This is a genomic window from Aeromonas sp. QDB62 (assembly GCF_027705695.1).
Taxonomy (GTDB): domain Bacteria; phylum Pseudomonadota; class Gammaproteobacteria; order Enterobacterales; family Aeromonadaceae; genus Aeromonas; species Aeromonas allosaccharophila.
The window spans coordinates 1-57520 of the sequence record NZ_JAPDCD010000017.1; the positions used below are offsets into that span (position 1 = coordinate 1).

The 57520-nt window shown below is 59.5% G+C and carries 50 protein-coding genes, 2 tRNA genes and 1 pseudogene (1 of these 53 cut by a window edge); 20 read left to right on the top strand and 33 right to left on the bottom strand.

Annotated features, from left to right (window positions below):
- Positions 1–146, top strand: a pseudogene (locus OKC27_RS10190) (IS4 family transposase); the annotation flags it as partial.
- A gap of 57 nt (positions 147–203) precedes the next feature.
- Here OKC27_RS10190 and aceA read toward each other — a convergent pair.
- The 4 genes from aceA to OKC27_RS10210 form a co-directional block, all read right to left on the bottom strand.
- Complete coding sequence (gene aceA / locus OKC27_RS10195) at positions 204–1517, bottom strand: isocitrate lyase (protein ID WP_019446693.1); 1314 nt, start codon at positions 1515–1517, stop codon at positions 204–206.
- A gap of 75 nt (positions 1518–1592) precedes the next feature.
- A complete protein-coding gene (gene aceB, locus OKC27_RS10200; protein ID WP_182939326.1) occupies positions 1593–3200 on the bottom strand; it encodes a malate synthase A in 1608 nt (535 codons plus the stop codon).
- A gap of 688 nt (positions 3201–3888) precedes the next feature.
- Positions 3889–4029 (bottom strand): hypothetical protein, encoded by a 141-nt coding sequence (locus OKC27_RS10205; protein ID WP_162851501.1) that lies wholly within the window; start codon positions 4027–4029, stop codon positions 3889–3891.
- A 223-nt stretch (positions 4030–4252) separates the two neighbouring features.
- Positions 4253–4329 (bottom strand) — tRNA-Pro (locus OKC27_RS10210).
- Positions 4330–4578: 249 nt separating this feature from the next.
- On the opposite strand from OKC27_RS10210, the gene tadA reads away from it, so the two are divergent.
- The 9 genes from tadA (at position 4579) to OKC27_RS10255 (ending at position 15693) form a co-directional block, all read left to right on the top strand.
- Positions 4579–5136: a tRNA adenosine(34) deaminase TadA gene (gene tadA, locus OKC27_RS10215; RefSeq protein WP_267967768.1), complete on the top strand. Its 558-nt coding sequence runs from the start codon at positions 4579–4581 to the stop codon at positions 5134–5136.
- A gap of 204 nt (positions 5137–5340) precedes the next feature.
- Positions 5341–7578: an ABC transporter permease subunit gene (locus OKC27_RS10220; protein WP_234603098.1), complete on the top strand. Its 2238-nt coding sequence runs from the start codon at positions 5341–5343 to the stop codon at positions 7576–7578.
- A 32-nt stretch (positions 7579–7610) separates the two neighbouring features.
- A complete protein-coding gene (gene pstA, locus OKC27_RS10225; RefSeq protein ID WP_042655871.1) occupies positions 7611–9260 on the top strand; it encodes a phosphate ABC transporter permease PstA in 1650 nt (549 codons plus the stop codon).
- A gap of 127 nt (positions 9261–9387) precedes the next feature.
- Complete coding sequence (gene pstB, locus OKC27_RS10230) at positions 9388–10206, top strand: phosphate ABC transporter ATP-binding protein PstB (protein WP_270806209.1); 819 nt, start codon at positions 9388–9390, stop codon at positions 10204–10206.
- Positions 10207–10290: 84 nt separating this feature from the next.
- Positions 10291–11001: a phosphate signaling complex protein PhoU gene (gene phoU, locus OKC27_RS10235; protein WP_042060395.1), complete on the top strand. Its 711-nt coding sequence runs from the start codon at positions 10291–10293 to the stop codon at positions 10999–11001.
- A 190-nt stretch (positions 11002–11191) separates the two neighbouring features.
- Positions 11192–12511, top strand: coding sequence for a hemolysin family protein (locus tag OKC27_RS10240; RefSeq protein ID WP_042060394.1), 1320 nt, complete (start codon positions 11192–11194; stop codon positions 12509–12511).
- An 18-nt stretch (positions 12512–12529) separates the two neighbouring features.
- Positions 12530–13072, top strand: a complete 543-nt coding sequence (locus OKC27_RS10245) for a hypothetical protein (protein WP_270806210.1) — start codon at positions 12530–12532, stop codon at positions 13070–13072.
- 293 nt (positions 13073–13365) lie between these two features.
- Positions 13366–14268, top strand: a complete 903-nt coding sequence (locus tag OKC27_RS10250) for a homocysteine S-methyltransferase family protein (protein ID WP_213393249.1) — start codon at positions 13366–13368, stop codon at positions 14266–14268.
- 9 nt (positions 14269–14277) lie between these two features.
- Positions 14278–15693 (top strand): basic amino acid/polyamine antiporter, encoded by a 1416-nt coding sequence (locus tag OKC27_RS10255; protein WP_182939331.1) that lies wholly within the window; start codon positions 14278–14280, stop codon positions 15691–15693.
- Between the two features lie 113 nt (positions 15694–15806).
- On the opposite strand, the gene OKC27_RS10260 is transcribed toward OKC27_RS10255, so the two are convergent.
- Positions 15807–16646 (bottom strand): sterol desaturase family protein, encoded by an 840-nt coding sequence (locus OKC27_RS10260; protein WP_213393253.1) that lies wholly within the window; start codon positions 16644–16646, stop codon positions 15807–15809.
- A gap of 169 nt (positions 16647–16815) precedes the next feature.
- Here OKC27_RS10260 and OKC27_RS10265 point away from each other — a divergent pair, with 169 nt between their 5' ends.
- Positions 16816–17607 (top strand): substrate-binding periplasmic protein, encoded by a 792-nt coding sequence (locus tag OKC27_RS10265; RefSeq protein ID WP_182939333.1) that lies wholly within the window; start codon positions 16816–16818, stop codon positions 17605–17607.
- A gap of 120 nt (positions 17608–17727) precedes the next feature.
- Here the strand turns inward: OKC27_RS10265 and OKC27_RS10270 are convergent, their stop codons facing one another.
- The 4 genes from OKC27_RS10270 to OKC27_RS10285 form a co-directional block, all read right to left on the bottom strand.
- Positions 17728–18471 carry an amino acid ABC transporter ATP-binding protein gene (locus OKC27_RS10270; protein ID WP_111806638.1) on the bottom strand — a complete coding sequence of 248 codons (744 nt, stop codon included), beginning with the start codon at positions 18469–18471 and terminating at the stop codon, positions 17728–17730.
- Complete coding sequence (locus OKC27_RS10275) at positions 18455–18577, bottom strand: hypothetical protein (protein WP_257696993.1); 123 nt, start codon at positions 18575–18577, stop codon at positions 18455–18457. The genes OKC27_RS10270 and OKC27_RS10275 overlap by 17 nt, the downstream gene beginning before the upstream one ends.
- Positions 18561–19520, bottom strand: coding sequence for an amino acid ABC transporter permease (locus OKC27_RS10280; protein WP_042060384.1), 960 nt, complete (start codon positions 19518–19520; stop codon positions 18561–18563). Before OKC27_RS10280 ends, OKC27_RS10275 begins: the two co-directional genes overlap by 17 nt.
- A gap of 99 nt (positions 19521–19619) precedes the next feature.
- Complete coding sequence (locus OKC27_RS10285; RefSeq protein ID WP_042060381.1) at positions 19620–20420, bottom strand: transporter substrate-binding domain-containing protein; 801 nt, start codon at positions 20418–20420, stop codon at positions 19620–19622.
- Between the two features lie 512 nt (positions 20421–20932).
- Between OKC27_RS10285 and OKC27_RS10290 the strand changes: the two genes are divergently transcribed.
- Positions 20933–22066, top strand: coding sequence for a GGDEF domain-containing protein (locus OKC27_RS10290; protein WP_182932554.1), 1134 nt, complete (start codon positions 20933–20935; stop codon positions 22064–22066).
- A 92-nt stretch (positions 22067–22158) separates the two neighbouring features.
- On the opposite strand, the gene OKC27_RS10295 is transcribed toward OKC27_RS10290, so the two are convergent.
- From OKC27_RS10295 to OKC27_RS10330, 8 genes are all read right to left on the bottom strand, one after another.
- Positions 22159–23493 (bottom strand): MFS transporter, encoded by a 1335-nt coding sequence (locus tag OKC27_RS10295; RefSeq protein WP_182939334.1) that lies wholly within the window; start codon positions 23491–23493, stop codon positions 22159–22161.
- A 21-nt stretch (positions 23494–23514) separates the two neighbouring features.
- On the bottom strand, positions 23515–25035 hold the full coding sequence (uhpB, locus tag OKC27_RS10300; RefSeq protein WP_182939335.1) for a signal transduction histidine-protein kinase/phosphatase UhpB: 1521 nt from the start codon (positions 25033–25035) through the stop codon (positions 23515–23517).
- Positions 25032–25622 carry a transcriptional regulator UhpA gene (gene uhpA / locus OKC27_RS10305; protein WP_005334071.1) on the bottom strand — a complete coding sequence of 197 codons (591 nt, stop codon included), beginning with the start codon at positions 25620–25622 and terminating at the stop codon, positions 25032–25034. The genes uhpB and uhpA overlap by 4 nt, the downstream gene beginning before the upstream one ends.
- A 168-nt stretch (positions 25623–25790) precedes the next feature.
- Positions 25791–26186 (bottom strand): nucleoside diphosphate kinase regulator, encoded by a 396-nt coding sequence (rnk, locus tag OKC27_RS10310; protein ID WP_005334070.1) that lies wholly within the window; start codon positions 26184–26186, stop codon positions 25791–25793.
- Between the two features lie 243 nt (positions 26187–26429).
- Positions 26430–27167: a substrate-binding periplasmic protein gene (locus tag OKC27_RS10315; protein ID WP_270806211.1), complete on the bottom strand. Its 738-nt coding sequence runs from the start codon at positions 27165–27167 to the stop codon at positions 26430–26432.
- Positions 27168–27249: 82 nt separating this feature from the next.
- Positions 27250–27933: a hypothetical protein gene (locus tag OKC27_RS10320; protein ID WP_270806232.1), complete on the bottom strand. Its 684-nt coding sequence runs from the start codon at positions 27931–27933 to the stop codon at positions 27250–27252.
- Between the two features lie 72 nt (positions 27934–28005).
- Positions 28006–29397, bottom strand: coding sequence for an alkaline phosphatase (locus OKC27_RS10325; RefSeq protein WP_270806212.1), 1392 nt, complete (start codon positions 29395–29397; stop codon positions 28006–28008).
- A gap of 11 nt (positions 29398–29408) precedes the next feature.
- A complete protein-coding gene (locus tag OKC27_RS10330; protein ID WP_182939338.1) occupies positions 29409–30806 on the bottom strand; it encodes an alkaline phosphatase in 1398 nt (465 codons plus the stop codon).
- Positions 30807–31128: 322 nt separating this feature from the next.
- On the opposite strand from OKC27_RS10330, the gene ylqF reads away from it, so the two are divergent.
- Entirely contained in the window at positions 31129–32079 is a 951-nt protein-coding gene (gene ylqF, locus OKC27_RS10335) for a ribosome biogenesis GTPase YlqF (protein WP_270806213.1), read from the top strand.
- A gap of 156 nt (positions 32080–32235) precedes the next feature.
- Here the strand turns inward: ylqF and OKC27_RS10340 are convergent, their stop codons facing one another.
- The 3 genes from OKC27_RS10340 to dinG form a co-directional block, all read right to left on the bottom strand.
- Complete coding sequence (locus tag OKC27_RS10340; protein ID WP_270806214.1) at positions 32236–33132, bottom strand: histone deacetylase family protein; 897 nt, start codon at positions 33130–33132, stop codon at positions 32236–32238.
- A gap of 99 nt (positions 33133–33231) precedes the next feature.
- A complete protein-coding gene (locus tag OKC27_RS10345) occupies positions 33232–33891 on the bottom strand; it encodes a YccT family protein (protein ID WP_270806215.1) in 660 nt (219 codons plus the stop codon).
- Between the two features lie 145 nt (positions 33892–34036).
- Positions 34037–36124 carry an ATP-dependent DNA helicase DinG gene (dinG, locus tag OKC27_RS10350; protein WP_270806216.1) on the bottom strand — a complete coding sequence of 696 codons (2088 nt, stop codon included), beginning with the start codon at positions 36122–36124 and terminating at the stop codon, positions 34037–34039.
- Positions 36125–36522: 398 nt separating this feature from the next.
- Between dinG and OKC27_RS10355 the strand changes: the two genes are divergently transcribed.
- Both OKC27_RS10355 and OKC27_RS10360 read left to right on the top strand, forming a co-directional pair.
- The gene (locus OKC27_RS10355; protein WP_270806217.1) at positions 36523–37656 is read left to right on the top strand and encodes a porin; all 1134 of its coding nucleotides are present in this window, start codon (positions 36523–36525) and stop codon (positions 37654–37656) included.
- A gap of 399 nt (positions 37657–38055) precedes the next feature.
- A complete protein-coding gene (locus tag OKC27_RS10360; RefSeq protein ID WP_270806218.1) occupies positions 38056–39087 on the top strand; it encodes an IS630 family transposase in 1032 nt (343 codons plus the stop codon).
- Positions 39088–39331: 244 nt separating this feature from the next.
- On the opposite strand, the gene tyrA is transcribed toward OKC27_RS10360, so the two are convergent.
- The 12 genes from tyrA to hinT all read right to left on the bottom strand — a co-directional run bounded on the left by tyrA (position 39332) and on the right by hinT (position 51665).
- The gene (tyrA, locus tag OKC27_RS10365) at positions 39332–40459 is read right to left on the bottom strand and encodes a bifunctional chorismate mutase/prephenate dehydrogenase (RefSeq protein ID WP_270806219.1); all 1128 of its coding nucleotides are present in this window, start codon (positions 40457–40459) and stop codon (positions 39332–39334) included.
- 118 nt (positions 40460–40577) lie between these two features.
- Positions 40578–41651 carry a 3-deoxy-7-phosphoheptulonate synthase gene (locus tag OKC27_RS10370; RefSeq protein ID WP_270794859.1) on the bottom strand — a complete coding sequence of 358 codons (1074 nt, stop codon included), beginning with the start codon at positions 41649–41651 and terminating at the stop codon, positions 40578–40580.
- A 345-nt stretch (positions 41652–41996) separates the two neighbouring features.
- Complete coding sequence (gene glgC / locus OKC27_RS10375) at positions 41997–43313, bottom strand: glucose-1-phosphate adenylyltransferase (protein WP_042655852.1); 1317 nt, start codon at positions 43311–43313, stop codon at positions 41997–41999.
- A gap of 228 nt (positions 43314–43541) precedes the next feature.
- A complete protein-coding gene (secF, locus tag OKC27_RS10380) occupies positions 43542–44459 on the bottom strand; it encodes a protein translocase subunit SecF (RefSeq protein ID WP_174219020.1) in 918 nt (305 codons plus the stop codon).
- 151 nt (positions 44460–44610) lie between these two features.
- A complete protein-coding gene (gene secD, locus OKC27_RS10385; protein WP_182970763.1) occupies positions 44611–46413 on the bottom strand; it encodes a protein translocase subunit SecD in 1803 nt (600 codons plus the stop codon).
- 159 nt (positions 46414–46572) lie between these two features.
- Positions 46573–47007, bottom strand: coding sequence for a hypothetical protein (locus OKC27_RS10390; protein WP_182970764.1), 435 nt, complete (start codon positions 47005–47007; stop codon positions 46573–46575).
- A 98-nt stretch (positions 47008–47105) separates the two neighbouring features.
- Entirely contained in the window at positions 47106–47963 is an 858-nt protein-coding gene (locus OKC27_RS10395; protein WP_182970765.1) for a DUF6279 family lipoprotein, read from the bottom strand.
- Positions 47964–47966: 3 nt separating this feature from the next.
- Positions 47967–48791: a phosphotransferase gene (locus OKC27_RS10400; protein WP_232099219.1), complete on the bottom strand. Its 825-nt coding sequence runs from the start codon at positions 48789–48791 to the stop codon at positions 47967–47969.
- Between the two features lie 10 nt (positions 48792–48801).
- Positions 48802–49398 (bottom strand): penicillin-binding protein activator LpoB, encoded by a 597-nt coding sequence (lpoB, locus tag OKC27_RS10405; RefSeq protein WP_005302153.1) that lies wholly within the window; start codon positions 49396–49398, stop codon positions 48802–48804.
- Complete coding sequence (locus tag OKC27_RS10410) at positions 49398–49796, bottom strand: YcfL family protein (RefSeq protein WP_182970767.1); 399 nt, start codon at positions 49794–49796, stop codon at positions 49398–49400. The genes lpoB and OKC27_RS10410 overlap by 1 nt, the downstream gene beginning before the upstream one ends.
- An 82-nt stretch (positions 49797–49878) precedes the next feature.
- A complete protein-coding gene (locus tag OKC27_RS10415) occupies positions 49879–51315 on the bottom strand; it encodes a COG3014 family protein (protein WP_270806220.1) in 1437 nt (478 codons plus the stop codon).
- Entirely contained in the window at positions 51315–51665 is a 351-nt protein-coding gene (gene hinT, locus OKC27_RS10420; RefSeq protein ID WP_075114126.1) for a purine nucleoside phosphoramidase, read from the bottom strand. The genes OKC27_RS10415 and hinT overlap by 1 nt, the downstream gene beginning before the upstream one ends.
- A 252-nt stretch (positions 51666–51917) precedes the next feature.
- Between hinT and OKC27_RS10425 the strand changes: the two genes are divergently transcribed.
- On the top strand, positions 51918–53930 hold the full coding sequence (locus OKC27_RS10425; protein ID WP_270806221.1) for a methyl-accepting chemotaxis protein: 2013 nt from the start codon (positions 51918–51920) through the stop codon (positions 53928–53930).
- A 78-nt stretch (positions 53931–54008) separates the two neighbouring features.
- On the opposite strand, the gene OKC27_RS10430 is transcribed toward OKC27_RS10425, so the two are convergent.
- A complete protein-coding gene (locus tag OKC27_RS10430) occupies positions 54009–54884 on the bottom strand; it encodes a 6-pyruvoyl trahydropterin synthase family protein (RefSeq protein ID WP_182970769.1) in 876 nt (291 codons plus the stop codon).
- Positions 54885–54963: 79 nt separating this feature from the next.
- Between OKC27_RS10430 and OKC27_RS10435 the strand changes: the two genes are divergently transcribed.
- The 4 genes from OKC27_RS10435 to OKC27_RS10450 form a co-directional block, all read left to right on the top strand.
- Positions 54964–56307: a dihydroorotase gene (locus tag OKC27_RS10435; protein ID WP_042655842.1), complete on the top strand. Its 1344-nt coding sequence runs from the start codon at positions 54964–54966 to the stop codon at positions 56305–56307.
- A 112-nt stretch (positions 56308–56419) separates the two neighbouring features.
- Positions 56420–56496: transfer RNA gene (locus OKC27_RS10440), tRNA-Pro, on the top strand.
- A 282-nt stretch (positions 56497–56778) separates the two neighbouring features.
- Positions 56779–57210, top strand: a complete 432-nt coding sequence (locus tag OKC27_RS10445) for a CC0125/CC1285 family lipoprotein (protein WP_323885523.1) — start codon at positions 56779–56781, stop codon at positions 57208–57210.
- A gap of 204 nt (positions 57211–57414) precedes the next feature.
- Positions 57415–57520, top strand: partial view of a dicarboxylate/amino acid:cation symporter gene (locus OKC27_RS10450; protein WP_042657367.1) — the beginning only. Its footprint extends 1154 nt past the window's final position; the window shows 106 of its 1260 coding nt (coding positions 1–106); it begins with the start codon at positions 57415–57417; the stop codon falls past the right edge of the window.

Genomic DNA, 57520 nt, shown 5'->3' on the forward strand with positions numbered 1-57520 from the left:
CGAAGCGGGTAGCTGACCTGGAGAAACAAGCGGGACAGTTTGTGCTGCCGGAACGAAGGGAGCGAAGTTACCCCCGCTGCGTGAAGCCAAGGCCCCAGAGGTATAGTGTGAAAAAAGCCAATAAAAACAATGCCAGTCAGGCTTAACTGACTGGCATTACGGCTTCAGGCCGGGGTTTTGCTATCTCAAGAGGGCTCTGCCTATCAGTGGAACTGATCTTCTTCGGTGGAGCCGGTCAGCGCGGTTACCGAGGATTGGCCACCCTGAATGACGGTGGTCACCTTGTCAAAGTAACCGGTACCGACCTCCTGCTGGTGTGCCACGAAGGTATAGCCACGGCTGGCGGCGGCAAATTCCGGCTCCTGCACCATCTCGACGTAGTGCTTCATCCCCTCGCCACGGGCGTACTGGTAGGCCAGTTCGTACATGTGGAACCACATGTTGTGAATACCCGCGAGGGTGATGAACTGGTACTTGTAACCCATGTCGGAGAGCGCTTGCTGGAAGCGGGCGATGGTGGCATCGTCCAGATTCTTCTTCCAGTTGAAGCTCGGGGAGCAGTTGTAAGCCAGGATGCGATCCGGGAACTTGGCCTTGATCGCTTCGGCAAATTTACGCGCTTCGTCCAGATCCGGCTTGGCGGTTTCACACCACACCATATCGGCGTAGGGGGCGTAAGCCAGACCGCGAGCGATGGCCTGATCGATACCGGCACGAACCTTGTAGAACCCTTCGGCAGTGCGCTCGCCAGTCAGGAAGTCTGAATCGTACGGATCGGCATCGGTGGTCAACAGGTCAGCGGCGTTGGCGTCGGTACGGGCGATCACTAGCGTGGTGGTGCCGCAGACATCGGCTGCCAGACGGGCGGCAACCAGCTTCTGCACCGCTTCCTGAGTCGGTACCAGCACCTTGCCGCCCATATGGCCGCACTTCTTGACGGAAGCGAGCTGATCTTCGAAGTGCACGCCAGCGGCGCCCGCTTCAATCATCCCCTTCATCAGTTCGAAGGCGTTCAGCACGCCGCCGAAACCGGCTTCCGCATCGGCCACGATCGGCAGGAAGTAGTCGATAAAGCCTTCGTCCTGCGGCCCAACCTTGTTGGCCCACTGGATTTGGTCGGCACGGGCGAAGGAGTTGTTGATGCGCTCCACCACTGACGGCACCGAGTTGGCCGGGTAGAGGGACTGATCCGGATACATGGTGGAGGACAGGTTGTTGTCCGCCGCCACCTGCCAGCCGGAGAGGTAAATCGCTTCGATCCCCGCCTTGGCTTGCTGCACTGCCTGACCGCCGGTCAGGGCGCCGAGGCAGTTGACGTAGCCTTTTTTGGCGTCACCGTGGATCAGTTCCCACAGCTTGTCAGCGCCGCGTTGGGCCAGGGTGTGCACCGGCTGCAAGCTGCCGCGCAGGTTCACCACATCTTCGGCGCTGTAGCCGCGCTTGATCCCTTTCCAGCGGGGGTTTTCCGCCCAGTCTTTCTCGATAGCCTGGATCTGTTGCTCACGGGTCAGTGCCATATCAGTTCCCTCTTTCATTGATTTCACGTTTCCATTGACTTGTTATTGGCGGGCTCCGCTGGGGAGGCCCGGAGTTCAGAGCCGCTCGTAACCGGGCAGCGTCAGAAAATCGATCAGGGTATCGGCGCAGGTGATCTCTTCCATCAGTTCGCTTGCCTCGGCAAAGCGTCCAGCCTGCCAGCGCTCGGTACCTACCTCGGCTTTGACCACCTCCTGCTCTTCGGCCAGCATCTGGCGGAACAGCTCCTTGGTCACCACTTTGCCGTTCGACAGGCTCTTGCCGTGGCGGATCCACTGCCAGATGGAGGTACGGGAGATCTCGGCGGTGGCGGCATCTTCCATCAGACCGTAGATGGGCACGCAGCCGTTGCCGTTGATCCAGGCTTCCAGATATTGCAGGGCGACCCGGATATTGGTGCGCATCCCCGCCTCGGTGCGCTCGCCCTCACAGGGGGCCAGCAGGTCGGCGGCGGTGATGGGGGCATCCTGCTCGCGCAGCACGCCGATCTGGTTCTTGGCGCCAGCCGCAATGGTGGCGTTGAACACCGCCATTGCCGTATCAGCGAGGCCGGGGTGGGCGACCCAGGTGCCGTCGTGGCCGTTGTTGGCTTCGCGCTCCTTGTCGGCTTTGACCTTGGCAAACACCTGCTCGTTGACGGCGGCATCCTTGGCCGGGATAAAGGCCGCCATGCCACCCATCGCCAGCGCACCGCGCTTGTGACAGGTCTTGATCAGCAGCCGCGAGTAGGCGGAGAGGAACGGCTTGTCCATGGTCACCACCTGACGATCCGGCAGGACGCGATCTGGGTGGTTCTTCAAGGTCTTGATGTAGCTGAAGATGTAGTCCCAGCGGCCGCAGTTCAGCGCCACTATGTGATCCTTCATCTGATAGAGCAGCTCATCCATCTCGAATACCGCCGGCAGGGTTTCGATCAGTACGGTGGCCTTGATGGTGCCGCGGGGCAGGCCGAACTTGTCCTCGGTCCAGGAGAACACTTCGCTCCACCAGCGCCCTTCAAGATGGCTCTGCAACTTGGGCACGTAGAAGTAGGGGCCCGAGCCTTTGGCCAGCAGCGCCTGATAGTTGTGCAGGAAATAGAGGGCAAAATCGAACAGGCCGCCGGGGATGGGCTCGCCATCGAAGGTGACATGTTTTTCCGGCAGGTGCAGACCACGCACCCGGCAGATGAGGACGGCCGGATTGGGGTTCAGGGTATAAGCCTTTCCTTCCGGACTGGTGTAAGAGACGGTGCCGTTGACCGCATCGCGCAGGTTGATTTGCCCCTCGATCACTTTATTCCAAGCGGGGGCCAGTGAGTCCTCGAAGTCCGCCATGAACACCTTGACGTTGGCGTTGAGGGCGTTGATCACCATCTTGCGCTCGACCGGGCCGGTGATCTCCACACGGCGGTCTTGCAGGTCGGCGGGAATGCCGCGAATGGTCCAGTCACCTTCACGGATGTGGGCGGTTTCCGGCAGGAAGTCCGGCAGCTCGCCGCCATCGATACGGGCCTGACGTGCCACACGTTGTTTCAGCAATTCCCCTCTTTGGGGAGCAAAACGTTCCACCAGTTCGGAGACCAGAGCCACCGCGTCCGGCGTCAGAATTTGCGCGTATTCGGGCAGCATCTCGCCCTGGATGCGAAGGCGGGCGCTGCAGTGGGTCTGAGCCGGTGCCGACATAAGGTTCACTCCTTTGGGAATTACATTTTGAACTTACTAACTACGACTAAAGTCGAATTCCTGTTCTTGCAAACTTCCCGTAACAGCGGGATAACACGATTGATAAGGTGCGAAATATTGTTGATTACGTCAACAGTTTTTTTTAAACGCCTGTTTTCTCGCTGTGGTTAAGTTTATGTTTTTTATTGTTTTATTGGATTGGTATAAAAGCTCTACGCAGATGGTTATGCTCCTGCTTTTTCCCATCGGACAACGGCTAATTTGGGCTGTTACCTGGCCTCTCATTTCGTAACTTATTACGTAATAAAATTACAAATGCAAAAACAAATCCCGACCTAACTCCAGGCTTTGCCAAAACAGCCGTATAAAGTGCGTTTGAATAAGGCAATGAAGGTTTTGCTATTGCTAGGGCTGGTTGGTGAACGCACGTTTTAAACTCGAGGTGGTGATGTGGGTTCTGTTGGCACCAGCGGCTGCAGCGATGGAAAGTGAAGCGCAATAACGTAGGTTTGTATCAGTTGCCGGGGGAAATGCCGGGGAGGGAGGGGGGAGAAGCTTCAGTCAATAATACTGCCATCCTCGATGGAATTAGCAGTTTGTCGTTTTTTGCTGATTTCTCGCCAAGGGCGGGAAACGGAGGGCGTTGAACAGGCGATGTGCCGGGGATTGAGCGGCCATCTGGCCGGGCTCAATAGTCATCATCCGGTTCGGCAAGATCGATCACATCGAGCTGGACGACCTGTTCATCTTCGTTTTCGGTATGGCAAGGGGTGTCGTGAGGAACGGAATAAAGCGCATTGGCGGGTGTGAGATCTGTGGTCTGGTGCATGCCTGGTCCTGTGTTGAACGCAAGCCGGACAGTGATCCCTTCACTGGTGTTTCCACCTCCCTGTTTTGTCTACCGGCGGAAAGTTGCGCATCTTAATGAGTTCGGCAAAAAGATTCAAGTGGTTCTGAGTGTTTTTTGTGCTTGATAGGCAGGCCGCGTCAGGAGGATAAATCGGAGACAAAAAAATAGCCCAGTCGTTTGACTGGGCTATTCTCGGGGAAAATGGTCGGTGTGAGAGGATTCGAACCTCCGACCCTCTACACCCCATGCAGATGCGCTACCTGGCTGCGCTACACACCGACGGAGTCAGACTCGGCTGACGGGGAAGAAGTCTAATAGCATGGCCAAACTGGTGCAACTCCTTTTTTATCATAGAGATGCCGATTGCTTCTTTATTGCTCAGTCGGGATGTGGCTTGGGTCTGACGCGCAGATTTGGCATAATCGCCGCCCTGTCACCGCGAGCTATTATGCCTGCTATCTATGGAATTATCTGACAGGTGTGGATAGCGGGAATGCAAACAGCACAATTGAACAATATAAAGAGGGGATGGGCGTGAAACCATCAGAGGTCCCAGAGACACAGAGTCAGGCACCAAGTCAGACCGCGCAGGACGAACAGTGGATGCGCCATGCCATGGCATTGGCCACCCGGGCCGAAGGGATTGGCGAGATCCCGGTCGGTGCCGTACTGGTGCTGGATGGTCAGGTGGTGGGCGAGGGGTGGAACCGCTCCATCAGCGAGCACGATGCCTGTGCCCATGCCGAGGTGATGGCAATCCGGGCGGCGGGCAAGCAGCTGGCGAACTACCGGCTGCTCGATACCACTCTGTATGTGACGCTGGAGCCCTGCTGCATGTGTGCCGGAGCGCTTATTCATAGCCGGGTCAAGCGGGTGGTTTACGGCGCCCGGGATCTCAAGACCGGTGCCGCAGGGTCGGTGTTCGAAATTTTGCAGGACCCGCGCCACAACCACAGGGTTGAGCTGACCGGCGGCGTGCTGGCTGATGCCTGCTCGGCCCAGTTGTCAGCCTTCTTCAAGCGCCGCCGTGCCGAGAAAAAGGCAGCCAAACAGGCGCTGCAACAATCAAACGATACCCTTTCCTGAATCAATCGGGGGCAGCGCAGGCTGCCCTTGCTGATTTCATTCATAAATATCTCTTTATAAACAATGCATTGCGATCGCCTTCCTTCGACATAATCCCCGCGTTTTTTTCCGCTAACAACCGCTGTTAAAGCGGTTCCGATGTAACAAAACTGTCATGCAACCGCCATATAATGCCGCGAAGCCTAGCTTACATTGAGGTCTTGCATGTCATCGGAATCGTTAAACCTGGTCATGGCGGGCAGTAGAAAACGCCGGATCAAGGATAAATTGGCCAAATATGGCGTCACCACAGGCGGAGCCCTGGTACTGGTGGCACTGTTGCTTATCTTCTTTTATCTGCTCTATGTGGTGAAACCCATCTTCAATGGCGCCTCCATGGAGCCGACCGCCTCGTTTACCCTGCCCGCCGCAGGGAAGACCGCCTGGCTCGGCGTGGAAGAGCAGAACGAGATCGGCTATCGCTTCAGCGATAAAGGGCAGGTGAACTTCTTTGCGGTGCAGGGAGATGACAAGATCAAGGTCGGCCAGTCACTGGGTCAGGCCCAGGTTGCCGGTGACATCACCACGGTGGCGACCCCGGCACCGGGCCAGCGGCTGATCGCCTACGGTTTTGCCGATGGCAAGGCGCAGGTCGTCCAGCCGGCGTTCAAGGTCTCCTATCCCAACGATGTGCGGGTGATTGAACCCAGCCTGCAATATTCCTTCGGCGAAGAGCCGGTGGTGATCGACCCGCAAGGGAAGGCGCTGCAGCTGATGGTGTTCGAAGCCACCAAGGACAAGATGGCGACCGCCGCCGTGACCGAAGATGGTCGTGGCGTGATGACGGTGATGAGCGGTGAGGAGAACTTCCTCTCCGGCGAGATTGAGTGGAGCAGTGAAAACTACACTATTCCGTCTCTGCCACGCCATGTGGATCAGATGTTGCTGACTCCCAATCTGCGGATCCTGTTCGTGCGCGAGGGCAATCGCCTCTCCGTCTATGACATTCATAACCTGAGCGAAATCTCCCTGCGCAACGTGCTGGAGATCAATGCCTCCAACGCCAACGTGACCCGGGTTCAGCTGCTCTCCGGTGCCTCCTCGCTGCTGGTCGGCAATGACAACGGCGTCATCTCCCAGTGGTTCGAAGTGGCGAAGGATGGCAAACGCCAGTTCACCCAAATTCGTGACTTCAAGGGCGATGGTGCGGTGGATCTGCTGACTCCCGAGCACTTTCGCAAAGGCTTCATCAGTGCCGACAAGGACGGCATCATCAGCTTCTTCCACGCCACCGGCGAGACCAAGCTGCTGACCGAGACGGTGGAAGGGGGCGAACTCTCTGCCCTGGCCATCTCCCCCCGTCATAACCTGTTGCTGATGCAGCAAGGGAACACCTTCAAGCTGTTCTCGGTGGAGAACGAACACCCCGAAGTGACCTGGTCTGCCCTCTGGCAACAGGTGTGGTATGAAGGGTATCCGGAGCCCCAGTATGTGTGGCAATCCACCTCAGCCAGCAACGACTTTGAAGCCAAGCTGAGTCTGGTGCCGCTGGTATTCGGTACGCTGAAAGCCTCTTTCTACGCCATGGTGTTTGCTGTACCGCTCGGCGTGGCCGGTGCCATCTATACCGCCTACTTCATGTCGGCGGGGCTGCGCAAATACGTCAAGCCGACGGTCGAGATCATGGCGGCGCTGCCGACCGTTATCCTCGGTTTCCTGGCGGGTCTGTGGCTGGCACCCATCATCGAGGGGGCGCTGCCCGGGGTGATCCTGCTGCTGGTGCTGCTGCCGATGGGGATGCTGCTGACTGCGCTGATCTGGAACTATCTGCCGGAGCGAGGCAAGTCCTGGCTGCCGGAGGGGTGGCACGCCATCCTGCTGATCCCGGTGCTGCTGCTGATTGGCTGGGGTGCCTTCGCCCTGAGCCCGCTCATCGAGAATGCCTTTATGCACGGCGATTCGCGCATCTGGCTGACTCACGAAATGGGCATCAAGTTTGACCAGCGCAACTCGCTGGTGGTCGGTATCGCCATGGGCTTTGCGGTCATCCCCACCATCTTCTCCATCGCCGAAGATGCGGTCTTCTCGGTGCCCAAGCACCTGACCCAGGGCTCGCTGGCGCTGGGTGCCACCCCGTGGCAGACCCTGAGCCGGGTGGTGATCCTCACCGCGAGCCCTGGCATCTTCTCGGCGGTGATGATGGGCCTTGGCCGCGCCGTGGGTGAGACCATGATCGTGCTGATGGCTACCGGCAACACCCCCATCATGGACTTCTCCATGTTCCAGGGGCTGCGTACCCTCGCCGCCAACATCGCGGTGGAGATGCCGGAATCGGAAGTGGGCAGCTCCCACTATCGGGTGCTGTTCCTCGCCGCCTTCGTCCTGTTTGTGTTCACCTTTATGTTCAACACCCTGGCCGAGTTTGTCCGTCAGCGGTTGCGTGAAAAATACAGCTCGATGTAAGGGGCGACTCTGTAATGGACAAGGAATCGACAATGGGTAAGTGGTTTAAATCAGGGGCCCCCTGGATCTGGATGACCGGCGGTGCCGTCAGCCTGAGTCTGGTGGCGGTACTGGGTCTGCTGCTGCTGATCGGCTGGCGTGGTCTGGTCTACTTCTGGCCGCACCCCATCTATGAGTGGCAGCTGGAGGACGCGAGCGGCAACAAGAGCGTGCTGATCGGTGAGATCAACGATCGCGAGCTGGTGCCGGTGGAGCGACTGCGCGCCGCAGGTCTGCCGCTGGAAGGGGAAGAGCGCGAGCTGCTGACCCGCTATCTGGTCAAGACCGGCAACCGCGAGTTCGTTGACCTCGATTTTCGCTGGGTGCTGGAGACGGACATCAAGTCCCAGAGCCAGCCGGCCGAGCTGGCCATGGTTGAGCGTGCCACCAACGGCAACTTCTACGGCTATATCGTCGGGGTTAAAGAGGATGGCCGCGAGCTCACCTCGGATCTGCATCCTGCCCTGCAACGGGTGCTGGCGCGAGCCAATGCCCTCTCCGAACAAGCCAACGATCTGCAAAAAGGGGACATCGGCAGCATCAACTATCAACTGGAGCGGCTGCGCCTGAAAGAGCGCAAGGCCGAGCTGGATGACAAGCTGACCGATCAGCTCAAAGCCGAACTGGCCAGCGAGCGTCAGGCCCTCAACGACCGCTATCAGGTGCTGGAAAAAGAGCTGTTCTCCCTGCGTGCCCAGGCGGACAGAGACAGCATCACGGTCAAGGATATGCGTGGCGAGCTGGTGACCATGCCGATGTCCAAGGTGCTGGATGTGGTATGGCCCAACGACATGAGCCTGCTAGCCAAGGTGGGCCACTGGTTCCACCAGATCGGCAAGTTCGTCTCTGACGATCCCCGTGAAGCCAACACCGAGGGCGGGGTGTTCCCGGCCATCTTCGGCACCGTCTTCATGGTGTTCCTGATGGCGATCATCGTGACCCCGCTGGGGGTGGTGGCGGCGGTTTACCTGCACGAGTATGCGGGCAAGAACAGCCTGACCAAGATCATCCGCATCGCGGTGATCAACCTGGCGGGCGTGCCCTCCATCGTTTACGGCGTGTTTGGTCTGGGCTTCTTCGTCTACACCCTCGGTGGTTCGCTGGATCAGCTGTTCTACCCGGAAGCGCTGCCGAGCCCGACCTTTGGCTCACCCGGCGTGATCTGGTCGGCGCTGACCCTGGCCATCCTGACCCTGCCGGTGGTGATCGTCTCCACCGAAGAGGGGCTGGCGCGGATCCCGAGCACCATCCGTCAGGGCTCGCTGGCACTGGGTGCCACCCAGGCCGAGACCCTGTGGCGCATCGTGCTGCCGATGGCGAGCCCGGCCATCATGACCGGCCTTATTCTGGCGATTGCCCGTGCGGCCGGTGAAGTGGCGCCGCTGATGTTGGTGGGGGTGGTGAAACTGGCGCCGACCCTGCCGATGGATGGCAACTTCCCGTATCTGCATGTGGAGCGCAAGTTCATGCACCTGGGCTTCCACATCTATGACGTCGGCTTCCAGAGCCCCAACGTCGAGGCGGCCCGCCCGCTGGTCTACGCCACCTCCTTCCTGCTGGTGACGGTGATCGTGGGCCTTAACCTGACCGCAATCGGCATTCGTAACCACTTGCGCGAGAAATTCCGGTCGCTGGAGCATTAATCCGGCGTCCTTGAGACAAGATCGAGAGAACAGATGTGCGGACCAAAGAGTGCCGCCATCTGTCAGCAGCAATCATGGCAGTCGCTGGCAAGAGTCCGGCTACTCCAGACTGATTTTGAGGTAAAAGATGATCAACGTAACGACCACGTCCACCCAGCACACCGCGCTGGACCTGCTCAACCTGAGCCCGGAGCAGACCGCGCTGGAGGTGAAGGATCTCAACCTGTACTACGGCAGCAAGCAGGCGCTGTTCAACGTCAACATGAAGATCCCCAAGGGGCAGGTGACCGCCTTTATCGGCCCGTCCGGCTGTGGCAAATCGACCCTGCTGCGCTGCATCAACCGGATGAACGATCTGGTGGAGATCTGCCGCATCGAGGGGGAGATCCAGCTGCACGGCCACAACATCTATGACAAGAGCGTCGATGTCTCCGCTTTGCGTCGTCAGGTGGGCATGGTGTTCCAGCGCCCGAACCCCTTCCCCAAGTCCATTTACGAGAACGTGGTCTATGGCCTGCGCCTGCAGGGGATCAACGATCGCCGCACTCTGGATGAAGCCGCCGAGCGCTCCCTGCGTGGTGCGGCCCTGTGGGATGAGGTGAAGGACCGTCTGCACGACAACGCCTTCGGTCTCTCCGGTGGTCAGCAGCAGCGTCTGGTGATTGCCCGTGCCATTGCCATCGAGCCGGAAGTGTTGCTGCTCGACGAACCGACCTCGGCGCTCGACCCCATCTCCACCCTCACCATCGAGGAGCTGATCAACGAGCTCAAGAGCCAGTTCACCGTGGTGATCGTGACCCACAACATGCAGCAGGCGGCGCGGGTGTCGGATCAGACCGCCTTCATGTACATGGGCGCGCTTATCGAGTACTCGGATACCAACACCATTTTCACTACCCCGGCCAAGAAGAAGACCGAAGACTACATCACCGGTCGTTACGGCTAAGGAGAGGAAAGGATGAACCTCAGCAAACAGATTGGCAGTCGGTTCCACGACTAGGGCATACTCGGAGCATCAAGGATTATTTGTATGGACAATATGAACCTCAATAAACACATCTCCGGTCAGTTCAATGCCGAGCTAGAGAGCGTGCGCAATCAGGTGCTGGTGATGGGTGGTCTGGTGGAGCAGCAGCTCACCGATGCCATCGCGGCGATCCACGATCAGGATCTCGATGCAGCGCGCAAAATCGTGGCCAACGACCACAAGGTCAACGCCATGGAAGTGGCGATCGACGAGGAGTGCACTCGCATCATCGCCAAGCGTCAGCCGACAGCGTCCGACCTGCGACTGGTGATGGCCATCATCAAGACCATCACCGATCTGGAGCGCATTGGCGACGTGGCCGACAAGATCGCCCGCATGCTGACCGACAACGCCAACAAGCCGCAGCCGCCGCTGGTGTCGCTGGAGAACATGGGCCGTCGCACCATCAAGATGCTGCACGATGTGCTCGACGCCTTCGCCCGCATGGATCTGGATGCAGCGCTGGCGGTCTACAAGGAAGATGACAAGGTAGACCGTGAGTACGAGTCCATCATCCGCGAGCTGATGACCTACATGATGGAAGATCCCCGCACCATCCCCCAGGTCCTCAACGTGTTGTGGGCGGCGCGTGCCATCGAGCGGGTCGGCGATCGCTGCCAGCACATCTGCGAGTACATCGTCTACTACGTGAAAGGCAAGGATGTGCGCCACACCAAGGCGGACGATCTGGGCTCCCTGCTGGGCAAGGGCTGACCGGAAGTGAATAAAAAGGCGCGTGAAGCGCCTTTTTTGTTGCATAACTGGTCGGAGTAAGATAAAGCCCCCAACTGGCTGTTTTCTGATAGAATACGTCCCCTGTGTGAGTCCCGGATGGACTCACGGTCCGGTCTCCCGGGCCCAGTTTGCCGTCTTGTGCTAAGGCGGGTGTAGCAATAGGTTCATCATGAGTTTTGCCGATAGTTTGTTCTTTTTAATGCTGCTGGTAGGCGGCAGTGTGTTTTTCTCCCTCTCCGAGATCTCTCTCGCCGCGTCTCGCAAAATCAAGTTGCAGGTGATGGCGGATGAAGGCAATCGCCAGGCCGAAAAGGTGCTGGCCCTGCAGGCCCAGCCGGGTAACTTTTTCACCGTGGTGCAGATTGGCCTCAATACCGTCGCCATTCTGGGCGGTATCCTGGGTGAGTCTGCCCTCAACCCCGCCATCAAGGAGATTGTCTCCCAGTTCTACCAGGGCCCCTGGCTTGGCGAGATCAGCTCCGGTGCCTCCTTCGTGTTCGTCACCGGCATGTTTATCCTGATCGCCGACCTGATGCCCAAGCGTCTGGCCATGACCATGCCCGAGCAGATTGCCGTGGTGGTGGTGCGCCCCATGCTCTTCTTCGTCACCGTGCTGATGCCGCTGGTGTGGGTCTTCAACGGGTTGGCCAACTCCCTGTTCCGCCTGCTGCGCGTCTCCACGGTGCGCAACGACGAGATCACCTCCGACGATATCTATGCGGTGATGGATGCAGGCGCTGAGGCCGGCGTTATCCAGCGCGAGGAGCATCAGCTCATCGAGAACGTGTTCGAGCTGCAATCCCTTGGCGTTACCTCCGCCATGACGGCCCGCGAGAGCCTGATCTACTTCACCCTGCAAGAGAGTGAAGAGAGCATCAAGGCGAAGATCGCCGAGCACCCTCACAACAAGTTTCTGGTCTGTGACCACAACCTCGACAGCATCAAGGGCTTCGTCGATGCCAAAGAGCTGCTGATCCGCGTCATCAGTGGCCAAAGCATCGATCTCATCGGCGGCAATCTGGTGCAGAACGTCATCATCATCCCCGATACCCTGAACCTCTATGAGGCGATGGAGTACTTCAAAAATCATCGTGGCGACTTTGCCGTGGTGATGAACGAGTACGCGCTGGTGGTGGGGATCGTCACCATGAACGACCTGATGAGTACCGTGATGGGCGAGTGGGCGACTCACGTGGTGGAAGAGCAGATCGTCCAGCGTGACGAGAACTCCTGGCTGGTGGACGGGGTGACCCCTATCTCCGACGTGATGCGCGCCTTCGATATCGAAGAGTTCCCCGAGAACCAGAACTACGAGACCATTGCCGGCTTCATCATGTATATGCTGCGCAAGATCCCCAAGCGCACCGACTCGGTCAAATACGCCGGTTACAAGTTCGAAGTGGTCGATATCGACAGTTACAAGATCGATCAGCTGCTGGTTACCCGGGTCGAACCGGTGGTGGCCGAAAAGCCAGTTCAGGAATCGTAAAAGGAGCGACATAGAGTCATGAAGATGCAGTCTCATTCCCGTGCGCTGGCCTGTGTCGCGCTCGCCCTGGCACTGGGTGCCTGTAGCCAGAGTGCGCCGCGCAAAGCCACGGTGGCTGCCAAGCCGGCAGCTCCCAAGCCCGCCGTGGTCGTGCCGCAGCCGGATCCCGATGCGGTGGTGCAAAGCGGCATGGCAGAGCCGAGCCCAGTTTTTGATGAGCAGTACCACGGCCCGGATCAAGGATCGCTGGAGTCGGTGACCGCCCTGTTTGCCCGTGGCTACATCGAGTCCGCCATGCGCGAGACCATGCTGGCGGCGGTGCACAACGACTATCCGCTGCTCGGCATGCGGGATGTGCGGTTGACCGATCCGGTCTCCAAATTCCTCACCTCCAGCCATGCGGCCACCACGGCTCATGACTACCTCTATGCAGGCGTACAGCGTCTCCTCGGTCGTCCGCTCAGCCCTGCCCAGTGGGAGCAGATCTGGCGTGGCTTGCCGCAGCAGGGTCGGGTCTCCGACTGGGTCAAACAGATCAAGCGAGTGCTGGCAGGGCGTTAAGCCGCCAGCGGATCAAGATAGTGATGAGGCCACCTTCGGGTGGCCTCTTGCATTTCTGCATTTGCCTTGCCGGTCGCATGCTGATTTCTGCTGATACTGATTGCCGCCCGTGGCGCTTTGTTTTATCTTGTTTTGGCCATCTAAACATCTATATGTTTTTATGGCTTCATAATAAAAGGGCTTCCCAGGATGAAGCCGGACGATCTGCAGCGATTCGACGCGAAACCGCAGATCAACAAAACAAACAGATAAATACGCACATAAACAACGCACATAACAAAGAGACACGACAGATGGAAACCAGGGAATTGTGGGTGCTGGATGGGGGCATGGGGCGCGAGCTGGCACGGCGGGGGGCACCGTTTCGTCAGCCCGAGTGGTCGGCGCTGGCCTTGATGGAGGCGCCCGAGACGGTGCGTGAGGTGCATCAGGCCTATGTGGCGAGCGGGGCCAGGGTCATCACCACCAACAGCTATGCGCTGGTGCCGTTTCATATCGGCGATGAGCGCTTCTTTGCCGACGGGGAGGGGCTGGCAGCCCTGGCTGGTCAACTGGCCCGCGAGGTGGCTGACGATCAGCATGGCGCCGTGCAGGTGGCGGGTTCGCTGCCGCCGCTCTTTGGCTCTTACCGTGCCGATCTGTTCAAGGCGGACAGGGTGAGCGAGCTTGCCACGCCGCTTATCCGGGCGCTGTCACCTTATGTGGATATCTGGCTGGCGGAGACCATGAGCCTGATTGCCGAGCCGCTGGCCATCCGGGCCCTGTTGCCCAAGGACGGCAAGCCGTTCTGGGTCTCCTTCACCCTGGAAGATGAGGCGCCGGGCAACGAGCCGCGACTGCGTTCCGGCGAGCGGGTGGCCGATGCGGTTAGCGCGTTGGTGGCGGCCGGGGTGGATGCCATCCTGTTCAACTGCTGTCAGCCCGAAGTGATTGAGGCCGCGTTGAAGGTGGCCGGTGACAGGTTGCAGGCAGTGGGCCGCGCTGACATTCGCCTCGGTGCCTATGCCAACGCCTTCCCGCCGCAACCCAAGGAGGCCACCGCCAATGACGGGCTGGACGAGATCCGCGCCGATCTGGGGCCGCTGGATTATCTCGGCTGGGCCGAGCGCTGGCGCGCAGCCGGTGCGAATTTGATCGGTGGTTGCTGCGGCATCGGCCCCGAGCATATTCAGGCGCTGAGCAGCCGGTTGCGCTAAGGAGCCCCCATGAAAGAGAACAAGATTGGGCTCTGGTCCCTCACCGCGCTGGTGTTCAGCTCCATGGTAGGGGCGGGAATTTTCAGCCTGCCCCAGAACATGGCCGAGGTGGCTGGCGCGCGCGCCGTGCTGATCGGCTGGGGTGTGACCGGGGTGGGCATCCTGGCGCTCGCCATGAGTTTTCTCTATCTGTCGCGGCTCAGGCCGGATCTCGACGGCGGCATCTATAGCTTCGCCCGCGCCGGTTTTGGCGATCTGGTGGGCTTCTTCTCCGCCTGGGGATATTGGCTCTGTGCCACCATCGGCGTGGTGGGCTATCTGGTGATCGCCTTTGCGGCGCTGGGCAGCTTTATCGATACCCCCGAGCAGATCTGGTTTGGTGATGGCAATACCCTGGCGGCGTTTGTCGGTGAATCCTGCATCCTCTGGGCGGTGCACCTGCTGGTGGCCCGTGGTGTGCAGCAGGCGGCGTTGTTCAATCTGGTGGCGACTCTGGCCAAGAGCCTGCCGCTGCTGCTGTTTATCCTGTTCGCCTGCTACTGGTTCGATCCGGTCACCTTCGCGGCGGATCAGCAGGGCAGCACCCTGGCGGTGCCGGTCTCCGAGCAGGTGCGCAATACCATGCTGATCACCCTCTGGGTCTTTACCGGCATCGAGGGGGCGGCAGTGCTGTCGGCCCGCGCCAGAAACCGACGGGATGTGGGCACGGCCACCGTGCTCGGCGTGGTGTTGGCGCTGCTGCTCTATGTGCTTATCTCGGTGCTGGCGCTGGGGATATTGAGTCGCCCCGAACTGGCTGCCCTGCCCAACCCCTCCATGGCAGGGCTGATGGCCCAGATGACCGGCTCCTGGGGCAAGGTGCTGATCAGTGTCGGCCTTATCGTCTCGGTGCTCGCCTCTTACGTGAGCTGGACCCTGTTCTCGGCCGAGGTGCCGTTCAGCGCGGCCCGTCACGGTGCGTTTCCCGCCATCTTCCGGCGCCAGAACCGCAACGGCACCCCCATCGCATCGCTCTGGCTCACCAGTCTGACGGTGCAGACATGCCTGCTGTTGGTGTGGCTGCTCGGCAAGGGCTACACCAGCTTATTGCTTATCTCGACCTCGATGATCCTGGTGCCCTACCTGCTGATCGGCCTGTTTCTGCTCAAGCTCTCGTTCAGCAGGAAGGGGGACGGAGGGCAGGGCCAGAGCCTGATGCGGACGGTGGCGCTGGTGTCGAGTGGTTACGGCTTCTGGCTGCTCTATGCCGCCGGGGTGGAGTATCTGCTGCTCTCCTTACTGCTCTACGGGCCGGGCCTGCTGCTGTTTCTCTACAGCCGCCGTCAGCTGGGGGCGGATCTGCGCCTGAGCGGCCGCGAGCGATGGCTGGCCGGAGTGACCTTGCTGAGCCTGATCCCCGCCGTCTGGTCGTTCGCCCATCTCTGATATCGAAGATGTGATTGACCATATAAAGAGAGCGCCACCGTGGCGCTCTCTTTGTTATCAGGGACTGGTTATCAGGGACTTGCTATCCGGACTTTGTTATTTGGGGCGAGGGCTCAGCGACTGGCAGGCCCGGCCGGTTTGCCAAACAAAACGGCGAGCTTTTGTCGCCATGGCAGGCCTCGGGCATCACGCAGCATGTCGCGCCACTCATGGAAGGTGAGAGTGAGGGGGTTGAAGCTGTGGATCGGCTTGGTGATGCCAAAGCGACACGGCTCGGCCGGGTCTTCTTCGACAAAGGTGCCGAACAGCCGATCCCAGATAATCAGCACCCCGGCAAAGTTGCGGTCTATGTACTTGGCGTTGCTGGCGTGGTGCACCCTGTGGTGGGAGGGGGTGTTGAAGATCCACTCAAGCCAGCCGAGTTTGCCCACCACCTGGGTGTGGACGAAGAACTGGAAGCCCAGGCTGAGCAGCACGGTGGCGACCACCGCCTCGGGCGGGAAGCCGATGACAATCATCGGGATCCAGAACAGCCACATGCCGGAGATTGGGTACATCAGGCTCTGGCGAAAGGCGGTGGAGAGGTTGAGTCGCTCCGAGCTGTGGTGCACCACATGGGACGCCCACAACCAGCGCACATGGTGGCTGGTGAAGTGGAACAGCCAGTAGCAGAGATCCTGCAACAGGAACAGCAGCAGCACGCTCCAGAGGTTCAGCTCGATATCGAACAGCCGCCAGCCCCAGAGGGTGTCATACAGATAAGCGATGGCGATGGCCGCCAGCGCATCGCCTCCCTGATGCATCAGGGCCAGCGCGGCGTTGGCGAACAAGTCTCGCCACTGGTAGGTGGCGGTGGGGAAGGCGGCGCCATGTTTGCGCAGGTAGAGCATCTCCCAGCCGACAAAGGCCAGAAAAATCGGGGAGAGGTAGAGCAGAAGCAGTTGCACATTCATAGCGGCCATCCATTCAGAGCAATTGCTCTCCAGCATAAAGGATGGCTTTAATAATTCATTAACATTTTCCGTCGGCGTAGAAATAGCGGAAAAGAGGGTGCTGCAACCGCAGAGGAAGGCACGGCGGATGGCTATGCTTGATGCAGGCTTGTTCAGGAGGATCTGGCTTATGCGCGTATGGTGCTGCTTGTTGCTGGGGTTGTGCATGATGGCGCACGCCAAGACCCGGGTCGAGATCCTGGCGGATGCCGCCTATCCCCCCTACTCCTGGCAGGAGGGGGAGGAGGTCAGGGGTATCTATGCCGATATCATTCGTGAAGTGACAGCTTCCATGAGTGACTATGAGGTGGTGCTCAAACCCATGCCCTGGCGCCGCGGCCTGAGCCTGGTGGAGCGGGGCAGTGCGTTTGCCATTTTCCCTCCCTACTATCTGCCCGATGCTCGCCCTTATATCTGGCCCTACTCCCAGCCGATACTCGATGAAGAGCTGGTAGTGATGTGCGGCGCCAGTGTGGCAGCCAATACCCCGCAGGCACGGTTTCCTGATGACTACAGCGGTCTTCGCTTCGGAATCAATGCCGGTTTCACCGTGGGAGGCGATCTCTTCTGGCAGGCAGTGAAAGAGAAGCAGATCGATGTGGAGGAGGTGAAAAGCAATCGGGAAAATCTGCTCAAGATAGTGCGTGGCCGTATCGACTGCACCGTCAATGACCGTATCTCGCTGCTCTATGAACTGTTCAAAATGATACAGGGATCGCAACTGGCGGTGACCGATATGTCCTTGCTCAAGCAGGGCCCCGTGCTCAGCAAGGAGCAGGGGTTTCTCGGTTACAGCCGCAAGGGGGAGTTCCCCTACAAGCAGGCCTTTATCGAGCAGTTTGACAAGGAGCTTTACCTGCTCAAGAAACGTGACGGGGTGAGGAGCATCGTGGAGCGCTATCTGGGAAAGTCCCCGCGCTGAGCCGATGAGAGGGGGACTCGGGTTCAGCGGATGGGGGGCTCCTGCATGAAGAACACCCTGCATGAAGAACAAGAAGAGGGACCCTGGGTCCCTCTTCGTCTATCCACTGTGTTGTGGTCGCTACAGCACCTGACTCAGGAACTGGCGCAGACGCGGAGAGGGGGGATTGTCGAAGAAGTCGGCAGGCTTCTCATCCACCAGCAGTTCGCCACTCTCCATAAAGAGCACCCGATCCGCCACTTCGCGGGCAAAGCCCATCTCGTGGGTCACCACCACCATGGTCATCCCCTCGCGGGCCAGCCCCTTCATCACATCCAGCACTTCACCCACCATCTCGGGGTCCAGCGCACTGGTCGGCTCGTCAAACAGCATGATGCGCGGCTGCATGGCGAGCGCCCGGGCGATCGCCACCCGCTGCTGCTGACCGCCGGAGAGCTGGGACGGGTAGCTGGCCGCTTTCACCGACAGTCCCACTTTCAGCAGCAGCGCCTTGGCTCTGTCTTCGGCATCACGGCGCGACAGGCCGCGCACCTTCTGCGGGGCGAGGGTGATGTTGTCCAGTACCGTCAGGTGGGGGAAGAGGTTGAAGGACTGGAACACCATGCCCACCTCTTCCCGCAGCTTGTTGACGTCGCCCGGCTCGGTCAGGCAGATGCCATCGACCACGATGTTGCCGTCGTTGATGGTCTCCAGTTGGTTGAGGGTGCGCAGGAAGGTCGATTTGCCCGAGCCGCTGGGGCCGACGATCACCACCACTTCCCCTTCAGCCACCTGGGTGCTGACGTTTTTCAGGGCGTGCACCTCGGTGCCGTAGAACTTCTCTACGCCGGTCGCCTTGATGATGGGATCAGTTGCTGTACGCATATTTCGCCTCCAGAAAACGAACCGGGAAGGCGCTGGGGGTACCGGTGATGGCAGCACTTATCGATGCCTGTTGCACCTTGATAATGGGATCAGTTGCTGCGCGCATATTTCACCTCGAGACGACGCACCAGGAAAGAGAGGGTGCCGGTGAGCACCAGATAGAGCAGGGCCACGGTAAACCACACCTCGAACGGGCTGAAGGTGGAGCTGACCACCTCGCGTCCCGCCTTGGTCAGATCGGTGATGGAGATGACCGAGACCAGCGAGGAGTCCTTGATCAGGTTGATGAACTGGCCTGCCAGCGGCGGCAGCACCCGTTTGAACGCCTGCGGCAGAATGACGTAGCGCATGGTCTGGGCCGAGGTCATACCCAGGCTGCGGCCCGCCTCCATCTGCCCCTTGTGGATGGAGCTGATACCGGCGCGGACGATCTCCGCCACATAGGCGCCGGTAAAGACCGCCAGCGCGGCGACCCCGGCGGTGAAGCGATCGAGGTTCAGCACGGTGCCGATAAAGAAGTAGACGATGAAGATCTGCACCAGCAGCGGCGTGCCGCGGATGAGCTCCACGTAAGTGACCGCCAGATTGCGCAGGGCTGGGTTGGGGGAGAGACGCGCCAGCCCGGCCAGCGTGCCGAGCAGGATGGCGAAGATGCCCGCCACCAGCGAGAGCTTGACGGTGACCCAGACGCCCCAGGCGATGGGGCCTGCGGTCCAGCTCAGCTGGGTGTCGAGGGTATCGCCACGAAAAATGGTATCCCCTTCGGCGACTTGTACGCCGGTGCTGGCGATGGCTTGCCGCACATTGGGGTCGAGATCGTCTTGCAGGAACAGCTTGCCCTTCTCGGCCTCGCTGGTGCCTGCAATCACGGTGCCGTCAAATTCGGCCAGATTCTTCTGTTCCGCCTGATAGGCGATGTATTGGGGAATGCGTTCCCAGCGCCAGGTGTAATCCACGGACTGGACAGCCTTGTAGATGCCGAATACCGCAACCAGCAGCATCAGCAGGAAGACGCCCTGCCAGAGTAGCTGATTGGGCTGTTTTTCCATCTGTCTTGTCGGTTTGGGTGTGTGCACAGTCACAACCTCTTCTCGTTATTGTGTGGGGAGCTGCGTGGTGCAGGGGCGGCATATGCCGCCCCCCGGAGGTTATTTGAGCTGGTTCAGCCAGGTATTGGATTCGAACCACTTCTTGTAGAGACGGTCGTAGCTGCCATCGCCCTTGATCTGGCGCAGGTAGTTGTTAAACCAGTTGAGGGTGTCCTGATCCCCTTTGCGGATGGCCCAGGCCAGTGGCTCGAAGGTGAACGGCTTGTCGAGGTGCACCACGGCGCCCTGATTCTGGGAGGCGAAGATGGCGTTGTAGGGCAGGTCATAGACGAAGGCATCGACCTTGCCGTTGATCACTTCCAGCTTGGCGTCATCCTGGGTTTCAAACTGCAGCAGGGTGGCTTTGGGGATCAGGCGCTTGACCGCCTGCTCGCCGGTGGTGCCGAGCTTGACCGCGATCTTGTACTTGGGATCGTTGAGGTCGGTGAAGGATTTGATTTCGCCCGCTTTCTCTTTGCGCAGGACTATGGTCTGGCCGACCACGATGTAAGGATCGGCGAAGTTGACTCGCAGGTTGCGCTGGGGAGTGACGGTCATGCCGCCCATGATGACGTCGAACTTGTTGGTCAAGAGCGCCGGAATGATGCCATCCCAGGCGGTGTTGACGAACTCGACCTTCACGCCCATCTCTTTGGCGACCATCTTGGCCAGATCCACGTCAAAGCCGATGTATTGGCCCTGCTTGTTGGTCATTTCAAAGGGTTGATAGCCCGCATCGAAGCCAACTCGCAGCACGCCGCGTTCGAGCACGGCATCCAGGGTGGACGTGGGGGCTGGGGTCGGCGCCGCCGTGGCGATCCCGCAAAACAGCAGGGTAGAAAGAATCAGTTTTTTGATCATAAGTGACGTCTCTGTCGGTGGTGTGTTCGGCCTTGAACCTGATCCCGTGCGACTCCGTGGCACAAGAGACTGCTGCATCCGGCAACAGGCAAGACAGGATGAATGTCTTGAGCGGGACAAAAGCCCCATATGAGATGCTATGAATAGTGGTTGAGTGAAAAATGTACCAAAAACAGATTGTGTCAGAAGACTCAACAGGTTAGAGACATTTATTGCTCATGGCTTCATTCATAAAATCACACGAAAACAACATATCTATCTAATGGGGTGGGTTCAAGCCCAAATTGTGCCCAAGACATTTTGTTACATAGCGAGGGGCTCGCATGTGGCTTTTGTCGGGGGGATCTCATCAGCGGGTATGCATCGAGCCTGTGGTGACGGAATGGCGATAGTGATCCAGCAGCGCGAAAAACCGGCGAACAGGATGTTTTTATTGTGAAAACAGTCAGGTCCCTCTGGGTCTAGGCAAACGCTTCTCATATACTCAGTTACCCTCTCTGTATGGCTTTGGTATGGACGCCTCACTACTGCTCAAGCTGGATATTTTTACCTTGATGATCATGGCCTTGTGTGGCTATTGTCTCGGTTTCCTCACGCTCACCATCATTCGCGTGACTCACCACGATATTCCCGGCGTCGGGGTCTGGTGGTGGTCCAGCCTGTTTGCCATGCTGGGTCAGGCGGGATTCGCCAGTCTGCTGCTGACCCCCACGCCTTATGGCTCCTGGGTTGGCAATGTATTCCTGATTTTTCATGTGTTGTTGCTGCTGGTCGCCCAGCGCTGTTTCTTCCGTCAACCGCCCGGCTGGCGCGCTTGCTGGGGGTTCATCCTGCTGTTTGCCGCCATCATGACCTGGTCGGTCGCCATCGATGGCCGGATTGCGGTGCGGGTGATGATCAGCAGCGCCACCTTCCTCGTGCTCAGTACGCTGATCATCTGGCAGCTCTGGCGCCACGGCCGCCCTGATTATCAGGTGGCGGTCTGGGTGCTGATTGGCCTCAATCTGGTGCTGATTGCCATGACCCTGATGCGGATATGTGCCGTCTGGGGCGAGGTGATTGAAAGCCCGTTCCAGCGCCAGCTGTTCAATGTGTTGCCCTATGTATCCATGCTGGTGGGCAGCTCCATGCTTACCTTCGGGGTGCTGCTGCTCTGCAACCAGCACCGGGCGCTGGAGCTGCGCTATCAGGCCAGTCATGACCCGCTGACCGGGTTGTTCAATCGTCGCGGTTTTATGGAACGTCTGGCCCGGGGACGGCCGGCACAACAGGGGGCGTTGGTGGTGCTCGATCTGGATGATTTCAAGCAGGTCAACGATCGGCATGGTCATGAGGTGGGCGATCGGGTGCTGGAGCGGGTCGGGCTGGCGCTGCGCGAGCTGGAGGGGGTGTTGGCCGGTCGCTTTGGGGGCGAGGAGTTTGTGCTGTTGTTTCGCCATGCCACCGCAGAGGAGGCGATCGCCCGTTGCCAGTCACTGCTGGTTCAGCTTGCGGCCAGCGAGGTAGAGGGGATCCATATTACCGTCAGCATGGGGGTCGCCCACTGGCAGGGAGAGTGGCATTTCGACCACCTGTTCCGGCGCGCCGATGACGCCCTCTATCGGGCCAAGCGGGAAGGGAAGAATAGGGTCTGTCAGGCGGCCTGAGGCAGGAATAGATTCAGGGATAAAGGCAGGGCGCGGTGATCCGCGCCCTGCCTACTTCCGCTTGCCGGATCTGGCTTGCCAGATGCCAGCCGTTACTCTGACGCTGCTTGAGCCGTTCTGGGGGCCTGCGCCTTGAGGAAGGGGAGCAGCAGCAGGGCCGAGACGCCGGCCGCCACCGAGATCACCACGAAGAAGCCGTTCCAGTGCCAGATCTCCATCACCTTGGCCAGCGGATAGCCCGACAGCGCCGCCCCCATGTAGGCAAAGAGACCGACAAAGCCGGTGGCCGCCCCCGCCGAATTTTTATGGGAGCACTCCGCCGCTGCCATGCCGATCAGCATCTGCGGGCCAAACACGAAGAAACCGATGGTAAAGAAGCAGGCCGCCTGCATCACATAGCTGAAGAAGGGCATCAGCCAGAGCGATCCCACCGCCAGCAGGATCCCCACCGCAAAGATCAGGTTCATCGGGCCACGGTTGCCGTTGAACAGCTTGTCCGATCCCCAGCCCGCCACCAGGGCGCCGATAAAGCCCCCCACCTCGAACATCGAAATAGCCGAGTTGGCGCTCATCAGATTGAAGCCACGCTGCTCGGTCATATAGAGGTTGCCCCAGTCGTTGATGGCGGTGCGCACCACATAGACCAGCACATAACAGCAGGCCAGCAGCCAGATATAGGGGTTGCCCAGCACATATTTGCGCAGGATCTGGCGGTGGGAGAGCCCCGCATCCTGGGTCTGCTGGGCCAGCTCCATGGCGTCCTTGCGCCACTCGCCCACAGTCGGCAGCCCCATGGCGCTCGGGGTATCCCGCAGCCGCCAGCAGAGGAACAACCCCGCCACGATGGCGATAAGGCCGGGCACTATCATGCCGTAGCGCCAGCCATGTTGCAGGGCAATGGTGCTGACGATAAGGGGGATGAGCGCCCCGCCGACGTTGTGGGCGGTGTTCCAGGCCGACCACCAGACTCCGCGCTCGGTGCGCGAATACCAGCTGGTGAGCAGCTTGGAGCAGGGGGGCCAGCCCCAGCCCTGAAAGAAGGCGTTGGCGACCCAGAGGGCGGCAAACATCCAGAGTGCCGACGAGAGGCCGAACAGGATATTGATGACCCCGGTGGCCATCAAGCCAATCCCCATGAAGTAGCGCGGGTTGGCGCGGTCGCTGATGATGCCGGAGAAGAACTTGGAGCAGCCGTAGGTGATGTAGAACAGGGTCCAGAGCATGCCGATGTCGGACTTGTCCAGCATCCCGCTCGCCAGCATGTCCGGCATGGCGAAGTTGAAGCTCTTGCGGGTGAAGTAGAAGACCGCATAGCCCAGATACATGGTCAGCAGCAGATGCAGTCGCCAGTGGCGATAAGTGGCATCAATCTCGGCCTGCTCACGAATGAGCGGCTGGGGCGGCGCGCTTCTCATAAAACTCAGCACAGGCTGGCCCTCCGGTGGTGATTAGCCATGACTCTCTTCCCGTCTGCGACTGGGCAGGTTGACCGTCAGCTGGGTGCCGTGGATGCAGGAGAGTTGCATGCTGCCCCCGAGCGCCTGTACCCGCTCGCGAATGCCGAGCAGGCCATAGCCCTGTTGCGGCCGACTCTGTGGCAGGCCGCGGCCATCATCTTCCAGCACCAGTTGCAGCTGCTCGCCGCTGGCCCGGGCGCGAATGGTGACCGAGTGGGCATTGGCATGTTTGACCACGTTGTTGAGCCCCTCCTGACAGACCCGAAACAGGGTGACCCGCTGGGCATCGGAGAGATCCCCATCCGCCAGCTGCCACTCCAGCCGGGTGACGATGCCGTGACGCTCCAGCTCCAGCTCCCGCAACAGACTGCGTACCGCCTGCTCCAGAGTCATGTCGTCGAGCTGACGCGGGCGCAGCCGCCCGAGCAGACCGCGTACCGCGTCATAGATCCCGAGCGACAGCGTGTCGATGAGGGCGCTGCTCTGGCCCACCCCGGCGTTGTCGGGGGCGAGGCGGCGCACTATGCCAGCCTGGGTACGAATGGCTGTGATGGTCTGGCCGATGTCGTCGTGCAGCTCGCGCGCCACCTCCTTGCGGATACTCTCCTCGGTCTCCAGCAGCCGCTCGGTGAGCTGGCGATTATGGGCGAGCTGGCGGGTCAGCGCCTGATTGAGTTCGCGCTGGCGCTGGATCCCGGCGCCGAGCAGCAGGCCGGTGAGGCTCTGGGCCAGCAATGAGAGCAGCAAGTCGAGGGGGTGATCGTGCCAGGCCTGACTGGCCAGCAGGGCGATGGTGTTCATCAGGGTGGCGAGCAGCGCCCCCTGCCAGCCGTAGCGCCACGCCATGGCGATGATGGGGATGGCCAGACAAAACGGGGTGAAGCGCACCAGCGAGTTGGGCAATCCCAGTTGCAGCCAGAGGCTCAATATGAACAGCAGCAGATACCAGACCAGATGGCGAAAGCGCCACTCCACCGGCTGATCCACCAGCGCAGGCCCCAGCGGCACCCAGGTGGCGCGGGTGAGGTAGTGCCAGATCAGCATGCAGGTGGAGGTGAGGGTCAGCCCGCCGGTCAGGCTGAGCAGCAGGGCCGAGAGGCCATCTTCCCCGGCCAGATGCCAGAGCAGGGCTTGCAGCAGCGCCGCCGCCGTGACGGTGGCGAGCAGCAGCAACAGTTGCTGCCAGTCGTTGCGCACCTGTTGGCGACGGGCAATCAGCAGCGGTAGCAGGGTCAGCAGACTGCCCGCGACCAGCCACGGCCAGTGGGGGAGCCCTACCTCCAGATTGAGCCAGTAGAGCAGCAGCCCTTCGCACAGCAACAGCGGCGGCCAGTAGTGGCCGGGACTTTGCAACAACAACCCGAGGCGAAGGCCGAAGGGGAATAGCAGCACCGCCAGCGCCGGGCCACCCGCCAGATGCAGGCTGATGCTCCAGAGGCAAAACCAGCCGGCGGCAAAAATGAAGCAGGCCGCCAGCGCGATGGCGACATAGCTGGCAAAACGGGAGATCACCAGCTATCCAGCATGCGGTGGGCCAGCTCGACGTTGTTGCTGACCTTGAGCTTGTCCATCAGGTTGGCGCGATGGACGTGGACGGTTTTGGGGGAGAGGCCGAGCTGCTCGGCGATGGCCTTCACCTCCAGCCCCTGTGCCAGCAATTGGGCAATCTCCCGCTCCCGATTGGTGAGGGGATCCCGGCTGCTGCTGGCCAGTTTCTGGGCGATGTCCGGCGTCAGATAACACCCCCCCTGGGCGGCGGTGCGCACCGCGGCGATCAGCTCGTCCGGACTGCAGCGCTTGGAGAGAAATCCTTTGGCACCGGTCTGCAGTGCCTGCTCGATGAGGGCGGGGCTGTCGTGTACCGAGAGCATCACCACCGCGAGACCGGAGGGGAGCTGCTTGAGCAGATCCAGCCCCGATTGGTCGGGCATCGAGATGTCGCAGACGCAGACTCGCGCCCCGCTGCCGGGCAGGCCGGCAAGGGCGTCGCTGGCGGAGCCGAATTCGGCGACCACCTGCAGGTCGGGCTCCAGATTGAGCAGTTGGGCAAAACCGGATCGGACGATCTGGTGATCGTCGATGAGGGCAATTTTTATCATGATGTCAGCCTGAAATTCGGTGCGTCATGACCATGACGCGGCCAACAAGATACCTGCCCCCTGAGTCAGGCTCAAGGGGCGGAGGACGATAGGGGAAAAATCGGCCCGATAAGCAAGGGAAGCTTGATCGGGATCAGGCTGTGCGGGCTGGCCTGCCCGCAACCGGAGTCAGCGGTGCAGCTCGCCGGCGCGCTCCGGCTGATAGACCACTTCCAGAATTTCTACCTCGATGGTGCGACCGGCGGGACCCGGCCAGGCGATGCTGTCGCCCACTTTCAGGCCGAGCAGGGCACTGCCCACCGGCGCCAGTACCGAGATGTTGCTCTCGTCACCCTTGGCATCGCGCGGGTAGACCAGGGTGAGGCAGAACTCGTTGCCGCTGCTCTGCATCTTGAAGCGCACCTTGCTGTTCATGGTGACCACGTCCGGCGGCATGTCGGCCGGTTCGCGGATCTCGGCGCGATCCAGCTCCTCTTGCAGGGCCAGATGCTGCGGGTGGTTGCCGAGCAGTTGTTCGATACGGTCCAGATCAAGGCTGGAGATAACGAGATGAGGTTGTTTCATAGGATATTCCTTATCAATAGCAGAGAGGCCAGGCCGACAAGGGAAGGCTGGCCAGTACGCTGGATGTCACACAATGGTTTACACAGATTAAAAACAGTGAAAATGCCATGCCCCCAAACGACTCGCGGCCGAAGGAGCGAGGCGGGGGCTCAGCAGGGTGTGAGCAAATGCGAGGAAATAACGAGTATTTTCATGGGGCTACCATAACCATTCTGGCTGGCCTTGGCAACCGTGACTGAGTGACTACTCAGGAGCCTGATAGTGGTACTGACGGATGATCCGCGCCAGGGTGCCATCATGGCGCATCTCGTCGATCACGGCTTGCCAGCGACGACCTTCGGTGAAGGGGAAATCCTTGCTGGCCGCGATAAATAACTGGGTCCGCATCAAGGATTCGCCTTTTACTATCTCATCGATGGAAAATCCGCCTGTCTGCTGGTTGTAGAGAATGACGTTCCAGGCTGCGGTCCAGGCATCGATGCGTCCTCGTTGCAGTTTGAGGGCATTGAGGTCTTCGGTGGCAACGGTTTGGCTGGCGAGATTTAGCCGCTGCTGGAGCAGGTACTGGCCGAAGGAGTGACGCAAGGTGCCCACCTTGAGCGAAGGAAGATCTTTTAACGTGAGCGGAGTGGGATGGGCGTTGCGATCACTGACGATGACGAACTCTTCATCGAGGATAGGTGTCACCCAGTAGTAGAGGTGTTCCCGTTGAGAGCTGCGCACCGGCGGGATCAGCAAGACATCCTTGCGATGCGCGGTTTGGGTGAGCGCTCGGGCCAGCGGCATCAACTCGATGGTTAGCGGTTCATTGAGGCGCCGGGCGGCCTCTTCCATGATCTCGATGGCGACCCCGCTTGGTTTGCCGTGAGAGGAGCGAATGACATAGGGGGGCAGCTCGGCCGCCACCAGCACAATAGCCTGGGCGCTGGTGTGTACCAGCAATAACAGCAGGGCAAAAAAGGGCAGGCAGAGAGCGCGCATCAAGATCGTGAGCCAGAGTCGAATGGTCAGAGTGTAACATTCCTGCCTGCGTTGTCTTTCCACCCGCTGAAGGGTTGGGATCTCAGTCGAAGAAATCCCGCAGATCGCGCACTTCGTAATCAGCGAGTTGCAGCCAGGGGAGCTGAGCGGGCAGCTTGCGCAGGGTCACCTCCATCCGGTAGCTGCGATAGCCGTCGAGACTGGCCGACTCGACCACCAGCGGGATCTGCCACTGATGCGACCAGAGAATGCGGGTTCGTTGTTGCCCTTCGCGTTTTTGATACCAGCGGGCCTGCTCGGGGGCGGCCTCATCCAGTGGGGTCATCCCCTCGATCAGCGCCGGGTTGACGAGATGGCGGATCCGCGGCCAGTCGGGCTTGAAGGCCACCTGGCCATACTCTTCCATTGGCACCTCTACCAGCTGGTTGTGCCAACTGTCGGCATAACGCAACTGAAGTTCACCCTCATCACTGCGGCTGACCCAGCGGGCCGCCATCTGGTGGGTAAAGTGCTTGTGGCCGGGCGTGGCGTCGTGAGTGGCGTGATAGGCGCGCGCAAGGGGCAGGGGAATGAGCCGCTGGCTCCACACCTGATTGCCTACACGCAGCCACTTCTCCTGCCAGACGCTCTCTCTGGCGATGCCATCGCTGCCGGTGACCCGGTCGTGATAGCTGATCCGGGCGGCGAGATCCGGGGGCGTGTCGTCGGCATGAAGCGGGAAGGCGAGGGCGCTGCCAAGCAGCCATAGAAGCAATAATCGCATCATCATCTGTCGCTCGAAAGAGCCGGGACCCGGGGCGCTGAACCGATTGCTCAGCTGCTCCCGGGCCCCCGCTGCTTACAGGCCGAGCGCCTCCCGCAGTTTGCCAAACACCTTGGTGTTATCCAGCGTGCCCTTGAAGCGGTTGCTGCCGGCGCCATCGGCAAACAGCATCACATCGCCGCCACCGTGGGTTTCCGACGCCAGCTTGACGCCGGTCTCCTGCAGATAGTCATTGGCCATCACCTGATCGCTGGTGAGGACGGGGCGCACGTCCGCACGGTTGGGGCCGTTACCGAACACCAGGGTGGTGAAGGGCTTGCCATCCACATCGTTCTGGGTCGAGCCGTCGCCATTTTTCACCAGATCCAGCACCGGATTACCCTTGGCGGCGTAGCCGTTGATGGTCATGGTGTGGTCATGGTCGGCAGTGACCACGATCAGGGTATTGTTGAGGTCCACTTTACCGAGGGCCGTCTTGACCGCCTCGTCCAGTGCCACCGCATCGGTGAGGGCTCGCTTGGCGTTGGTGCCATGCAGGGCGTGATCGATACGTCCCCCCTCGACCATCAGGAAGTAACCCTGACTGTTCTGGCTCAAGAGATCGATCGCCTTGGCGGTCATCTCGGAGAGCGACGGCTGGGTGTTAGCCGCCCCCTTGGCGACGCGATCCAGCTCGTAGTCGAGGTGGGATTTGCTGCTGAACAGACCGAGCACCTTGCCGCTGGTGACTTTGGCGAGATCGCTTTGGGTGGTGACATAGCTGTACCCCTGCGCGGTCATCTCGGCGGTCAGGTCGCGGTTGTCATTGCGACCGCCCTTGTTGCTGGCGCTGTAGGGGGTCCAGTGGTTGGCACCGCCGCCCATCAGCACATCGACCCCATCCTTGAGGGCACTGTTAAAGCCAGCGCCTCCCGGAACGGCCTGTGCGGCGATGTCATAGGCGGCATCCCGATGGCAGATATGGGAGTAGGTGGCCGCCGGAGTAGCGTGGGTCAGCTCGGTGGTGGTGACGGCCCCGACCGATTTGCCTGCCGCCTTGGCCAGTTCCAGGATGGTGGGCACCGGCTTGCCGTTATCGCTGCTGCAGTTGTTGACGGTTTTGTTGCCATTGACATCTTTGCCGGGGGCGATGGCTTTGGTGTCGCTGCTCATGGCGATCACCTCGTTGTTCATCTTGACCCCGGTGGTGTAGGCCGCCATGGAGGGGGCCGAGTCGGTGGTCTGGGCATCGTGGGAGAAGGTCTTGATGCGAGCCGTGCGAGGCAGTTTCATCATATCCAGATTGCCCTCTTCCCCCACCTTGAACAGGCGGGTGGCGGTGAGCACGGTGGGACCCATGCCATCACCGATAAAGAGGATGACGTTTTTGGCATCACCGGCCTGTGCCTGGGAGGTTGCGCCCAGCGCACTTAACAGGGCGGCGCAGACCAGCGTGTGCTTGTTGGATGTGTTCATCTGTTTGCTCATGAAAGTGCTCCTTACAGCTTGGCCGCAGCCTTGATCTTGCCGAACACGGCGGTGTTATCGAGTGAGCCATGGAAGCTGTCAGCCCCCTTGCCGATGGCGCCGAGGAAAACATCGGTGCCGCCGTGGGTCTCGTTGCCGATCTCGCCCACCTTGACCACCACTTCCTGGTGGTAGTCATTGGCAGAGACGGTGGCATCGTCGAGCGGGGCGACGCTGCTGCGCGGGCCATCCACCCGGTTGTAGCCGTTGCCAAAACCGATGATGGTGTAGGGCATGCCCTCGCCATCCTTGCTCGGTTCGCCCGTCTCGTAGTTCTTCACCAGCCCGAGTACGCCGGGGTTGTCGGCGGTGGTTTTGCCGGTGCGCTTGGCGTAACCGTTGAGCACCAGGGTATGGTCATGGTCGGCGGTGACCACAATCAGGGTGTTTTTCAGCTCGGGGTCGCTCTTTTTCACCTCGTCGATGGCTGCCTTGATGGCGTTGTCGAAGGCGAGGGTGTCCTGCAGCGCCCGCTTGGCGTTAGTGTCGTGCAGGGCGTGATCGATGCGGCCCCCTTCCACCATCAGGAAGTAACCCTTCTCCTTGCCCTTGAGCTGCTTGATGGCGGCCAGGGTCATCTGGGCCAGTGACGGCTCGCTGGCAGGGCGGTCCAGGTCATATTTCATGTGGCTGGAACCAAACAGACCCAGCAGCGGCTTGCCCGCATCGGCCTTGTTCAGCTCATCCAGGTTGCTGGCAAACTGATAGCCCTTGGCCTGCATTTCGCTGATGAGGTTGCGGCCATCCTCCCGCTTGCCCTTGTCGGCTTTGGGTAGGAAGAAGCTGCTGCCGCCACCGAGCACCACATCCAGCCCCTCCTTGAGGGCGCTGTTGTAGCCTTTGCCGCCCGGCACCAGCTGGGTGGCGATATCCGCCTCCAGATCCCGGTTGCAGATATGGGCATAGGTGGCCGCCGGGGTGGCGTGGGTCACCCGGGTGCTGGTCACCACACCGGTACCGCGGCCATCGGCTTTGGCCAGCTCCAGCAGGGTAGTCACCGGCTTGCCGGCACTCTTGCTGCAGTCGCTCTCATAGGTGGCATCGCCGTCCATGCTGATGACGCCGTTGTTGCTCTTAACCCCGGTCATGTAGGCCGCCATGGAGGGGGCCGAGTCAGTAACCTGGGCATCGTGGGAGAAGGTCTTGATGAAGGCCGTCTCTGGCAGGGTATCGATGGTGAGATCACCCGCTTCGCCGACACCGTAGATACGGGCCGCCGTCAGGGTGTTGAGGCCCATGCCGTCACCGAGGAAGAAGATGACGTTGGTGGGCTGGGCGGCGGGCTTGGTCGCCACAGTGTCATTGTCTGATTTGCAGCCGGCGGCCAGGGCGGCGCCGATCATCACTGCAAGTCCTGCCATTTTTCTCATTGGGGTTCGCTCCTTGTAAAACCTGAGCGCAGCCTAGAGGGGGCAGATGACACTTTTACTGACTATCGGTGACGGTTGTGTGAAAAGAGGATAAAAATGTTACAATATATCAATGTGTTATCTGTCAATTGACAGGTTGGTCTGCTCCTTTTCGGCTGTATTGCTTCGTCTCGACTGTTTGCTGATTTGATGAGGTGATGGCTAGAATGACCTGTCAAAATGGGCCCGCAGCAGGTAAAATGCGCCCCCTTCGTTCGATGCCTGCGGCAGAGCGCCTGTTGTTCCATGCGCGCGCCCGCAGCCCCCACAGAGAGTAACGGATATGTCCATCAACTGGTTCCCCGGTCACATGCACAAGGCCCGCAAAGAGATTGCCGAGGTCATGCCCCAGGTCGATGTGATCATCGAGATGCTCGATGCCCGCATCCCCTTCTCCAGCGAAAACCCGCTGGTGCCCGAGCTGCGTGGTGATACCCCGGTGATCAAGGTGCTGAACAAGGCGGACCTGGCCGACCCGGCGATCACCGATCTGTGGGTGGCGCACATGGAAAAAGAGAAGGGGATCAAGGCGCTGCCGTTGACGCAACAAGAGCCGGAGAAGATCAAGCAACTGCTGACCCTCTGTCACGAGATTCTGCCGGAGCGCAATTTTGAGCTGCGCGGCGTGCGGGCGATGATCATGGGGATCCCCAACGTGGGTAAATCCACCCTGATCAATACCCTGGCGGGGCGCATCATCGCCCGTACCGGCAACGAGGCGGGGGTGACCAAGTCCCAGCAGCGGATCAAGCTGGAGAACAACGTCATCCTGACCGATACCCCGGGTTTCCTCTGGCCCAAACTCAACCCGCCCTCCTGCGGTTATCGTCTGGCCATCACCGCGGCCATCAAGGACACGGTGTTCGACTATGCCGATATCGCCATGTTCGCCGCCGATTACTTCATCAAGGCCTACCCGGAGCGGATCAAGGCACGCTACCAGATAGCTGAACTGCCCGAGACCGAGATCGAGCTGCTGGAGATGATTGCCCGCCAACGCGCCTTCGTGCGCAAAGGGGGTCTGGCCGATCTGCACAAGGCGTCCGAGATCCTGATCAACGAGTTCCGCTCCGGCCTGCTTGGCCGCATCTCGCTGGAGACGCCGGAGATGGTGAGCGTCGAGATCGTCGAGGCTGCGGCAGACGCAGAGCAAAAAGCCAAAGAGAAGGCCGAGCGAGAGGAGGAGCGTCAGGCCCGCGCCCGTCGCAAGTACGCCCGCAAGCGTCAGAAATAGTTATTCTCAGGCGTCCCAAGCTTGCCTGACAACGGCGAGCCGGTGAGACCGGGATGACGAAACACGAAGAGGCGACCCCAGGGTCGCCTCTTCTGTTTTATCTGGTGAAGTGCCCGCCCACTTCTGATGGCGTGTCCGCTCTATAAAGCCATGCCATCAGCCAAAACGGTGGCGAGCCGTCTCAAATAGCGACATATGAAGCGGGATCAGCTGCTGCCAGTCGCGGCGATAGCCGCCACCGGGCACCGCAGCGATGGGCACGCCGTGCTGCACTGCGCAGTCAAACACCATGGCATCGCGCAGGCGAACCCCTTCATCGCTCAGGGAGAGATAGCCAAGCTCGTCGGCATGATGCACATCCACACCCGCCTGATAGAGAATGAGATCCGGCGAATAGAGGCGCAGTGCCAGTGAGAGCGCCTGTTGCAGTGTGGTGAGATAGGCATCGTCCGCCATGCCGCTTGGCAGTGGAAAGTCGAGGTGAGAGGTGGCTTTGTGGTGGGGGAAGTTGTGCTCACCATGGAGGGATAGGGTGATGATATCGCGCCGTCCGGCGCACAAGGCCGCACTGCCATCTCCCTGATGCACATCGAGATCGACGATCAGCACCTGTTCACAGCGCCCCTCGTCGAGGCAAGTCTGCGCGGCAATCACCAGATCGTTGAACAGACAAAAACCGCTGCCGTGATCCCGATGGGCGTGGTGGTAGCCGCCGGAGATCTGCAGGCCGCAGCCCTGCTCAAGTGCATAGCGGCTGGCGGCAATGGTGGCACCGATCGAGCGCAAGGTGCGCTCCATCAGCATGGGTGACCAGGGAAAACCGAGCTTGCGGATGGCGCGCGCTTCAAGCTGGCCGCTCAGGGCCGCCGCGACATAATCGGCATCGTGAATGCGACAGATTTGCTCCAGGGTGGCCGCGGGCGCTTCGCCAAGGGGGTAACCCTGCGCCTGCAACTGCTCAAACAGCCCCTGATACTTGGCCAGCGGAAAGCGATGGCGCTCGGGCAGGGTCAGGGAGGAGTAGAGAGGGTGATAGAAAATATGCAGTGACATCAGGGATTGGTTCCATCGGTGCAGAGATGAACCTGGATATGAAAAAGGGGAGCCTAGCTCCCCTTGTCATTCCCGACGGGTCAGGATGAAGGTCCCGGATTACTGCTGCTGGATAACCCAGATCTGGAAGGCTTTGCGGGTTTCCGCATCGGCCTTGTTGTACCAGTTTTGCAGCTGGGTCAGGGCTTCCGGATTGCTTTGAGCCTTACTGGGGGCAACCTGAACCGGTGCGCTGGCGGCAGCCATCACGGCAGCAGAAGAGACGGCCACCGCTTTGGGCTGGTTGAAGGCTTTACCCATGTTGATCAGCTCTTGCTGATAGTCACGGGTCAGCTGGAAGCCCTCTACTTTCGGCATCACGAACTGTTCGCTGCTCACTTGCTGGCCAGTGACTTTGTCTTTCAGCGTGACTTTCTGAACCTTCAGGAACTGTTTGGCTTCTACTTCGTTGCGGGGCTTTTTGTAGTCCAGCACCAGTTGTTGGTTGTCGGTGGCGGTGAAGTTCAGCACCAGCGGCTCGGCGGTGACCAGCTTGATTTCGTCTCGATTAGAATAATTGCCTTCAAATGCAACCACGAGCTGATGTTTACCAACGCTAAGTGGAAACTTTTTGGTGTTATCGAGTAATGAGGGATTGATTGCTTGACCATCGATCAGCTGGACGACATAGGGGTTGGTCACTTCCAATTGGGCATCAGCAAGGGCGCTACCGGCCCACAACAGACCAGCCAGTGCCGGTACCAGAACAGTCAGTTTCATTTCATCTCCTTGAACAGTCAGGCGTATTGCCCACTGAAAACAGGGGCTCATTTTTGCAGGTTTGGTTCACTGCGGCAATGGCTCTTTCAGGTGTGCACAGTTCATGCTGTTATCCGCAGCCATATCAATAAAGGCAGTGTCGACCCTACTCGATCCGCCGTGTGAACGGGGGGAGGGCATCGAGCAGCCCCTTGCCATAGCGTTTGGTCAGCAGGCGGCGGTCGAGGATGGTGACTCTCCCCCGATCGGCCTCTTTGCGAATGAGGCGGCCGCAGGCTTGAATGAGTTTGCGCGATGCCTCCGGCACCGTCAGCTGCAGGAAGGGGTTGCCACCCCGCTGCTCGACCCACTCGGCGGTGGCCTCCTCGACCGGCGAGTTGGGCACCGCGAAGGGGAGTTTTGTGATCACCAGATTGGTGAGGTAGTGACCCGGCAGATCCAGCCCCTCCGAGAAGCTGCCCGTGCCACATAGAATGCTGGGCTGACCGCCATCGCATTTTTGCTTGTGCAAGGTAAGCAACGCATTGCGGGATGCTTCCCCCTGCACCAGTAGTGAGAGTCCCTTGGCACGCAGTCCCGCCACCACTTCATTCATCTGCCGGTAGGAGGAGAAGAGCACCAGGCTTGCCTCCTTGCCTGCCAGAATGCGGGGCAGCAGGCTGATCAGCTCTTGGGTAAAGGCTGGCGAGTTGGGTTCGTGCTCCATCTTGGGCAGATAGAGTTCGGCCTTCTGGTATTCAAAGGGGGAGCGCAGGCGCAGATAGCGGGTACCGTCGTGCTCTTTGAGCCCTACCTGATGGCGAAAATAACTAAAGGAAGAGAGGGCGGTGAGGGTCGCCGAGACCAGCACGGCGCCCAGGCATTTCGACCAGAGCCACTCCTCCAGCAGATAACCCACCTCTATCGGTGAGGCATGCAGCCAGAGATCGCCATCGTCGCTCTTGGCCATCCAGCGGGCGAGCGGGGTTTTACCGGTCGGCACATGGCGCCCCAGCATCTCCCACAGGGCGCAGAAACTCTCCAGCCGCTGCAGATGAAAACCGCTCTCTGCCAGCAGGGGTTCAGCCTCCTTGCGGCGGATCTCGCCATCTTTCAGCGCTTCACCTATGGCCCCCTGCATCCGATCCAGCGCCCGCAGTGCCTTCTTGCTCGACTCCTTGAGATTCTCTGCCAGCATGGGCAAGGGGTCTGGCAACACCCCTTCGGCGAAGCGGTAGTGGGGTTCAGTGCCAAACAGCCGATCATTGGCGCCGAGCCACTGCTCAACGGCCTTGAGATCCGGCTGGATGGAGGCCAGCGCATCCTGCAGTTTGAGCTGGGGGTCGAGCAGGCTCTCTTTATTAAGCGTCCGCGCCAGCTTGCCTGCACTTTGTACCAGCTTCTCCAGCCAGCGGCGCGAGCCTTTGACGCTGGCCGACGCGGCGCCGTGATCCCGGGCGATGGTGGGCAGATGATGGGCCTCATCCAGTACATAGATGCACTCATCGGGTGGCGGCAGGATGATGCCCCCCCCCATGGTGAGATCGGAGAGCAGCAGGGCATGGTTCACGACCAGCACATCGGCACTGTCCATATCGTTGCGGGCGCGATGAAAGGGGCAGTGCTGATGATGGTTCAGCGCCTTGTTGCAGGTGTGGCGATCGGCAGCGATGCGATCCCAACAGAGGTCGGGGATCGGCTCCGGCCAGTTGTCCCGATCCCCGTCCCATTTCCCATTGGTGTAGGCCTGCCACAGCGCCTGGTAACGATCCTTGTCGCTCTCCGATGGTTTGTGTTTGCTGAGGGCACCCGTATTTTGCAGAAAAAAGTCGAGCTCGAAGTTGGCCATCTCGGCACCACTGGCAGCCTGCTCCAGCAGATGCTCGCAGCAGTAACGCTGGCGTCCCTTGACCAGCATAAAGCGAAACGGCAGCTCGCTGTGACGGTGGTAAAAAGGGAGGTCTTTGTGGATCAGTTGCTCCTGCAGGGCCACGGTGGCGGTGGAGATCACCAGCTTCTTCTGGGCGAGCCGTGCCACCGGGATGGCGCCCTGAGCATAGGAGAGAGATTTGCCGATACCGGTTCCCGCTTCGGCCACCAGGATCCGGCGCTGTTTGTCGTACTCGCCGGTCAGGGTTTTGGCTATCTCGGCCACCAGAAAGTTCTGCTCTTTGCGCGGCACAAAACCGGGTAATCCATCCGCAATCTGGCGATAGGTTTGACGAATGGTGGCTTTGAGGCGAGTAGAGAGCATAAAGATAAGGCCAGCTTGGGAGTTAATTGAAGGACAAGGATACCCGCAACCCCTTGGTGAGGTCGAGGCAACAGCCATTATCACGGCAGTTTTACGCTGATCAGACCACGTTGGTTGTTTATCAGGCGGTTAGCGCCATTTGCATGCAAAACAAGCTATTTGAGTCCAAATAATCAGCAGGATGGGTTGTAAACGTTTTCCCATTTATTGGGTCCCAAGTGAGATTTGGATCACAGTTTCATCTTGGTGACCATGATTTCCATAAAAAGTTCCAAGTTTTTTTCATTGCGGTTCAAAAAATCCGGTGCTAGTCTCGGCGGCATAGTGATGCAAAGAACATCGCTAACACAGGGAATAACAACGACTTAGTGTTTAACTTACAGTAGGCATTGGAAACTATGAAAAAGACAATTCTGGCAATCGCTATTCCGGCTCTGTTCGCTTCCGCAGCCAACGCAGCTACCGTGTATGACAAAGATGGCACCAAATTTGATGTGAACGGTCGTGTACATGCTCGTTATCAAGGTGAGGAAGACAAAGCGGAATTTGATGCAGTTAAAAATAGCTTTGTAAAGCAGCAGGATCAAACTCAAAAGGGTGAGGTTAATACCTATGCTCGTATGGGTCTTAGTGGTAAGGTCGCACTGAACAATACATGGTCTGCTCTGGCCATGGGTGAGTGGCAGGTCGAATCCGAAAACTCAGGTGCTGACGATAAACAGTTCGCTTCGCGTCATATTTTTGCCGGTTTTGATGGTTCCCAGTACGGTCAATTCCTGTTTGGTCAGACTGATACCGCTGCTAAATGGGGTGTTCGTGACCGTGCCGATATCTTCGAAGAGTTGGGCAACGTAGGCAACTTGGACGACGGTCGTCAAGAAGGCCAAGTGATTTATCGTGGTGCATGGGATGGCGCCTTCTTTAATGCTTCCTACATCAGCCACAACAGCTCCTATTCATCTGATGAGCAAGTTGGTATTGGAACAAACGGTGGTCAGATCAATGCTAATGACGCTGGCCTGAAAAACGGTTATGCGGTCGGCGCTGGTTATAACTTCACCAATGGCTTTGGTTTTGGTGCGAGTTACCAAGACAAGAAGTTTGAAGATGTGACCGCAGGAAGCCTTGCTGACGGTGTCGTTGTTACTCTTGGTGATGAGATTGTTCGCGCTAAATCTAAAGAAGACTGGGCACTGGGCGCATCTTATGCGTACGATGCCTTCTACGTTGGTGCCATGTATAACCAGTCCAAGATTGAGTCTTATGCAGATGAAAGCATGAAAGCTCGTGGTTATGAAATCGCCGGTTCTTATACCATCGATGCTTGGAAGTTGCTTGCTGGCTATAACTTCCTTGAAAGCGAAGCAACTTATACTGGTAAGAGTGCTGGTTATGCCGATATTTTTGACCGTGTAGTACTCGGTGTTGAATATGCATTTACTGGCAATCTGAAGTCTTACGCTAACTATGCAATCGAAAATGCTGGTGAAAAAGACGACCAGTTTGAATTCGGTATGCAGTACAACTTCTAATAAGTTGCACAAGAGTAATATCCTGGCTTGAGTCTTTGACCTAGCTACGAATGGCCGAGATAATATCTCGGCCATTTTCTTTTTGGTGGTCGCTGCGGCTATTGGCGCCATGATATATCGCAGGATTGCTGTGTTAAGTGATATTTGGCAAACCGTCTGTCTCGGCTAATCTATCCTGCTTCCTGCTTCCTGCTTCCTGCTTCCTGCTTATCTTTTTGATTGATGGGGTCACTACTCTCCTTTGTGCAGTACAGTCATTGCTCGTTGTAGCTTGGTTTGACTGTAAGTCTCTAAATAGCTGTTCCGAATAGTAGATCATTGGAGGAAGGGAACTCAGTCCAGTTTGTGCGATCTCATTAGTCGCCAAACAAAACAAGCCACACCCAAAGGACTGAGTTGATGCCTATCCTACCACCCCTGCCACGACCACAACGGCGCCGCATTCACAAAATCATCCATGCCACCCGTGATAAAGGACATGCTCGTCGCTTGATGGCCATCTTGCTGTTACATGAAGGACGCACGATCACTGATGTTCATCACCTTACCGGCGCTGCTCGTTCGACCATCGGCCGTTGGCTTCGGTGGTATCGGGATGAAGGTGTGGGTGCGTTAGAAGCCTTACCGGCTGGCCGTGCCCCGGTCTTACCTGTCGCCAAGATTGTCACCTTACTGGTGCTGCTCATGCAGTTTTCTCCGCAAGATTTTGGTTATCAGCGCAGCCGCTGGTGTACCGAACTATTGGCTATCAAAATCAATCGGTTAACAGGCCTCAATATGGCAGCCTCCACGCTCCGCCGATGGTTACCTCGTATGGGCATTGTCTGGCGCAGGCCCGTGCCGACCTTGCGGATAAAAGACCCGGCCTATCAGGAGAAAATGGCGGATATCGACGCTGCGCTGGCCCGCTGTGATGCCGATAATCCGGTGTTTTATGAGGATGAAGTCGATATAGACCTCAATCCCAAATTAGGGGCCGACTGGATGTTCAGAGCGCAGCAAAAGCGGGTTGTCACACCGGGACAGAACGCGAAACATTACCTGGCAGGCGTTCTCCATGCAGGCAACGGAAGAGTGCTTTACGTCAGTGGGATAAAGAAAAACTCATCCCTGTTTATCGCCATGCTGGAAAAGCTGCGTCGCCACTACCGACGAGCCAAAACCATCACGCTGATCCTCGATAACTACATCATTCACAAAAGCCAACAGACCGAGCGATGGTTGAAGCAGAACCCCAAGTTCTGCTTGGTGTTCCAGCCAGTTTACAGCCCTTGGGTTAATCACATAGAACGGCTGTGGCACAAGTTACATGAAACCATCACGCGCAATCATCAATGCAGAGGAATGGCCAGCCTGCTGGCCCGAGTGAAACACTTCATGGATACCGTGTCTCCTTTCCCGGGGAATGGCTATGGCACAGCGAAGGTGTAGCACTATTGGGATCAGTTATTTAGCATCCCAGCAGGGGGGGCGCTATTTGCGCTGATATTGAGGGGGCGTGCTCGGTGGATGTAATGGAGCACATGGGGAGGACATTGAGGCCAGTCAGAGGTGGGGACTCAACGTACGGTCGAGAGTGACTGACATTAGCGTGTAAATCTGTCACAAACAAAAAGTGAAGATGCTCAGGCATCTTCCCTTTTTGGTGGCATTAGCGGTGACTGCTTTTGCAGGATCAGCCGTGTTGGCGGCGGTCGTTGGCCTGGGCCAGCAGCATGCGGCTTTCCCGCAGGAACTGGTCGGCATGTTCACCGAAGAAACCGGAGACCTGCGAGAAGGCGTCGATAAATCCGGCTCTGTCCCCCCGCTCCAGCAGCCCCAGCGCTTCACCGAAGTTTTGGTAGTAGCGGCGGATCATCGCCAGATTCTGCGGTGACGACAATATGATGTCGGCATAGAGCTCAGGGTCCTGGGCAAACAGCCGCCCCACCATGGCCAGCTCCAACCGGTAGATGGGGGAGCTCAAACTCAGCAGACGATCCAGATTGGCCTGCTCCCGGGAGAGGTGCCAGCCATAGGCAAAAGTAGCGAAGTGGCGCAGCGCCTGAATGAGGGTCATCGCCTCATCGTGAGCCTTGGCTTCTACCTGTTGCAAGCGGGCGCCCCAGATGGTCATCTGATCCAGCAGCCATTGGCTGGCGGCCGCGTCACGACCCTGGCAGCAGACGATTACCTGCTTGGCGAGGCTCGCCACATCCGGTCCGAACATGGGATGCAGCCCCAGCACCGGCCCCTTGTGTACCGCCAGCATATGTTCGAGCGGCGCCGCCTTCACGCTGGTGACATCCACCAGCAGGCAGTGGGCGGGCAAGTTGCCGAGCTGGTCGATGATCTGGCAGGTGATGTCGATAGGCACCGCCACCATCACCAGACCGGCGCCGGCGAGGATCACGTCGGCGCGTGGCCAGTCGGCTTGCTCCAGCGTCTCGACCCGATAGCCTGAGAGGCCGAACATGTGGCCAAACAAGCGGCCAAGCTGACCCTGACCGCCGATGATGACCACCTTGCCAAGATCCGGCTTTATGCACTTGAAGCCAGTGTCTTTCTCGCTGGCATAAGATTCACGCATCACCCGGCGCAGTACATCCTCGATGAGATCGCCGGGCACCCCCAGTAGCTCGGCCTCGGCGCGGCGGCGGGCCAGCATGCTCGCCTCCCTGTCCGGTGCATAGATGGGCAGGCCGTGGCGGCTCTTCACTTCACCCACTTCCCCCACCAGGGCCAGACGGGCGGCCAGCAGCTCGATCAGCTGCTTGTCCACCGCATCTATCTTGTCCCTGAGTACATTCAACTCTTCAGCCATATCCAGTCCCTGCTGGCGCCGCAAGCGGTGGCGCCCTGTCATTCAAGAGGCAACAAGGTATCACTGCGTGGGCAGTGATACCTCTATGGTTCAATCAGTTACGACAAGATACCACGGCTTACCGTGCAGTTCTGCTCTTGAGCGGCGCCGCCAGCTCGCGATGGCATCGCGCCAGCAGAGTGGCTGTGCTATCCCAGTCGATGCAAGCATCGGTGATGGAGACGCCGTAGCGCATCTCGCACTTGGGCTGCTCGCTGGACTGGTTGCCCTCGAACAGGTTGGATTCGAGCATCACCCCTATGATGGAGCGGTTGCCCTCCTGGATCTGGTGGATGACGTTGTCGGCCACCTTGGGCTGCAAACGGTGATCCTTGCTGGAGTTGCCGTGGCTGCAATCCACCACGAGGCTCGGCAGCAGGCCCGCTTTCTCCAGCGCCTCTTCCGCCAGCGACACGTTAACCGAGTCGTAGTTGGGATGTTTGCCGCCGCGCAGGATGACATGACCATCCGGGTTGCCCTGGGTCTGCAGCAAGGCAACCTGACCCTGCTGGTTGATCCCCATAAAGGCGTGGGGGCTGGAGGCTGCCTGCAGCGCATTGATGGCGGTACCCAGATTGCCGTCGGTGCCGTTCTTGAAGCCCACCGGCATGGAGAGGCCGGACGCCATCTCCCTGTGGGTCTGGGATTCGGTGGTACGGGCGCCGATGGCCGACCAGGAGAAGAGCTCCGCCAGGTATTGCGGGCTGATGGGGTCGAGCGCTTCGGTCGCCAGCGGCAGCTCCAGCTCCGCCAGCCAGCAGAGCAGCTCGCGGGCGCGGTGCAGCCCCAGCTCCACATCGAAGGTGCCATCCAGATTCGGGTCGTTGATAAAGCCTTTCCAGCCGACCGTGGTGCGTGGCTTCTCAAAGTAGACCCGCATGACAATGTAGAGAGAGTCCTGGTAAGCATCATGCAGCGCTTTGAGTCGGGTTGCGTACTCTTTGGCGGCGTCCATGTCGTGGATGGAGCAGGGACCACAGATCACCAGCAGCCGGTGATCGCGGCGGTGAATGATGTCGGCGATGGTAGTGCGGGCCCCTTGCACGAATGCCAGTGCCTTGTCGGAGATGGGTAACTTCTCCTTGAGCTGGGCAGGGGTGATCATCACTTGTTCGGACTGGATATGGATGTTGTTCAGGGGATCTCGTTGCATAGCCTGTTTGCCTCGCCAGAGTCAGCACACTGGTTTTGACACCACTGGCTGTAATTTTATATTTACGAGAGTACCGCTTTCGTTACGAATGGCCACCACAATACCAAATAAATGCCAACTTTCAAGTCTGAATATGGAATTTAATAGCCTTTTGGCAATATAAAAGTACTGCTCATCGCCAAATGTTTGGATTAACTGCCAGATTTGCCCATGAAAAGCTATTGCTGTAACCATATCTTTACGGTCTGGCAAGGGGAGGTCGAATGGCGGGGGCAAGTGGCCGTAAAAAACGGGAGCCTGCAAGGGCTCCCGTTTTTTGTTGTGATAACAGTGCTGGGCGGAGAGTTATGCCGGCACTGCCTGCTCTACAGCCTGCTTGCGCGCCGTTTTTGCCAGTGCATCCAGCATCGGCTTGGTGACCAGTACGATCCCCTGTTCGGAACGATGGAAGCGGCGGGCATCTTCATCGGCGTTCTCACCGATCACCATCCCTTCCGGCAGCTTGCACCCCTTGTCGATCACTACCCGACGCAGTCGGCAACCCGCGCCGATCTCCACACCCGGGAAGATCACTGCCTGATCCAGGGTGCAGAACGAATCGACCCGTACATTGGTGAAGAGCACCGAACTCAGGATGAAGGAGCCGCTGACGATGGTGCCGCCGGAGAACATCGAGTTGATGGTCATGCCGTGCTGGCCGTTTCTGTCCTGCACGAACTTGGCGGAGGGGGTCATGTTCTGGCTGGTCCAGATGGGCCACTCCTGATCGTAGATATCGAGCTCCGGGGTCACCGAGGCAAGATCCATATTGGCTTCCCAGAAGGAGTCTACGGTGCCTACATCGCGCCAATAGGGGGCTCTGTCAGGGGCACAACCGACGCAGGACATGCTGAACGGGTGAGCGTAAGCGGTGCCCTCTTTCACTACGCGGGGGATCACATCCATGCCGAAATCGTGGTGGGACTGCGCGTTGGCGATATCTTCATCCAGCAGCTGATAGAGATACTCGGCATCGAAGATATAGACCCCCATGGAGGCCAGGGCGTGCTCTGGTTTGCCCGGCATGGCGGGCGGGTTGGCCGGTTTTTCGACAAACGCATTGATCTTGCGATCATCATCCACCGCCATCACCCCGAAGGCGCTTGCTTCGCTGCGCGGTACTTCGATACAGGCCACGGTGACCTTGGCGCCCATATTGACGTGATCCAGCAGCATGGCGGCGTAATCCATCTTGTAGATGTGATCGCCCGCCAGCACCACCACATATTTGGGGGCGTGATCGCGGATGATGTCCAGGTTCTGATAGACCGCATCGGCGGTGCCACGATACCAGTTCACCTCGTCCACTCGCTGCTGGGCAGGAAGCAGATCGATAAACTCGTTCATCTGATAGCGCAAGAAGGACCAGCCGGATTGCAGGTGGCGCAACAGGCTGTGGGATTTGTATTGGGTGACGACACCGACCCGGCGGATGCCGGAGTTGATGCAGTTGGAGAGCACGAAATCGATGATGCGGAATTTGCCGCCAAAATGCACCGCAGGCTTGGCCCGGTTGTCGGTTAACTGTTTGAGGCGACTCCCCCGCCCTCCTGCGAGTACCAAGGCCATGGTCTCGTTCAGCAACTGTCTGGATTTCGCTGTATTGGCAGGTTGTAACAACATCTCATATCCCCTTTGTAGATAAATCACTACAATGGTGCCGCTTTTGAGCCCTCAAGAAAGTGCTTTCAGTCACATTTTGGCGGTTGATTTCGTAACAAAATGACTCTTCTGTCATTAAAAACGACGTTCCGATCAGAAAGTGTTGCGAATCTGTTCAGTTGTCAATTGAGACGAGGCTGGGGCGGCGGCCCCTGCCGTGGGTTGGCAGGGGCCTGGTCAGTACAAGGGTCAGGCTGCGTTGGCCAGTGGTTCCTCGCTCTTCTTCTGGTAGGCCTGCGGGGTGAGACCCAGCAGCTCCTGCACCGTCGAGGCGACGGTGATGGAGGAGACGGTGCCCACCAGGATCCCGGCAAACAGGGTGAATGAGAAGCCGTAGAGGGCGTCACCGCCAAACAGCAACAGAGCGCCAACGGTAAACAGGGTGGTGCCCGAGGTGATCATGGTGCGACTGAAGGTCGCCTTGATGGCCACATCGGAGCACTCGTGGATCCCCATCTGGGTGCGCGAGCTCAGCAGATCCCGCAGCCTGTCCGAGATGACGATGCTGTCGTTGAGGGAGTAACCGATCACCGCCATCAAGCCAGCGATGATGTTGAGGTCAAACTCGATCTGGCACAGGGAGAGCAGCCCCAGCGCGACTATGGCGTCATGGACCACCGAGAGCAGGATGCCGATGGCCTGACGCCACTCGAAGCGAAATGCCAGATAGGCCGACATCGCCAGCGAAGCCACCAGCACTGCCAGCATCCCCTGCTGGAACAACTCGGCACCCACCTGAGGGCCGACGATGGTGGTGCGCAGCAGCTCGACCGGCATCCCCAACTGTTGGCTCAGCATGGTGGCCAGCTCGGTGGCTTGCCAGGGCAGTTCGTGCGGTGGCAGCTTGATCAGCCACTCGCCGGGAATACCGGCCGAGCTCAGTTCAACAGCCCCCGCCAGCGGGGAGACCAGCATGGCATTGAGCTCATGGGCCTCTTTCAGGGTCTGGATATGAAACTCCAGCAGGATCCCGCCGGTAAAATCGAGCCCCAGTGTCAGGCCGTTCACCAGCAAGATGGCGACGCTGGCCACGGTCAGCAGGATGGAAGCCCACAGGCCGATATAGCGCCAACGGGTCAGCCCCATTGCAACGATCATTCTCAACATAATTCTCTCCTTGGCCAGCCAGCATCAGGCTGTTGGCCCATCACTACGTGTCGCAACACGCCGGGGAAAAGGGTTCTGCTTTGGCATGCCCCGGCCATCTCCATGGCCGATGGCGCCGTCAAAGCTGCTCATCAGAGGGACAGCTGTCCCGTTACACCTTCAACGTGCGCTCGCTGCTGCGTCCCCACAGGGGGTTGATGATGGCGCGCGTCCCCCAGATCCCGGTGATCATGCTGGAGAGCAGACCCAGAATGAGGGTGATGGAGAAGCCCTGCAGCGGCCCGGAGCCGATGGAGTAAAGCACCACGGCGCAGATGAGGGTGGTGATGTTGGCATCGAAAATGGTGTGGAAGGCCGAGCGATAGCCAAAGTCGATGGCGTTGGCCAGTGAGCCCCCTTCTCGCAGACGGTCTTTGATCCGCTCGAAGATCAGCACATGGGTATCCACCGCCATGCCCACTGTCAGTACCAGACCGGCGATCCCCGGCAGGGTCAGTACGGCGCCCGGCAGCACTGCCAGCATGCCGACCTGCATCAACAGGTTGGCGACCAGCGCCGTGATGGCAACCCAGCCGAACTTGCGATACCAGGCCATCATGAACAGCATCATGCCTGCCATCCCGAAGGCCAGCGCGGTGAAGCCCGCCTCGATATTCTGCATCCCCAGCGTCGGGCCAATACTGCGTTCTTCCAGGATCTTGAGAGGGGCGGTGAGGGCGCCGGCACGCAGCAGCATGGCCAGCTCTTGCGCTTCCGGCAGACTGCCAATGCCGGTGATACGGAACTGGTTGCCAAGGGCGGTCTGGATGGTGGCGACGTTGATCACCTCGCTCTGGGCACGCAATTTACCCTGGGCGTTGGTCTTGTACTCGGTGAAGACTGTCGCCATCGGCTTGCCCACATGCTGGCGGCTGAACTGGTTCATCTTGCTGCCACCCAGGGTGTCGAGCACGATATTGACCTGGGGTTGACCCATCTCGCCCATATTGGCGCGGGCATCGACGATGTGCTCGCCGGTCAGTACCGGCTTGCGTGCCATGCCGACGGCCTGACCGTTGCGATCGGCGATATAGAAGTGGCTGTCGGCTTTGGCCTCGTAGAAGGCCAGCGAGGCGGTGGCGCCGATCACCTCTTTCGCCTGCTTGGGGTTGTGTACCCCGGGCAGTTCGATACGGATGCCATCTTGGCCCTGACGCACCACCGATGCCTCGACGATGCCGAGCTCGTTGATCCGTTTTTTCAGGATCGACAGGTTCTGGGTCACGGCGTTGTTGACCAGCAGGGTACGCTCCGCCTCGCTCAGCACCAGTTTCAGGTCATTGCCGGAGCGGGTCAGCTTCCACTGATCCTGACGGGTACCGGCACTCTCCTTGATGATAGAGAGCCAGCTCTCCTGTTCGGCGACCTCCGGCAGGGTGACGGCTACGGCGCCCTGTGCGCTGCGCATGACGCTGGCGCCGCGCAGATTGGCTTCACGGAAGCGGGTGCGCAGGGTATCCACCAGATTCTTGGTCTGATTGTCGATGACAAAGTCCACGTCCACCCCGATCAGCAGCTGGGAGCCGCCACGCAGGTCCAGCCCCAGCTTGATGGGGTCGGCGCCGAGGCGGGTGATCCAGCCCGGCGCGTTGGAGTGAAACTCCAGGGTGAGGGCGGCACTGTCGACCCCTTGCTGCTCCAGCAACTGCTTGGCTCGCTGCTGTTCGCCCTGGCTGGCAAAGACCAGTTCGACCCGCTCAGGTTGCTCGATCACCTTGACCGGGGTCAGGTGTTTGTCGGTCAGCAGCATCTGTTGCTGGGTGGTCAGGCGCGGCTGTCCGTGCAGACCGAGGGAGGGCTGCTCACCGAAAAAGGTGGGCAGGGAGTAAAAGGTAAAGGTCAACAGCATCAACAGCAGCAGTGCGTACTGCCACTTGCTCATGCGGTTGAGAATGGTGCGATTGCTCTTTCTCATGGCAAACAAGCCTCTGTCAGGAGAATGGTGCGCAGGCCGATAGCTGCAAGGCTCGGCAAGGCGCAAAAAAATGGGATGCATCGGGTGCGGATCAGGCGGCAGCCGGATCCGTCAGGATGAGGAGATGTGCAAACAGTGGATGTGCCAACCCCTCCGGGGTCAGGCGCTCAGATAGCTCTGGCTGAAGCGGTATTGCAGATGTTGGCGCTGTAGATGACGCCGGTGGATCGCGCCGAAGTGATGGCGAAAACTCTGTTTGTGATAGAGCTCGGGGGCCAGCATCAGCCAGCCGAGCAGCAACAGCAGGATGGCCTGGGCAGACCAGCTCTGGATCAGCTCGTAGACCACGCTGTCGGGCTGGTCGTCACTGCGCAGGGATTGTTCGAGACGCAGCAGGTGATTCTGATGGCTGCCGACAAACTTGATGACGCCATCATCGCTGTCGCTCACCTGATTGAACACCTGAGTCTGCTGCTGTTCACTGTGGGGATATGCGGGTAGCAGCGGGCCTTCCATTCGGGTGATGGAACAAAGCAGGGTGAGGGCGATAACCAGAGTTACCAGCACCAGTTTGGCTTTGTCGATAAGGCGCAAAAAGTTAATTCCCGATAAATAGAAAGGGCAAACTACCACAGGCGGCGGCGGAGGGACAACCCTTGCCGCCTAATTAGGATGATTCCGAGGTCGCGTTGTCAGCTTCCGGTCATCTGCTCGAAGTCGCGGGCATAGCCCTTGAGCAGGGAGTAGAGATGGGCCCGCTGGGAGATGTCCAGCGACTGGCTCATGGCGCTCAGCCAGTTGACCGTGCGCTGGCGCGACTGTTCGGTATAGCCGGTAAAGCGGCCATCCATCAGGCCATCTCCTTCGGCCAGCAGGTCAGTCAGCTCGCGGGTAAAGTCGGGACTCTGGCGCTGCTTCATCAGCCTGTCCAGCTCCTGGGTCCATGACGCCTGAAACTCCAGCCAGGGGGGCATCAGCTCGTATTGCCACTCGGCCCACTGGGCCACCAGTGGCGCCTGTGCCGGTTTCACCTCGCCAATCCAGAACTCGAGCCGCTTGTTCATCTTGTCGCGAAACTCCGCCAGCATCTGCTCTTTGGGCTCAGTGGTAAAGTCCTTTTGCCGCTCCTGTTGCCGCTTGACCCTATCGGTCATGAAACGGGCCACCTGCTCGTCGGTCAGGGTGCGCGCCAGCCTGACCGCACGGGGGATGGTGTTTTCCAGTGTGCGGGTCAGGCTCTGCTGCACCGCATCTAGGTTGGTCGAGATCTGCTCCGGCGTCATGGGGCTGGCCACTGCCTTGGCCAGCGCGTCGAGATCCTTGGCGTAGCGCGGCAGCTCGTGCTGGCGATGCCAGGCCATCAGCCCCTTCACTTCGCGGCTGAGCAGATCCTTCTGCGAATAGGAGAGGGCAAAGTAGTCATCCAGTTGCCAGATGATGGCGGTATCGAGCCAGTAGTAGATCACCCGGGTGGAGCAGCCGGTCAGCAGCAGGCCGATCAGCAGCAGACCCCAAGTTTTCGGCTTGTGCCAGCGCACCTTGTTTATCATCTGTTACTCCAGTCGTTGCCGGTTGATGGCGATCAGGGTGTCATAGTCGAGTGAGGGCTGTTGCTCTGCCATCAGCAGTGCCCAGAGCAGGCCGATGTAGTCGACCCAGGGTAAAAATGCCTCGCTCTGAAAATCGGGCCACTGGTGGCGCGGCAGTGCCTGCCGATAGTACGCTTCCAGCGCGTCGCGCCGCTCGGCGGGCCACTCATGGGTGCGCTGGATGCTGGCGAGCTCAAAACCGGGGTGACCTGCCGCACCATACTCCCAGTCGATGACCCAAGGATTGCTTCCCAACAAGTTAGCCGGATTGAGATCATGGTGGCAAGGGCGCCAGCAATCATTTGGTTCACTGCTGGCGAGCAAGCCCCGCTCCAGCGCGGGCAGCCAGGAGGGAATGTGGGCCAGTCGGGCGCGATAGCCCGCCGCGTGGACTCGCACCGCCATCACTACCGCAGGCAGCGGCAGGCGATGGAGCTTGCGCAGCACCTCAGCCAGCAGACGGGGCTGATCGGCTGCCGGTGGCGCCGCGTGCGCCCAGTTGGGCTCATCGCACCATTCGAGCAGCATCAGACCGCTGGCGGGATCACCATAGTGGCAGGGCAGTGCCAGCCCTTCGGCTATCGCCCCCTGATAAAGTTGCCACTCGGTGGGACGGTCGATGCCAAGGCGCACAGGATCGGGGTGGCCCTGGCGCAAAAAGTAACTGCGCCCCGAGGGGAGGCGCAGTCGATAGTTGCAGTTGGTGAGGCCGGCGCCCAGCGCGTCCAGCTGCCCCTCCCGCCAGGGGGCGGGCAGGCTGGCCAGCAGCGCATCACGGCTACCCGTCACCGGGAGCCCGTTACCAGCCAAAGGTGGATTTCTTCGCCTGTTTGCGGATCTCTTTCTGATCGGCCCACAGCAGTTCGCCGTTTTGCAGATCCATCAGGTTCATGGTCATCTGGTAGTAGACATCCTTCACCTTGCCATTGTCCTTGACGATGCTGGCGAGGTTGCCATAGACCATGTAGCGGGCACCGGTCTGCTTGCCCAGACGCACCATGGAGGCAGGATCCACCATGCCGCTGCTCTGCTGGTATTCGAGCTGCTGCTTGACGGCGGCAACCTTGCTCATGTCGACGAAGCGGAACTTGCCGGCCCGCAGCAGCTTGGTGCGGATGGTGTCGGTGATCGCTTCAGTATCGATGTGCTCGGAGGTCTTGTTGCGGATGGAGTCCATGAACATCACCGGACGGCCGCCGGCGGTGATCTCGCTGGTGGCGGGGGAGGCCAGCATGGAATCCGCCATCTTGTCGGCGATGGCCTGCAGATCGCTTGAGCCGTAATCGACGGTGACCGTTTCGGTTTCGGTCGGATCACCGTAGCTGACCGTGGTGCTGGAGCAGCCGCCCAGCAGCAGGGCGCCGGTCAGGATCAGCAGGGCATGATTCATTTTCATCAGTAGGATTCCTCAATCACTTCGCGTACGTAAATCCGGTAACCCTGCGCCGCCGGGCTGGGCGCCAGGGCCGAGAGGGTGCGGGTCTGATAGCCATGCAGCTTGATGGGGGTCCAGCCGCGGCCATCGCTGGCGACCTCCTGACCGGCCTCATCATACCAATAGAACATGTATTGCAGCTTGTTATCGCCGCGCTGGGTGCTGGCAGCGGCCACATTGACCTGCAGCAGGCCATTTTGCTGGCGGCGGCTCAGCTCGGTCAGGGTGACATTGACGTTTTGATGCTGCTCCTGCGTGGGAGCTCCGCCCGCCGGGCCATAGAGCGCAATGCCGGAGGTGTTGGTGGCGCAGCCGCTGAGCAGTAGCGCGAGCCCGAGGGCTAACCCGTATGCTTTCATCTTGCTCTCCTTAATCGGGGTGAGTGGGGCAGCGCGTGAGCCTGCCCGTTAATCGTCTCGTTCATCTGCATTGGTCATGTGTTCAAAGGGGCATCACCCGGGTGGTCAGACCGGCGCCAAGGCGCTGAACCCAGACCAGGGTGGTGCGTCCCTTGTGGATGGTGAGCGGCAATTGCCGCTGCGCGGCCCCCGCGCCCAGGGTGAGATTGATGTCACCTGCCGGCACCATTCCCTGCCAGCTCGATGCCTGCGCCGGCAGCGTCAGCCAGCTGCGGGTATCGGCCCGCTCGGAGAGGGTGTTGAAGATCCCCACCAGAATATTGCCCACATCGCCCCCCTCTTTGGCGGCGGTGTGGCGCATTTGCTCCTTGGCCACCAGTCGCAGCGCCTGACGGGTCAGCATGCCGGGCAGCCGCTCCTGCAGATCTTTGGCGGCCAACGCCTCCAGTCGCACCAGCTCGCTGGTCTGTTCGACCCGTTTGCCGACCTCCACCGTCAGCGGGCCGGTGTCGCTGGCCCGATTATCGTAATAGGGGATGGCGACGGTAAAGGTACGAAAATCGCCGCTGGAAGTGGAGATGGGCAGTGGCAGGAACAGCTCGCGCCGCGCCGGGATCAAGCCATCTTCAAACAGCACCACCAGCTGGCCTTGATCCTTGGCAAGCAGCGGCGCCTTGCGGCCCACCTTTTTTTCGGTCTCGCGGATCTCGTCCGGCGAACCACGCAGCCGCGCCAGTCGCAGCAAGGCATCTTGCAGGCTGCGGTTGTCCGGCGCTATCTGGTAGCCGCGCTGATAGTCGACCCAGGCATCGTTGAGATCCCCCGCAGCTTCATAGAGCACGGCGGAAAAATAGAAGGTGTAGGCGTTCTGAAAACCGTTTTTGACCTTGCCGATCAACCGGTCGAGATCCGGTGCGCCGCGCGACATCAGCTGGCGCATCTCGCCTTCAGCCTCGGCCTCTTCGCTCTCATCCTTCGCCTTGCGAACCTCGTCGGCCCGCCGTTTCAGGGCCTGCTCCTGCACCTGATTGGCGCGGCGTACCTCCACCAGCGCGCCATCGGCATCCCCCCGTTGCAGGTAGTTGAGGGCCAGATAGTGGTGCAGCATGGTGCGTTCGTAATCGGGGGTGAGATAGGCCATCGACTGATCGTTGGTGAGCAGACTGCCCACCTGATCGAGCCCGTGGCTCAGCCGGTATTCGGCCTGATTGTCTTCCCACTGAAGGCGGCTGTCGGCGGCGGTGAACGCCTGCTTGCTGCCTGCATCCTGACCCGCCAGCCAGGCGATGCGCCCCTCTTCCAGACGATCGAGGACAAAGGTGTCATCCCCAAGGGTGGAGTCACGCACCTCGGGCAGCGCCTCGGCGGCATGGCCCAGCAGCAGCTGGTTGCGCAGGGGCACCATCTGATCGGAGTAGGAGACGAACATATCCTGCCAGCGGGAGGCGCAGCCCCCCAGCAATAGCAGGGCGCCGCAGAGCAACAGGGCGCTGCGGCAGGTTGAGACGTGGAGATTCATTACAGGCTGAGCAGCGGCCCCAGCGGCTGGCCACCGACCAGATGCATGTGGATGTGGTAGACCTCCTGCCCGCCGTGACGGTTGCAGTTCATGATGAGGCGGTAGCCATCTTCGGCGATGCCCGCCTCGGCGGCCAGCTTGCGGGCCACGGTGAACATTCGGCCAAGGGCCAGTTCATGTTCGGCTTCCACGTCGTTGACGGTGGGGATCAGGGTATTGGGGATGATCAGAACATGGGTCTTGGCCTTGGGTTGGATATCCCGGAATGCGGTGACCAGATCGTCTTGATAAAGGATGTCGGCGGGGATCTCTTTACGGATGATTTTGCTGAAAATGGTTTCTTGCGCCATGGCTAACTCCCTTATATGAAACAGAAAATTGAACTAGAACCCCAAGCGGCTCCCGAAAGGGGGGCGAGCAGCACGCCAAGTGTGACACAAGCCGACATTTGACACAGCTGATGTCCCATTCCCTTCAGTTATTGTTAAAAATACCGATAGCCAGAGGGACGTCATCTACACCGCCTGTTCAGGGTGGTCTGCAGGGTATCAAAAGGACGGGGTACTCAGGCAAGGGACTTTTGCATATACAGCGGGACAATAATGAAACAAACAATGTCGGATCTCTCCATCTTGCAGCGAGTCTACCTCGGCTTCGCGATCCTGGTGGCCGTGATGGTGGCCAGTTCACTGCTCACATTTCGTAGTCAGGAGACCCTGGGGAACGCACTGGAACAGGTTACCCAGCAGTCGATGCCGCTGGTGATTGCCAGCAGCCAGACCCAGATCACTCTGCTCAGTGCCAACAAGTGGCTGGGGGATGTGCTCACCGAGCAGGATCCCAAACAGCTGCCGGCCGAAGTGGCCGAACTGAAACAGGCCAAGGCCGCGGTAGGCAAGAGTCTTGACGCCTTGCGCCAGCAGGTCGCCCACCACCCCGAACTGCAAGGGGAGATGAGCACCCTCAGCCAGCAGGTCGACAGCTACCTGCAACTGACCGACACCCTGCCCGGTGAACACGAGGCACTGCTCACCCGACTGCACAAGGTCAATCTGGCCAAGGGGCAGTTTCAGGTCAGTCTGCCCCAGTTCAAGAAGAGTCTGGGGGACATGATGGTCACCATCGACGACAGCTTCATCAAGATGCTCTCCGAGACCCTGACCACCAAGCTCTCCGCCATCGAACTCTCCACCATGGACGCCCTCAACCAGACCATTCCGGCTCCCATCGAAGGGGCGCTCAAGCGCAACAAGATGCAGATTGAAGGGTTCAACAGCACCATCAAGGATCTGCAGGGGGAGCTGAAGAACTTCGAGAACGACATGGGCCACTATGTTCACGGCTTTGTACGTGACACCACCGCGAGCGAAGGCGTGCTCTCCCAGTATCTGGCGCTGATGAAGCAGCAGGAGCAGATGCGGGAGAAGAGCAAGCAGGCCAGCGCGCTCATCGTCGAGATCCAGAACCGGCTTGAGCGGATCACCGGCCAGAGCCAGCAGCTGATGAGCCAAAGCATTGCGCACGCCAGAGCGGTGCAGAGCCAGAGCACCCTGACTCAGGGGGCCAGCATCGTGGTCGCCATCCTGATCGCCATGCTGGTGGCTTATACCCTGGGCAAGGCTATTCGCCGTCCACTCAGGGAGCTGCTGCGGGTGTTGACCGAAGTGACTCAGGGCGACATGACTCAGCGCATCGGTTTTCAGAGCAAGAACGAATTTGGTCAGCTGGGCAGCCAGATCAACCTGCTGATCGCCCAGATGGGGGAGGTGCTGGCGCAGCTTTCACAGGCATCGGCCCAGCTTAACGATGCCGCCCACGGCAACCGCCACACCACCGAATCGGTGCAGGCGGATCTGGAGAAACAACGTCAGGAGACCGCCTCGGTCGCCGCCGCCATGACCCAGATGGAGGCCTCGGTGCGGGAGGTGGCCCAGGCTGCGAACCAGACCCTGGAGCGGGTGCAGGATGTGGAGAAAGCCTCCGAGACCGGCCGCAAGGTGATGGCAGGCAATATCACCACCACTCATCAGCTGGCGGGCAAGCTGCAACAGACCGGCAAGGTGATTGGCGATGTGAGCGCCATGAGCAGCCAGATCGGCAACATCCTCGACGTCATTCGCGGTATCGCCGAGCAGACCAACCTGCTGGCCCTCAACGCCGCCATCGAAGCGGCGCGGGCAGGCGAGCAGGGGCGCGGATTTGCGGTGGTGGCGGATGAGGTGCGCAGTCTGGCGGGCCGCACCGCCCAGTCCACCAGCGAGATCCAGACCATGATCGAGAACCTGCAGCAGGGGGTCGCCAAGGCGGTGACCGTGATGCAGGAGTGCTCTCGCGAAATGGATAGCTGCGTGGAGCAGAGCTCTCACGCCAACAACGCCATGGAGGAGGTGCAGGGGATCGTGGTGCTGATCAGCGACATGTCGAGCCAGATCGCCTCTGCCGCCGAGCAGCAGCAGGCTACCAGCGCCGATATCGCCACCAACCTCAACCGCATCTCCGATATCTCGGATCTCAACTATCAGGGGATCGAGCGGGTGGCCGAGACCAGCCAGCAGCTCGACTCCCTCGCCGAGCAGCAGGAGAGCCTGGTCAAGCGCTTCCGCTTGAGTGCCTGATGGTTGCGAGCTGAAAGAGCTGAAAAGAGAAGGCCCCGCAGATGCGGGGCCTTGTTATTGCGGTAGTCAACGCAGAAATTACGCGTAGGCGATGGCGCCCTTGCCGACCCCTTCATAGGCGACAATCTTGACGAACTTGTCGCCCACCATCTTCTTCACTTCACGGGCGATATAGCAGGCCAGCAGCTCGACCGTGGTGTCGGTGTCGATCATCTCCACCTCGGCGCTGGGGATGGCCAGCTGGAACAGCCCTTGCGGCGCCACATATTTGAAGCCAGTGTGATGCTCGCCAAGCTGGGCATTGGCGCGGGGGCTCAAGGCGAGCTCGGTCAGCGCCACCTTGTCCTCCTCGGTGCCGAGGTAGATATCGCCCCAGCGTTCGGCCCAGTTGAGCTCCAGTTCACCATCGCGCTCACCATCGACGTGGATCTCGATGGGGGAGCGATGGCCGTGGGCGATGCGCTGGCAGTTGCCATCGTGCTTTTTCAGGCCGTGGCTGTAGTGGTAGAAGGCACCGTCGATGGCTTCGTGGCGCAGGGTCAGGGAGAGATCCTTGATATTGCCCGGCAGCCGTTTGGCCAGTACCGCCAGCAGGTAGCGAGTCACCGACTCCTTGTCGACCAGAGGTGCGGGGATAAAGGCGAAGCCCTGGGTCGGGCAGCGCAGATGGATGGAGCGCCCCGGGCGCAGCAGATCCACCGTGCTCTCGTCACCGTCCAGGGTCTCGATATGGATCAGCGGGCACTCGGTCGGCACCAGCAGCTTGTGGTCCACCTCTTCATCGATGATCGATTTGATCAGCTTCTTTACCCGGCCAAAGTCCAGCAGCATGCTCATTTCGTTGAGCTCACCGCTCATTTCGATATCTACCAGCCAGCTCTCGCCGACCATGCCGCGGCGTTCGCACAGGTAGCTGGAGTCGATCACGGTCAAATCTCTTACAAATAACTTCATCAGTCAGGCCTTGCTACAGAGAAAGGGCAGTTTGCGATATTATAACCCGCGATTATCGGCAAAGGAACTGGAACCCCCCATGAACAAACTGCTTATCAAAAATGCCACCCTGGTCAACGAAGGCCGCATCTATGCCTCCGATGTGTTGATCGAGGGGGAACGGATTGCCCGCATCGCCCCGGATATCGAGGCGCCCGATGCGCTGGTCATCGATGCCGCAGGTCGTCACCTCATCCCCGGAATGATCGATGATCAGGTCCACTTCCGGGAGCCGGGATTGACCCACAAGGGGACCATCGCCAGCGAATCCCGCGCCGCCGTCGCCGGTGGCACCACCAGTTTCATGGAAATGCCCAACGTCAATCCCCAGACCACCACCCTCGAAGCCCTCGAAGCCAAATACCAGATCGCCGCCAACTCCTCCGTCGCCAACTACAGCTTCTATCTCGGCGCCACCAACGACAACCTGGAAGAGATCAAGCGTCTCGATCCCAAGCAGTCCTGCGGGGTCAAGGTGTTCATGGGCTCCTCGACCGGCAACATGCTGGTGGACAATCAGGAGACCCTGGCGGCCATCTTCCGCGAGAGTCCGGTGATGATCGTCACCCACTGCGAAGACACCCCGACCATCGCCAAGGCGGAAGAGGCGGCGCGGGCCAAGTGGGGCGAGAATGTGCCGATGAGCGAGCACGGCCGCATTCGCAGTGACGAGGCGTGCTACAAATCCTCCAGCATGGCGGTGGCGCTGGCCAAACAGTACGGCGCCAAGCTGCACGTGCTGCACCTGACCTCGGCCAAGGAGCTGTCGCTCTTTACCGCCACTCCGGATCTGCGCGAGCTGAAGGACAAGAACATCACCGCAGAGGTGTGTGTGCACCATCTGTTCTTCAACGAGGCCGATTACGACACCCTGGGTAGCCAGATCAAGTGCAACCCGGCGGTGAAGAGCGCGGCCGATCAGCACGCCCTGCTCGATGCGGTGCGCAACGATGTGCTCGATATCATCGCCACCGACCATGCTCCCCACACCTGGGAAGAGAAGCAGAACAGCTACTTCAAGGCGCCGTCCGGCGTGCCACTGGTACAACACTCCCTGCAGGCGCTGCTGGAGCTCTACCACAACGGCGTGTTCACCCTGGAGACCATCGTCAAGAAGACCTCCCACGCGGTGGCCGAGCGTTTTCAGGTGGAGGATCGCGGTTACATCCGCGAGGGTTACTTCGCCGATCTGGTGCTGCTGGATCTGGGCAAGCCCTATGTGGTCAACGATGACAACCTTCTCTACCACTGCGGCTGGTCGCCCTTCAATGGCTACCGCTTCCACAGCACGGTGGAGATGACCCTGGTCAACGGCCAGATCGCCTGGCAGAACGGTCAGGTCAGCGACGGTATTTTGGGCAAGCGGCTGACCTTTAACCGCTGATTGTTCGCAAAGCAGGCGAACGCACTGTGGTCGGGGAATTGGCAGTGTTTCCCTGTTGACAGGGCGGGGCCATCTCCATAAACTCTGCCCCCGTCAGCCGAGCTGACTCCGTCGGTGTGTAGCGCAGCCAGGTAGCGCATCTGCATGGGGTGTAGAGGGTCGGAGGTTCGAATCCTCTCACACCGACCAAATTCCCCGGTAAAGGCCTTGTCAAATGACAAGGCCTTTTCTTTTGCGCGCAATTCGGCGCCGGTGTGTGGCCCAGACAGGCGAAGCGGGCAGGAAGGGCGGGCAGAGGCAGCAGCGAACAGAGACGGGTAGAAGAGTCGGCTAGAAGAAACGGATAGAAGAGATGGTCACTGTGATTGTGCCGCCACCGGGGTTTGTGCTGTAGTAACGGCTCAGTTGCCACCCCCCCCCCAGCCGAGGTCTTCTGTGACTGCACGTCTGTTCAAACCGGTTTGTCTGCTGATGCTCACCCTGCTGCTGGCGGGCTGCGCCACTCCTTATGAAAGTGAAAAGTCGTTCTGGAATGGCCAGACCGGTTTCTCCCAGACCCGGCTTGGCCCGGACAAGTGGCAGCTGGAGTTTGTCGGCAACGATCTGGTGGACAGGGAGACCGCCCGCAAATATGTGCTCAAGCGGGCAGGGGAGCTGGCGTTCGCAGAAGGCTATAGCTGGCTCGGCGTCGATGAGCTGACCATTACCCGTGATGCTGTCAGGGTGACGCCATCGCGGCCGATCTTCGGGTTTGACGAGGATGAACCGGATCTCTTTATGGCCCAGATGCATGTGCAGCACCGCATCTCGGCGCTGCTCACTTTTCGCCTGTTGCCACGGGCAATCGATGAGCGAACCCTCAACGCGAAATATCTCGCCACAATTAAAACAAACAGCGATTAATATTGGTGGTTTGCAAGATCCATATCACATACACCTAATGGCAGCATAAAATTCTGGAACAACCCTCTAGATTTACCCCCTGCTTTTAGGCATTCTCCCAGCATACCAGCCGCCAGGAATCAACGGCTCGGATCACAAAAACGGACTGTAGTGGCTCCCATGCCACCGTTAACGGCTTGCACCAATCAAAACCGGGACTCCCCCATGAAAATGAATAAACTGACGGTCGCCATCCTCATCTCCATGATGTTTGGCATCCTCACCGGCCAGGGCTATCGCATGTTTGCCGCAGATCAGGCTGCGGATTTTG

Coding starts and splice junctions, on each gene's coding strand:
- aceA (WP_019446693.1), bottom strand. CDS start 1,517: ATGGCACTGACCCGTGAGCAACAGATCCAGGCTATCGAGAAAGACTGG.
- aceB (WP_182939326.1), bottom strand. CDS start 3,200: ATGTCGGCACCGGCTCAGACCCACTGCAGCGCCCGCCTTCGCATCCAG.
- OKC27_RS10205 (WP_162851501.1), bottom strand. CDS start 4,029: ATGCACCAGACCACAGATCTCACACCCGCCAATGCGCTTTATTCCGTT.
- tadA (WP_267967768.1), top strand. CDS start 4,579: ATGGGCGTGAAACCATCAGAGGTCCCAGAGACACAGAGTCAGGCACCA.
- OKC27_RS10220 (WP_234603098.1), top strand. CDS start 5,341: ATGTCATCGGAATCGTTAAACCTGGTCATGGCGGGCAGTAGAAAACGC.
- pstA (WP_042655871.1), top strand. CDS start 7,611: ATGGGTAAGTGGTTTAAATCAGGGGCCCCCTGGATCTGGATGACCGGC.
- pstB (WP_270806209.1), top strand. CDS start 9,388: ATGATCAACGTAACGACCACGTCCACCCAGCACACCGCGCTGGACCTG.
- phoU (WP_042060395.1), top strand. CDS start 10,291: ATGGACAATATGAACCTCAATAAACACATCTCCGGTCAGTTCAATGCC.
- OKC27_RS10240 (WP_042060394.1), top strand. CDS start 11,192: ATGAGTTTTGCCGATAGTTTGTTCTTTTTAATGCTGCTGGTAGGCGGC.
- OKC27_RS10245 (WP_270806210.1), top strand. CDS start 12,530: ATGAAGATGCAGTCTCATTCCCGTGCGCTGGCCTGTGTCGCGCTCGCC.
- OKC27_RS10250 (WP_213393249.1), top strand. CDS start 13,366: ATGGAAACCAGGGAATTGTGGGTGCTGGATGGGGGCATGGGGCGCGAG.
- OKC27_RS10255 (WP_182939331.1), top strand. CDS start 14,278: ATGAAAGAGAACAAGATTGGGCTCTGGTCCCTCACCGCGCTGGTGTTC.
- OKC27_RS10260 (WP_213393253.1), bottom strand. CDS start 16,646: ATGAATGTGCAACTGCTTCTGCTCTACCTCTCCCCGATTTTTCTGGCC.
- OKC27_RS10265 (WP_182939333.1), top strand. CDS start 16,816: ATGCGCGTATGGTGCTGCTTGTTGCTGGGGTTGTGCATGATGGCGCAC.
- OKC27_RS10270 (WP_111806638.1), bottom strand. CDS start 18,471: ATGCGTACAGCAACTGATCCCATCATCAAGGCGACCGGCGTAGAGAAG.
- OKC27_RS10275 (WP_257696993.1), bottom strand. CDS start 18,577: ATGCGCGCAGCAACTGATCCCATTATCAAGGTGCAACAGGCATCGATA.
- OKC27_RS10280 (WP_042060384.1), bottom strand. CDS start 19,520: ATGGAAAAACAGCCCAATCAGCTACTCTGGCAGGGCGTCTTCCTGCTG.
- OKC27_RS10285 (WP_042060381.1), bottom strand. CDS start 20,420: ATGATCAAAAAACTGATTCTTTCTACCCTGCTGTTTTGCGGGATCGCC.
- OKC27_RS10290 (WP_182932554.1), top strand. CDS start 20,933: ATGGACGCCTCACTACTGCTCAAGCTGGATATTTTTACCTTGATGATC.
- uhpA (WP_005334071.1), bottom strand. CDS start 25,622: ATGATAAAAATTGCCCTCATCGACGATCACCAGATCGTCCGATCCGGT.
- rnk (WP_005334070.1), bottom strand. CDS start 26,186: ATGAAACAACCTCATCTCGTTATCTCCAGCCTTGATCTGGACCGTATC.
- OKC27_RS10315 (WP_270806211.1), bottom strand. CDS start 27,167: ATGCGCGCTCTCTGCCTGCCCTTTTTTGCCCTGCTGTTATTGCTGGTA.
- OKC27_RS10320 (WP_270806232.1), bottom strand. CDS start 27,933: ATGATGCGATTATTGCTTCTATGGCTGCTTGGCAGCGCCCTCGCCTTC.
- OKC27_RS10325 (WP_270806212.1), bottom strand. CDS start 29,397: ATGAGCAAACAGATGAACACATCCAACAAGCACACGCTGGTCTGCGCC.
- OKC27_RS10330 (WP_182939338.1), bottom strand. CDS start 30,806: ATGAGAAAAATGGCAGGACTTGCAGTGATGATCGGCGCCGCCCTGGCC.
- ylqF (WP_270806213.1), top strand. CDS start 31,129: ATGTCCATCAACTGGTTCCCCGGTCACATGCACAAGGCCCGCAAAGAG.
- OKC27_RS10340 (WP_270806214.1), bottom strand. CDS start 33,132: ATGTCACTGCATATTTTCTATCACCCTCTCTACTCCTCCCTGACCCTG.
- OKC27_RS10345 (WP_270806215.1), bottom strand. CDS start 33,891: ATGAAACTGACTGTTCTGGTACCGGCACTGGCTGGTCTGTTGTGGGCC.
- dinG (WP_270806216.1), bottom strand. CDS start 36,124: ATGCTCTCTACTCGCCTCAAAGCCACCATTCGTCAAACCTATCGCCAG.
- OKC27_RS10355 (WP_270806217.1), top strand. CDS start 36,523: ATGAAAAAGACAATTCTGGCAATCGCTATTCCGGCTCTGTTCGCTTCC.
- OKC27_RS10360 (WP_270806218.1), top strand. CDS start 38,056: ATGCCTATCCTACCACCCCTGCCACGACCACAACGGCGCCGCATTCAC.
- tyrA (WP_270806219.1), bottom strand. CDS start 40,459: ATGGCTGAAGAGTTGAATGTACTCAGGGACAAGATAGATGCGGTGGAC.
- OKC27_RS10370 (WP_270794859.1), bottom strand. CDS start 41,651: ATGCAACGAGATCCCCTGAACAACATCCATATCCAGTCCGAACAAGTG.
- glgC (WP_042655852.1), bottom strand. CDS start 43,313: ATGTTGTTACAACCTGCCAATACAGCGAAATCCAGACAGTTGCTGAAC.
- secF (WP_174219020.1), bottom strand. CDS start 44,459: ATGTTGAGAATGATCGTTGCAATGGGGCTGACCCGTTGGCGCTATATC.
- secD (WP_182970763.1), bottom strand. CDS start 46,413: ATGAGAAAGAGCAATCGCACCATTCTCAACCGCATGAGCAAGTGGCAG.
- OKC27_RS10395 (WP_182970765.1), bottom strand. CDS start 47,963: ATGATAAACAAGGTGCGCTGGCACAAGCCGAAAACTTGGGGTCTGCTG.
- lpoB (WP_005302153.1), bottom strand. CDS start 49,398: ATGAAAATGAATCATGCCCTGCTGATCCTGACCGGCGCCCTGCTGCTG.
- OKC27_RS10410 (WP_182970767.1), bottom strand. CDS start 49,796: ATGAAAGCATACGGGTTAGCCCTCGGGCTCGCGCTACTGCTCAGCGGC.
- OKC27_RS10415 (WP_270806220.1), bottom strand. CDS start 51,315: ATGAATCTCCACGTCTCAACCTGCCGCAGCGCCCTGTTGCTCTGCGGC.
- hinT (WP_075114126.1), bottom strand. CDS start 51,665: ATGGCGCAAGAAACCATTTTCAGCAAAATCATCCGTAAAGAGATCCCC.
- OKC27_RS10425 (WP_270806221.1), top strand. CDS start 51,918: ATGAAACAAACAATGTCGGATCTCTCCATCTTGCAGCGAGTCTACCTC.
- OKC27_RS10430 (WP_182970769.1), bottom strand. CDS start 54,884: ATGAAGTTATTTGTAAGAGATTTGACCGTGATCGACTCCAGCTACCTG.
- OKC27_RS10435 (WP_042655842.1), top strand. CDS start 54,964: ATGAACAAACTGCTTATCAAAAATGCCACCCTGGTCAACGAAGGCCGC.
- OKC27_RS10445 (WP_323885523.1), top strand. CDS start 56,779: ATGCTCACCCTGCTGCTGGCGGGCTGCGCCACTCCTTATGAAAGTGAA.